This is a genomic window from Rhizobium sp. PL01 (genome assembly GCF_033447125.1).
Taxonomy (GTDB): Bacteria; Pseudomonadota; Alphaproteobacteria; order Rhizobiales; family Rhizobiaceae; genus Pararhizobium.
In genome coordinates this window covers 279,905-336,989 of the sequence record NZ_JAWQUM010000009.1, presented here as the reverse complement: position 1 = coordinate 336,989, position 57,085 = coordinate 279,905, and the positions used below count along the sequence as shown (strand labels likewise).

Here is a 57,085-nt window from a genome sequence, read left to right as displayed (position 1 = left end):
CCAGGTCTATTAATGGCAAGAAAATACCAAATCATCTTCTCGACACTCAGTCGGCTCTGCCGAAAAGCAAGGCCGCCCTCAAGCGGCCTTTTTGCTTCGGTATCATAAGCCGGATAATGAAATGCAAAGTTCAAAAGGCTGTCTTCGCGCGCGAAAACAGCCCAATCCGTTAAAGGCCATGCCCGATACGGAAAATAAAGGCGACAAATCCCAATAGGGATTGGCGCTGAAGAGCGCACAAGTCCTTCGGACTTGCACCGTTCCGACATTTTGCTCAAGCAAAATGCAGAGATAAAGACGCGATTTTGCTCACGCAAAACGCCGAAGGAAGAGCGACAAATCCTTCGGATTTGCGCAGGCATACTCAGAAGCGATTTTGCTCACGCAAAACGCTGAGATAAAGACGCGATTTTGCTCACGCAAAACGCTGGTGACGCGGGGTGGAGCAGCCCGGTAGCTCGTCAGGCTCATAACCTGAAGGCCGCAGGTTCAAATCCTGCCCCCGCAACCAAATCAAAAGCCCCGAAGACAGAAATGTCCCGGGGCTTTTCTGCGTTCAAAAGGGCACGAAGAAACGATCCGTGTTGGACTGAACCGATGCAAGCCGACAATAAAGCCATGACGGCGCCAAGAAGGAGTGGCGCAGTCGGAAACTGCATCTTTAAGGTTTTCCACGACGATATTAGCGTCTCAAAACGGCTAAACTGATGAGACGATAATACGTGCTGGCTCACCGAGCCTACGTTAGTGCTAAATCTCGTCCAGGGCCGACCTTGTATCTTAAGGGAAGTTGTAGGTTTCCCCGTTACGCAACGTCCTCCCACCCTGTACCGGTTTCTTAGACTGTTTACCGGATATACGGACTGTCGCCTCTCCGCCTGAGTCGTCAGGTTCTAACGATCGGTCTTGTCCATTGGTGAAGTCGTCCGGTTCAGTCTTATAGCCCGACAATACATCTTCAATTACCACATCTGACAAATCCGCCGTGAAATGAATCTTGACTTTTATGGACATCACTTTTCCTCGCGCATCGTTTATTCCCGGTTAAGGCGACCATCTCTATGAGCCAAAGCCGCCGTGATCGCATAGGACGACGGCGATCTCTTGCCGGGCATATTCGCATCAAGAACCAGTTTCTTAACGTCGCCGTAGTTCAAGCTGATTTCAAGCAGCTCCTCGGAAGAACGAATGCGCCACATATTGTATTCACCCTTGAATCCTTGAATTTTTTCGTTTTCGAAGCCACAACCGACCGCGGCCTCGGGCCTCGCCCCCTTGATGATGAAAATCCTCTTGGTGTCCAAGCGATAGCAATGCCCTTCAAAGGCGTAAGCGTAACCGAGTGCGATGGAGTATTGTTTTTCGCTCTGCAACGCTCCGGACCGGTATAGTTGCATCTGCAAGGCTGCGTTTCCATTCTCGCCCGCGTCAAAATCGCCGTAGGGCGTTCCTGTGTTGAGCTTGACACCGTAGAGGATGACTGTATCCGGGAAATACATTCCCGGTCTATCGGGTGCGGGTACGCTTACATCGACCATTTTCCTGCCTCCTTCACCATATTTGCCTCCATCTGATGCAGTCTTCGATCTGATTGACGTATGGACGGGCGCGTCCCGCGTGGCTCGAGACCAGAAGCGCCTCCGCTGCCTCCGGGAATGTCAGATAGGCTGGATCAAGGAGCTCCCATGACCCGATAAGCGCCTCGCCGATGAGGTCTCTCGCCTCCTGTAGTGCGGCTTTGCTCGCAAAATGCCTTTTCTCGTAGTCATCCCGAGACCTGCGAAGGTTTTCTTCGATGAGTGCGGGAGCCATTTGTTGGCGCAAGTTGCTGAACCTGCGCGGGTCGAGATCGGTCACGCCCCTCTCGAAAAGCAGCGTCTGGTATATTTCGACAAGGCTGTCGAACATCGCGGCCGCGAAAGGCTTCGACCTGTCGTGTACATCATCGCCAACGTCTGCGGTCCTGAGCGAGTTGTTGAGCGACCTGAGTTGCTTTTCCTCGCTGAGTTCCGCGAAACGATCGAGTTCGTTGTGGATCAGAAGATTGCCACCTGTCCGCCGGAGGAGCCGATCGATGGCCGTGTCGAAGTGCAGGAGGCCTAGAAGCGACATGAAATCCGCGACGGCCTCGTGATAGGCGAAGAAATCGGCATCCTGGCCGTCTCCATGTGGAATTCCGAGCTCGCCCAACAGAACGAGATGACCCATTTCATGGGCGATCGCATCGAAGTTCAACGCAAAACTGGAGGTCGGTGTCGGAGGTTCGCTCCCGCCCAATTCCAGAAAGCCGAATCCCGACTGGGCGTTTTCCCATTGGGATATGTGCGGCACGATCTCCAGCCGGTCGTAGGTCGGCTCGAAGAACCAATCGATACGCCGTCCGGCATACCCCTCGCAGATATCCAGCACGCGACGGGAACAAGCGTAGCTGTGAACTGAAAGAAAGGCAGGCGATCCGGGGAGTATATGGTCGAAGTGCCCGTCCGGCCCGGGTTCTGCGGGGGGGCGAAGAGCCCCTGGGTAAGGCGGGAGGTCCGGGAGTGCATATGGCCGCTTTGGCTCGACGGGATCGGCCACGTACATGCGGTCGTCGGAGGGCCCAGCCAAGATCGGCCCGCCGGAGCTGCCAATCCAAACAACCTCCGGTTTTTCATATCCACTGATGAACGGCGGCTGCGGGAAAACCAGGAAACGCGTTCCTATCAGGGGGGCGGAAGCCACCCTCTGTCCTGCGTCGCCCAAATTTGCGATGGCATCCAAGGCCGCCCCCACCGCCCGTTTCCCTTGCCGGGCGAAGAGGATACTATACTGTATATTAGGGAGTTATCAATAAAGGTCGGAATTCGATATTATCTCTGTGAAATTATAGTATTCCATATCGCAGGCAAAAGCCTCCGTCAGTTCAAAAAAACTCGGTTCAGCGCGTGTTTTCATCTCAAAGCTCTTCGATGACAGGAGCGTTAGAAGACCGATCGCATCGGCTTCCTTCTGCTTCCGTTTTCCGCCCTGGAGCCAATGATCGAGGGCGAGGAGTTCCGGGCCGGACAGACCGTGCTCGACCGCGATGGAAATGAGTTTCTTGAAGCTCCTCTCCGTATAGTGGATGGAACGGGCCAGCTGTTCCAATGTCACTTGAAGCTTCCGCTCTATAATACGGTCGAGTACGGCCCTTTTCAGGGTCAGCCTAATGTCGATGAGGGCGTCACCGAGGGGGAAGGACCCCAATTGCGCAGGCGCCATTGCGACCGCCACGTCCGCATCGTCGGCGAGCGGGGTCCGGCGGTACCATCTGAAGACCATGCCGTATCCGCACATCCCGTACGCTGCCAGTTCCGCAGCTCTCACGGCACCCATGCTTGAGGCTCCGTAAACCCGCACGCCGCGCGACATCGCCCAGAGAATCTCCTTGTGGCGCACCGCCGGGGACTGGGCGAATACGCCGTCGATGAGCACGATTACGCTGGGAGCATGGTCGATTACCGCCTTCACGATATCCCCATTGCCCGCAGGCGTAAGATACATTGCATCGAGGTGCTGCCTGGCGACTGCGACGCTCAGTGTAGGGCCAAGGAATACAACGATCTTATATCCCATACTGGAACTCCGGGTCGGTTTCGAGGGGAGGGGTTACAAACCTCACCACATGAAGCGGTATGGTTTCGTCGGAGAACAGTACGACGACAATTGCAGCCTTTGCTCCCGCCAGTCGCAATGCCTCCACGGGTAACGGCAATCGATCGGTACTCAGTGCGCCGCCGTCCGGTAGGGGGTAAGTTGATCCGGGAATGGTCAGCTGCCGTCGCCATGCCGACAGCGTGTTGGTGTCCTGATAGCGGTAAAGGTTTCCTCCAATGTCCTCGCGCGCGGCGGAGATGATCCCGAGACGGGACTGACACGCTTCCAGCAGTGCCTTGGCGAGCGCTCGGTCGTGGGTACGGTCGCAACCGAAGCCTTCCGCTGGCCAGGGGGCCAAGGGAGCCTGTAGGTCACTCTCCATGACGTTACACCAGTATACGGGGAGGTCATGTTCCGTCGGGATAGCCCAGATACCAACGGAACAGCCCAACGAAAGCAGGCGGCCGACAATCTCCCCTGCGGTTCCGGCCCGAACGGAACGGCTGTCCAGCTGATACCGGTCGAAAAAATGGGGTGTTTTCATTGCCGCACAACGCGCATGCCTTTCGAGCGCTTCAAAACTCGCATGCTCGATTGCCCCCCGCAAACTTGTTCCCGCCGCCAGACCCGTAGTATTCCTCGGGAGCCAGGCAGGATGTGGGGAGGGTATCGTATAGGCGGTGTCAACAAGAGCGAGCGGTACAGGCACCGATCTGGATGAGAAGAGGTCCCAGCCTCTGATCCACCCAATTGTTTCATCACTATGCGCGTCGTCAGCGAGGTGTGACCAGTGTCCTTGCCCGTTCATGGCTTGGAAACACGCCAGCTCGGCCCGCCCAGTGGGTATTCGTTCTGAAGCCCACCCTTCGAGCGATTCCATGAGAGCGGAGATAGCGGCCTGTCCGTGAGTGACGCCTTTGCCCTGGTTTACGCTGACCGAACGTGACAATGGCCTCACGACCTGGGCAACAGGAATGCCGATGCGGTCAAGTTCGGTAATAGAACCCAGTCTCGTGATACCGAAGTCCTGCTTCCGCTGCAGAATTCGGCGAATGGTTTTCCATGTATCGGGCGGCGGCTGAGCCGGGGCCGCTAATATTCTTTCGAGTTTTTCTCCGCTTAGCACGGTCACCCTCTGATCATATCGTCAACCAAAGGCTCCCAAATTCTGTTTCGCCCGTCCCAGAAGCCATGTCGCCCCCTGCGCGTCCGCGATCCGGATCGCACGTGTGAGATCCCTTCTGACACTGGAATGCCTTTCTCCCAATTCGTGCCTCACCTTGGCCCTTTGGCGGTACAACTCGGCCAGCCAGAACCATTGGCCGCTTTTGTTCCCGACGCTGATCGCGTTGTCGATCACCGACAGTGCTTCGCGGGGTTTGCCGATCCTTTGCAGGACCTGGGAATGCATGTCGCTGTGGATCGTGAGGTTATCGTCGGTCCCGGAGCGCTGGTGAAGAAGCAGCCCCTCATTGAAGCGCCTTGCGCCGCTTTCCGCCGCCGAGGTCATCAACTCCGCCCAACCGCAATACATGTTGGCCCGGGCCTGGCTCGCGACCATGCCATGTCGCTCAGCCAGTGAGAGCATTTGCTCGCCGAGGGAATGGACATCCTCGTACCTGCCTTGGCAATGTCGAAGGACGAGGGCGTAGTAAAGCGCATGTATAAGGCTGCCGATGTGATCGATCGAGGCCGCATACTCCAGGGACTGGTTGATCGCGAATTCGCTTGCGACGATCTGGTTAACGATGAGCAGTGAAAGCGCGCTCTCGCCCAGCCCGCACACCTTCGCGTCATGGCCGCCGAAGAAGGCCCTGTTCCTCACAGCCCTATCCGAATTATAGAGTTCGAGGCCTCGCTCGACACAATCGAGACAAAACTGATGCTCGCCGGCGTGAAAGCTTGTTGCCCATGCGCAGTGGTAGGATTGCAATCTTGCTTCCGGATCGTTGACCGTCATCATGTCCTCGACGAGGACGCGGGCACGGGATTGCTGGGTCCGAATATTGGGCGCCGTAAACCACCATCCCCAATATGCAGGGAAATGGTCCTCCCTCGTCGTTGAGGGCCGCCGCCTGACGGACTGCATCGCGCGTGAATATAGACTACGTGCCTGTTCCGATCCTTCGCCTTCCAGTGCCGTTGCCACCACACCCTGAAGCTGGAGCATGGCAAGCAGAAGATCGCGACGATCAGGGTGCCGCCTTGGCAAAGAGGCAATTTCCGTGGTGCACAGGTCCAGCGAAAGCGACGCTTCCTTCATGGCCGATCGAAGCACACAGGCCTCTGCGGCCGTTAACGCAAACTTCGCGGCATCTCCGTGCCTGCCAGCCTCCGCGCACTGCCAGGCCGCGATCGCGGCGGGTAGAGGCGGCACGCTGTTTTCGACCAAGAGGCTCGCAATGCGCTGGTGTATTCTTCGCCGATCGCTTTTTAGCAAGCTGCCGTAAGCGGCCTCTTGCAAGAGTACATGATGGAACTGGTACGTGTCAGCCTGAATCGAGGAGGGTTCAATGATGCCAAGCGCTGCGAGGGTTTCTAGATGGGTGCCCAATGCATCACGATTCGGTCCTTCCAGTAGATTTTCGATGAGACCAATCGTGAATTCCCTGCCGATCACGCTTGCAAACTGTGCCAGGTGACGCGCGGCCCCAGCTCCCGCGAGTCTTGAAGATAGCAGATCGTTCAACGACGACACTCCACCTTCCAAGAGGAGGCTCCTCCATTCCGATACCGGCTGACCCGATGCATGCCTAGCCCGGAAGAAATGTGCCAGTTCCTCTGCATAAAGAGGCATGCCGTCGCATTGCTGCAAAATGAACTCAGACAGGCCAGGAGGAGGCAACCCGTTCCATATTGATGTTACGAGTTCGCGCACCGCAGAAGAGGAAAGCGCCTCAAGTGACAGTTTTCTCACTCCGTCTTCGACGCGGGCATTACGTGAGGTTTGAATGACGAGGAGCGGTTGTTTGAGGGCAAGCGCGCATAGGCTGTCCAGCAATTCCAATGTCATTTCGTCGGCCCAGTGAACATCCTCGAAGATGATCAACGTCGGCCCAGCCGTCGCGTTGGAACGCAGCAGTCGAACGGCGGCATCGATCACTTGACTGCGAAAAGCGCGGCCTGTCAGATCGGTCACCCGAATATTTCTCGCGGTTGCGCCGGAACGTTCGACGGTGAATGCAGCTATGGTCTCTGCTGTATCCGCGTCGATGTTCATTCCGGCAGCTCGGAATGCGTCGAGAAGCCGGCCGCCGCCGCCATCTTTCAAAATACGGGAATCGACCACCGTTTCCAGAAAGCCGATAAGCGGATGAAACGGCTGGCCTTCGAACCGTTTGTTGCATTGGAGAGCCAAGCCACTCCAATCGATGCTCCGGCGAAATTCCGATACGAGCCTGGATTTTCCTATACCAGCCTCGCCGACGATGGCGAAAGCCCCTCCATTGCCAGTCCGTGCTCCGTTCCATGCATCGGCAAGGACAGCCAGTTCTCCGTCACGCCCGATCATAGGATGGCCTGCGCTGCGAGAGCCTGAACTCGATTTTTGATGTTTGGCTTCCGGCCGCCAGAGGATATTCGGCGTTGCGAACCCCTTGAGCTTGACCTCGCCGATCCTTCGGTAAACGAACTTTCCACGGGTTAATTCAAAGGTGGTATCCGCAACCAGTACGGAGTTGGGTTCAGCCTCCGCCTGCAGACGCGAGGCAAGTATGGGGGCTGTACCCACGATTTCGTCGCTCTCAGATGATAACACGACCAGGCCGGTTGCGATCCCGATACGCAAACTAAAGATGTCCTCGATCTTGCGTGTGCGCGGAGCCACAGTCCGGATCAGTTCCAGCGCGGCATCGACCGCACTTTCGGCTGCATCTTCGGATTGTTCGGGGTAGCCGAAGAAACAGCACCCTCCATCTCCCAGCCTTTTATGAAGGAACCCTCCACGATTGCCGACGATTGCCTCAGCAGTCGCGTGCAGGGCGATTACGGATCGGAGGAACTGTTCCGGATCGCTGCGAACCAGAATTTCGGTGGAGCCGACAATATCGTAGAATAGGGCGGTCACCTGTCGACGCTCGCCTTCAAGTTGTAGTCTCGCGTCGAGGCTCTTCATTGCGCAGACCGCCCATGTCAAGAAGTTAACCCGACCACAGCTATAGCACTCTATGCAAGTATTTCGTTAGGTGTTTCTAAAGTAGGGAGCCGGGTTTTCTGCTGTAGAATATGAAGCCGGCGGTTGCCGCGTGTCTCTCGGCGGACGAGAAGGGTCCTATTGTTCTGCAAGCCCCGAATCTTCGACAAAAGCTGCCGGCCGGGAGAGTTTGAAGACGTTCTCGGCTAATAGTTTGGCTAGCCACGGCTGCGCTGGTGCGAAGCGGTGCTGTTGAATGTATAAGTCTCTGTGGCCTCACGCACTCACCGGCGATGCAGAAGCCGGCAAATAGAGGCGTCCAGTTGGCATAAACCCAGCTGTTCAAATTTCCAGAGCTTCCTCTGATCGGGCTGTCCTTTTCAGTCTGGTCGGCTTCGTCCCATGTTTTTGATGATGTCACTCGCTCGCAAACGGCGTTCGCAATGAAGGTTCTTTTTACAGCCTTCTGCATCGACCAAGCTCGGAAAATGAGAGCTGGATCTGGTCCAGATTATCGTGTTCTCCATCGGATCTTCGTAAATCCGGAGGATTTACCATTGGCTTGAAACACTTGATGCTCTTCGAGGTCGCCTATGTGGTGAAAGTCACATCGTGTCTATTGGATCTTGGCCCAGCTATCCCCGTTTTTGGGAAGGGGGCAGAATGCCGTAAGGGGTACTTGAGGGTTCGCAAATCGCGATGCATCTGAATCCATGTTGCAAACCGGAGGTTTGGCGTGGGATCGGCACTTGGGCTTCGAGTGGATTTCATTGGCGATGACCTGCACAGGCTGGCCCAGCTTTCGAGAGGTGCCGCCCTGACACGCCCGCTTCTGTCCGCGCAGATTTACAATGGGGCAACGCGCTGTGACGCGGCCACGGTTGGCGGCGTGAGCATGCAGGTTGGCGACGATACTGGGTCGAGCGCTTTAACGCACGAGACCCCGCAGGGCATTTAAACGTGAAGGCTCAGGGCACGCATCCGAAACTCGACGTCGATCAGCGCCGGGAGTTTGGTCACCGTCGGCGTAGAGTTGGCGAGTATCCGTAACTCTGTTTGGCAGGGTTGAATTGGTCTGTCCGGTAATCTCGCAAAACTTTTGCGGGCATAGGCAATTCTATTGGCGGCAGATCACGTCTTGGAGATAGGATGCAATATCCGGCGAACTGTCGTCTCGATGACGCAGTTCCGTGGTGATTTGCTCCAATGCCAGATCCAGGCAATAGACTGTCTGATGTGCGTCAAGAAGTGCTGCATTTTCTTTGGCGAAAACGATGAGACGGGTTAGGGCGTGAAACTCTTCGATCTCACTCTCAGTCGATACGTCGAGATTGTTCACCGCAATGGTGGCATATGCTGCTGGCATGATGGGCTCCGCAATGATTTGCGGTGACCTTAATCCTAACCGAGGCAAACTGCGCGTGACACAGGCGTGACACACTTCAAGATAGATGGCCGGGGTTTTTCGCCACGGAATGGTGTTTCAGCATGTCGTTCCAAAGGGTTGTTCGCCGGAACTCCCAATCCGGTTTGGTTGCCGAGCGCTGAGCGTCAAGCCGTGACATAACGGCCAGAAGTTCGATCGCATCCGCGCGCTTGCGATTGACGTGGCAGGTTCGCACGGCGGTTGCGATTGACGTCTTTCTCTCATTTTCAAGCGATGGCGCGCAGGTGATGATCGATCGCCATGTCCGGTCCTTGAAAAAGAGGGCGCGGGCAACGGCCTCCAGGTGAACAGCTTCGGCAGACGAGATCAACTGTCTTTCCAGCAGGAGTTCGAGCGTAGCGGTGATGTTGACCAGGGGTTCGCTGAGCGGCAACCAGCCAAGCTCAGCCGGACCATGAATTTGCGCCACGTCGGAATCATCAATACGGATGCCCTCGCGGTATTCCTTAAAAATACGTCCGACCCCCGTCATCCCGAACGCGTGACACTCCGCAGCGCGAAGCGCACCCATGCTGGCGGCTCCGAGAACCCTTGTTCCAGCGCTAAGGGCATAGAGGATCTCCTTGTGCCAGACAGGCGCCGTATATTCGAAGCCCCCATCAACAATTCCAATCACATTGGCCCCCTCCTCAACCGCGCGAAAGATGTCGCCTTGAATGGCGGGCCGGCGAACGATGATGTCCGGTTCGCAAAGGGATGCAGCGTCTGGGATCGTTGGCCCGGCGAAAACAACTTTCATGCAGCGCTGACGGCGAGTGATAGCGCTCGTGCGCCCAGCCGGCGCTTGCGGGCTCCGTCCGGACTTTCGAGGTCTGGCACTATGATCTTGATGACGGAGACGGGAAGTCCAGGCGATTGCAGAGGGACTGCGATAACGGTCATTATTCCGGCTTCCTCCAATCTGCTCAGCAGCGTCTTTAGGAGAGACTCTGGGTTGCCAGCCTTACCGGACAAGGCTTGGCTTGCGGGCGGGACAGGGCGAGCTTCGAAGAGTTTCTGCGTATCCGTTGATAACGGTCGCTCATAGGTTTCGGCAAAGATATCGTCCCGGGCGCCACTGATATAGGTCAGCCGCGATTGGGCCACTTCGGTGAGGGCGCGGAGGACGGCTCTTCGCGGAACAGGGTGTGCGCCATAACCGATCGTGACGTCATGGAACCTTGGCAGCCGGCGATTAAGGATATCTGCTTCTGCGGCAACTGCGGAATAACAGGGCACAGCAATTTCGCTGGTCAGATCAAAGACGCGTAGGATCAATCCTGCCCGTGCATATTTCTCGGTCAAACCATCAATGACAGGATCGCCGAAACACGCCGGATCAATACATGTGGCCAATCGTGCGGACATTGACCGCAAGCGCCACAGCGCGTCTGCATCCCGCTCAACACGTTCAAGCAGGCCATGGAGGATTGCCTCGGTTTCGTCATTTCCGGACGCCAGACCGTCAGACGATTGCCAGAAGCGGCAGTTCTCAAGCGTCCGGTCCAATGTGACGGCATGAAGGGGAATCCACACCGTTTGCTTTGCGATCAGATCTTTGCCTTTGATCCAGACGATAACGTCGTCGATACCGATATCGTATTGGCCTGAAGCGATCAGTTCGGGAAGGGTCATAACCCTTTCCCCTGCGGTTAAGAGTTCGCGGGGCGAGGTCTCAATCGTCAAGACCGCTGGGCTGCCTGCGACAGCACGCTCCAGTGCCTCCATCGCCGCAGAAACCCGCGCGTCCAAGTCGCTGACACCCTTGCCCTGATTGATGACGATTGATTTCGCATTGGGGGAGACGGCATTCCAGACGGGAATGCCGACCTTGTCTAATCCGGTTAAGCGTGAGAGCCGGGTAATACCAAATTGCGGCAGTAGCGCTTCGACGCGTTGCCATGTTTCCGCCGGGTGGCAGATTCTGTCGCAGTCGCAGAGCAGGCTTTTATCCACGGCCACGCTTGGCATCAGCCGTCCATATAACCACCGGAAACAGATGCCGCAGAGGTTGCACGCACCGCCAGGTTGACGCCCTTCGTCACGGTTATGCCGGTGTTGCGCAGGTCGTTTGCCACTTGGAGAGCACCCGCCGACGGTGCGGGCGACTTGGTGACCGTCCCTGCGTCCAGATCAGCGATCCAGAGGTCCTTTTCTCCTGCAATACCAATGATAACCACATTCGCCATTTTCTATATCTCTCCTTTTATCTGGTGTTGGTTTAGAAGCCCGCCTTGACAAGACCCTCTTTGTAATGCTGCCTTTGCCACTCCTCTTTGAACGGAACCAGTGCCATCCACGTGTCCAGATCGAACGCGGGATGAACATCGAACGTCTTGCGGACGAACTGGCCTGCCTTGCGCCCGTCACCGAGCATTCCCCAACTCGCAGCAGACAATCTGTCTGCCGGTGCCCGGTCGTTCATGCGGCCGATGTAGGTTAGGGCATCCTCGTAGCGTCCGAGAGAATAGCAGGCGCCCGCCGCCGTCCAGAAATACTCATCCGGCGCAATCGGATTGAGGTGGATCGCGTGCTCCACTTTTTCCAAGCCTTCTTGCGGCCGCGATGCCTGGATCAATGCGTCGCCGTAGCTCGCAATCAGGTTGGCGTAGTGGGGGCTGAGAGCCTCTGCTGTCGCGAAGAACTCGGCACTTTCATCAAACTGACGCATATAAAGTTTGGCGACGCCAAGTTCTTTATAGCCAGTGGGCAAGTGCGGATCGGAAACGATCGCATCCTCCGCAAAACCTTGCGCCATCGACAGCAAACTTTTGTCGTTTCTGGCGGTCACAAGCCATTCCAGAAAATAACTGCGCGACAGGCCACTTTGCGCAGGCGCGAATACCGGATTGAACTGAAGTGCCTCGCGGAAGTGTTTTCGAGCCCGCCGGATTTCCGGAAGATCCAGGTTCATCAGATGGCTCTGACCGTGCAGGAAGCTGCGATAGACACCGGGGTCCTGCTCATAATCGCTGCGGATCGTCTCGTTCGAGTGAATTTTCCGTGAAATGGCCTCGGCAAGGCGGAGCGCGATATCGCGGCGGGACTTGATCAAACCGCTGCCATTCAGCTCGAAACGCTCCGCCCAGACCACCTCGTCGCTGCCAAAGAAAATGAGTTGGGCGAAGAGGGAATAGCCGTTACCTTCATAGGTGAGGCGGGTATCAAGAATGTAGCTGATTGAATACCGTTCGTAGGTCGCGGCCTTATCGCCATGATCGCGGATCTTGGTGGCGCTATAAGGGGCGATGATCGATAACGAGCGCAGGCTACACAAGCCGATCGTAACGTCCTCGATGAGTGCTGAGGCAAACAGGGAAACATCAGGGCCGGCGCCGTCTGACAGAGGTGGTAACAATACCAGACGGGGCAGCCCCGTACGGATCTCCGGGCGAGCGGCCTCCGGTATAACCAAGGCATGCCTCAAGGGCTCTTGTATGGCTTTTTCCGTCGTGGCTGCTTTCTGGTACATCGAGCCGCGCAAGAGATTGCGCACAGCATCGTCGGTGTGATCATGCTCCAGAAGTTTGACGGCGGCGTCTTTTATCGGACGATTTTCCGCGTCATCTCCGGTTAACCCGGTCGCCAGCACGCAGCGGCGCAGCACACTCAGGTGGGCTTCACGCTCCCGATCGATCCAGGCGGCAAGCGTTTTGCTAACCGGTTTGACGTCCTTTAGAAAATCTTCCCGCAGCCGTGATGCAAGTGTTGCTGTGAAGGCGCGGTCGATCATGGAACTGTCGATGGAAAGGCAATCGATGTCCGTCTCTATGGCATCCGTCCCCAGAATCACCGTCGACGGCGAGAACGACAAAAATTGGAGACCGATGTCGTTTTGCCGGCTGAGGATTCGCGAGGCCGATTTGCGCAAGTTTGCATAAGCCTGCGCCGGATCCGCGTCGCCCCATAACAAGGTCGAGATATCAGCGCGTGGATAACTGGAGAGGCCTCTCACCTTCAAATAGGCAAGGATAATCAACCCCATCTGCGGAAACGCAATGTCGTTTCCGTCCTTGTCCAACAAGCGTAACCGCCCAAGCGTTTGCAGTCGGGATACCATGGGCATCTAGGCTCGAAGCTCCGGCTTCACGATATTTGTGTTTTCCGTGATGTAAAGGAGATCGAAGTCATGATCGGCCGCTTGCCCGGAGAGCACTTTTGCAAGCGCGACAACCTTCTTCCGCGCCGTAACATTGATGGGATGCGGTATCTTCATTTCCATACCGCGCTCCATCGCTCGACGATTCGACCCAACCAATCTGCTTGAGTGTTGGTGATGATGCAATCATGGCGACGGACAAATGACCAATTTTCCGCACCATTGGACCGCCTGGACGGGCTTCGTTGCAATTTTCGTGCGATTAAATAACTGGATACCCGTTTATTCTCCCGTTTTCGGAGATCAGAGTGTCAGCCAGATAATCGATGAGAAACATCCCTTTTTGAGATATTGGCAATCCTGCACCGCAGCATCAAGCAGTCGCAACCTGCCGAATATGTGCAGCAACTTCATTGGGGAGTGGCGGAGACAACACGCTCTGTGTCTGCGGTCTGAGCGCCAGTATCATCAGCATTCGCGAGTGCTTTGGTCAGTGTGATGATGGATTGGCGAACCTGCTTGCTCTTGATGGAGGTGAAGGCGCGGTTGAGCGATACGCCGTCCCGCGAGATGAGGAACGTCCCGATCTCGTCGACCTCCCTGACCAATCCATCCGGGACCACAGGCTCATGGTCCTCGAAGAAGTAGCCAATGGGGACATTGAGGACCAAGGCTGCAGCTTGCAGCTTGCTTGCGCTGACGCGGTTGGTGCCCTTCTCATATTTTTGAATCTGCTGGAAGGTGATGCCCAGACGCTCGCCAAGTTTTTCCTGACTCAATCCTAAAACCAGCCGTCGCGACCTCAGACGATTGCCGACATGAATATCGATTTGATGAGGTTCGCTCTTTGCCAAGTTTCATTCTCCTGTACCTGCCACGATTCCGTCATGCGTTGGCAGGTCGCAGCATGCCAATTTTCGCTCGAAATGCAACATTTGCCCGGCGCCTGCGCGATATGAGTTCCAATTATGCGGTAGTCTTCGCCTTAAAGGCGCTGCACGCCCAGCGAACACCGAAAATTTCGCGCAATGATTGGCCGCAAAATTTTATCAAAGGCAGGCCGATCCTTTTCGTGAATCAAAGGCTAGTGTGATTCGGCACACCAAGCCGGCTGATCCCGGCCGCATCAAGCCCCCCCTTTACGGTCTCATTGCCCGCTTCAGACTGCCGCGGAATGTCGAGTTGTGGCGGCTGTAAAGTAGGTGTCGAAGCGAGCGGCGATGAGGCGAACAAAGGGGCGGCCTTTGGTTGTCACTTCAAACACGTCATTGCGCCATTCGCAGAGCGCTTCGCTTTCCGTCGCCGCCAGGCGTTTCGCTTGCATCATGACATCACCGGCAAGAGCGCCGAAGCGGCCTATGGCCTCGCCGTTCGAAAAGCGGAAATCGCACATCAGCTTTTCGATCACCCACCGGCGCACGCGGTCTTCGTCCGTCAAGGCGACGCCACGCGCTGTGGCGAAATCACCGTCCTTGATGCGACGCAGATAGTCGCCGGTCGCAGACGTATTCTGCAAGTATCCCTGCTCAAACTGGCTAATGGCCGAAGGGCCGAGCCCGATGATCACATCGCACCGATCTGAGGAGTAGCCCTGGAAGTTGCGCCTGAGCCTGCCGTGTTGTGATGCCAGCGTCAGGGCATCGCCGGGCAGGGCGAAATGGTCGATGCCTATTGCCTCATATCCGGCTTCAAGGGCCAGCGTCCGCACCGCTTCCGCCTGGGCGTAACGCTCCGTCCCGTCCGGTAGCCATTCATCCCTGATCTGGGTCTGGTGTTTCTTCATCCATGGCACATGCGCATAACCGAACAGCGCCATGCGGTCGGGTGCCAGTTGCAGCGCCTGGCGCAATGTCGAGCTGGCGCTTTTGACGGTCTGATGGGGCAGGCCGTAGAGCAGGTCAAGATTGACAGAAGCGATCCCTCGAGCCCGTGTGCCGTCAACGACATAGGCGGTCTGCTCGACGCTCTGTAGCCGGTTGATGGCCTGTTGCACGCGCGGATCGAAATCCTGGATGCCGAGGCTTGCTCGGGTCATGCCGAATTCAGCGAGCGCATCAAGCCTTGCTTCATCCATGTCGTTCGGATCGATCTCAATACTGATCTCCGCATCCGGCAGGATAGGAAAAGCGTTGCGGAGACCGTTGCCCAGCGTGATCAGGTCGTCTGGGCGCAGCATTGTCGGAGACCCTCCGCCCAGATGGATGGAACCAACCGGTACCCGCCCGTCGAGAATCTGGCTAATGATAGCGATTTCCGCGTGCAGAACCTGAAGACAGGCGCTGACCGGCTCGTAGCGCAGTGTCTGCTTGGTATGGCAGGCGCAGAACCAGCACAGCCGGTCGCAAAACGGGATGTGCATATAAAGGGACACGGCCCTGCCCGCCGGGAGCGAGGATATCCACTGCCTGGCGACTTCAGGCCCTATGCCGGAATGAAAATGCGGTGCGGTCGGATAGCTGGTGTAGCGCGGTACCTTCGCATCGAACAGGGCGGCGTTAGAAGCCATTGGTGTTGTCCCGATCTGAAAACCGTTCAGCGGCCGCGCCCCGAAAACCGCAACGGGCCGACTTTTCGCCGGTAACGTCTCCGCATCCTCCCGCCTTCGCCTTGATCTGGATCAAGGCGCGTCCCTTCGCTTCCTCCGAGAAGGAGGCAGGGGACCGCCGCGCGCGGTCAGACATCTGATTGATGCGGGGACGACGAGATGAAATACGGATCGGCGATCATCGGCACCGGCATAGCGGCGTTTTTCGCGCTGCTTGCTGCCGGCCTTGCCAAGGACGAGCTGTTCGCAAGCCACATGGGAATTCTGGTGATCGTGCTGATCGGCGCGGTCATCGTTTTGATGCGCCAGACGTCATTTGCGCCACAGCCGGCGGCCGATATGTCAGCCTATATGGACGGGCCGATCCGCTACGGCGTGATCGCGACCGTGTTCTGGTGCGTTGTCGGCCTGCTGGTCGGCGTCGTTATTGCGCTGCAGCTCGCCTATCCCGACCTTAACATCGAGCCATTCCTGTCCTTCGGGCGCGTGCGGCCGCTGCATACGTCTGCCGTCGTCTTTGCCTTTGGCGGCAATGCGCTGATCGCCACCTCGTTCTATGTCGTGCAGCGCACCAGCCGGGCCCGCCTGTTCGGCGGCGATCTCGCCTGGTTCGTCTTCTGGGGCTACCAGCTCTTCATCGTCATGGCCGCAACCGGTTATCTGCTCGGTATCACCCAGGGCCGCGAATATGCGGAGCCCGAATGGTATGTCGACCTCTGGCTGACGATCGTCTGGGTCTGCTATCTCATCGTCTTCCTCGGCACGATCCTGCGCCGCAAGGAACCGCATATCTACGTCGCCAACTGGTTCTATCTGTCCTTCATCGTCACGGTGGCGATGCTGCACATCGTCAACAACCTGGCGGTTCCGGTGTCGATCACCGGCTCGAAGAGCTATTCCGCCTTCGCCGGCGTTCAGGACGCGCTGACCCAGTGGTGGTACGGCCATAATGCGGTCGGCTTCTTCCTGACAGCAGGCTTCCTCGGCATGATGTACTACTTCGTGCCGAAGCAGGCGAACCGGCCGGTCTATTCCTACCGGCTGTCGATCATTCACTTCTGGGCGCTGATCTTCCTCTACATCTGGGCCGGTCCCCACCATCTGCACTATACCGCGCTGCCGGATTGGGCCCAGACGCTCGGCATGGTCTTCTCCATCATGCTGTGGATGCCGTCCTGGGGTGGTATGATCAACGGCTTGATGACGCTGTCGGGTGCCTGGGACAAGATCCGCACTGATCCGATCATTCGCATGATGGTCGCAGCCATCGCCTTCTATGGCATGTCGACTTTCGAAGGTCCTGTCATGTCGATCAAGGCGGTCAATTCGCTTAGCCACTATACCGACTGGACCATCGGTCACGTCCATTCAGGCGCGCTTGGCTGGGTCGGCATGATCACCTTCGGTGCCGTCTACTTCCTGGTGCCCAAGCTGTGGAACCGCGAGCGGCTCTATTCGATCCGCATGGTCACCTGGCACTTCTGGTGTGCCACGCTTGGCATCGTCATCTATGCCGCCGTCATGTGGGTGTCCGGCATCCAGCAGGGGCTGATGTGGCGCGAATACGACCAGCAGGGCTTCCTCGTCTATTCCTTCGCCGAAACGGTCGAGGCGATGCACCCCTACTACGTCGTGCGTGCACTTAGCGGTGCCGTCTATCTGCTCGGCGGACTGATCATGGCCTTGAATGTCACCATGACCATCCTCGGATATCAGCGTGACGAACAGGAAATCGGTGGCGCCATGCTCGCTCCGCAAGCGGCCGAATAAGGAAAGAAGACCATGGGTATCCTGGACAAACACGCGATCCTCGAGCGCAACGCGACGCTTCTGCTGATCGGCTCGTTTCTGGTCGTCTCCATCGGTGGCATCGTCGAGATCGCACCGCTGTTCTACCTCGAAAATACCATCGAGAAGGTGGAAGGCATGCGGCCCTACTCGCCGCTGGAACTCGCCGGCCGCAATATCTACATCCGCGAGGGCTGTTACGCCTGCCACAGCCAGATGATCCGGCCTTTTCGTGACGAGGTCGAACGCTACGGCCATTACAGCCTCGCAGCGGAATCGATGTACGATCATCCGTTCCAGTGGGGGTCGAAGCGCACCGGCCCGGACCTTGCCCGCGTCGGCAACCGCTACTCCAACGAATGGCACGTCCAGCACCTGACAGAGCCGCGTGATGTCGTGCCGGAATCGATGATGCCGAGCTACGCCTTCCTCAAGAGCAAGCCATTGCCGGTCAAGGACTTCGCCAGCCATCTCAAGGCCAATGCCGCCGTCGGCGTGCCTTACAGCCAGGAGATGATCGACAACGCCGACGCCGATCTGCGCGCCCAGGCCGACCCGACGGTAGACACGTCTGGCATCGAGAGCCGTTACCCGAAAGCCCGCATCGGCGATTTCGATGGCAATCCACAGGCGATCACCGAGATGGATGCGCTCGTCGCCTACCTTCAGATGCTTGGCACGCTGGTGGACTTCAAGACCTACGACGAAGCCGGCAGCGACCGCTGAGAAGGAGAAGCCGATGGAATACCAACAATTGCGGACCTTCGCAGACAGCTGGGGCCTTTTGGCGATGGCACTGTTCTTCGTCGGCACGCTGATCTTCGCGTTCCGCCCCGGCAGCCGGAAATCCGCCGACGAAGCCGCACAAATCCCGCTCAAGGATGACTGATATGCACGATCCTCATAAAGATCCTCATAAAGATCCTCATCTGGACGAGTTGTCGGGCGTTTCGACCACGGGCCATGAATGGGACGGCATCAAGGAACTCAACAATCCGCTGCCACGCTGGTGGGTATTGACCTTCTACGCCTGCATCGCTTGGGCGCTTGCCTACACCGTCTTCTATCCGGCCTGGCCCTTGCTGACGACCGCGACGACGGGCGTGCTCGGCTATTCGAGCCGTGCGGATGTGCGTGCTGAACTCGCCGAAGCCGAAGCAGGCCGCTCTGGTTATATCGCCGCGATCAAGGCCGCCGACATTGAGCAGATCCTCGCGGACGAGGCGCTGCGCACGGTCGCCACGGCCGCTGGCAGCGCTGCCTTCAAGGTCAATTGCATCCAGTGCCACGGATCGGGCGCGCAGGGGTCTAAGGGGTTCCCGAACCTCAACGATGACGACTGGTTGTGGGGCGGCACGCCGCAGCAGATCCTGGCGACGATCACCCATGGTGTTCGTGCGCCGGAGGATGCCGATACGCATGTCAGCGAAATGCCTGCCTTTACCGACATTCTTAAATCCGGCGAGATCGCGTCCGTCGCCGCCTTCGTCGCCGATCTGTCGAAAGGCACCGGCTTTCCGGCGGAAAAGACGGCCGCTGCGCAGATCTTCGCGCAGAACTGTGCCAGCTGCCATGGCGAGCGCGGGGAGGGTAACCAGGAGATGGGTGCGCCGAATCTCGCCGATGCCCTGTCGCTGATGGCTGATGGCGAAGAGGCGATCGCCGCGCAGATCCGTGCGCCAAAACATGGGGTCATGCCCGCATGGGGTGGGCGTTTGGGCGACGTCACTGTCAAGGAGCTCGCAGCCTATGTCTATTCGCTCGGCGGCGGAAAATAGGGCCAGAAACGCGGTCTTTTGACCTCGATCAAGGTGTCTGGCGCCCATCGGCGCCATTCTCCAGTTCAAAGACGAGTGGCCGGCGTTGCCGGCGTCATGCCCGGGCGGCTGGAATGCTGGAAAAAATGGACATCGAGAGACTGGACGCCGAGGCGGTCAATTCGCAGAAACAGCGGCAGGTGCTCTATGCGCCGCGCAAGAAGATCTTCCCGAAGCGTGCCTCGGGAGCATTTCGCCGTTTCAAATGGCTGGTGATGGCCATCACGCTCGGCATCTACTATCTGGTGCCATGGCTGCGCTGGGATCGTGGCGGTTATGCGCCCGATCAGGCCGTGCTGATCGATATCGCCAACCGGCGCTTCTATTTCTTCTTCATCGAGATATGGCCGCAGGAGTTCTTCTACGTCGCCGGCCTTCTGGTCATGGCCGGGCTCGGGCTATTTCTGTTGACGTCCACTGTCGGACGGGCCTGGTGCGGTTATACCTGCCCGCAAACCGTTTGGGTCGATCTCTTCCTCGTTGTCGAACGGGCGATCGAAGGTGATCGCAACGCCCGGATCAAACTCGACAAGGAGCGCTATTCGCCACGCAAGTTGGCCTTGCGAACGGCAAAACACGCTATCTGGCTGCTGATCGCGGTGGCAACGGGCGGAGCATGGATCTTTTATTTCGCCGATGCACCGACCTTGCTCAAAGACGTTTTCACCGGCCAGGCCGCCGTCGTTGCCTATAGTACCATCGCCTTTCTGACGGCCACGACCTACATTTTCGGCGGGCTGATGCGTGAGCAGGTCTGCACCTATATGTGCCCCTGGCCGCGTATCCAGGCAGCGATGCTCGACGAAGCGTCGCTGACGGTGACCTATAATGACTGGCGCGGAGAGCCGCGTTCGCGTCATGCCAAGAAGTCGGCAGCGCAGGGTGCTGTTGTCGGCGATTGCGTCGATTGCAATGCCTGCGTCGCGGTCTGTCCGATGGGCATCGATATCCGCGACGGCCAGCAACTCGAGTGCATCACCTGCGCTTTGTGCATCGACGCCTGCGACGGGGTAATGGACAAGCTTGGCCGGGAACGCGGCCTGATCTCCTATACCACGCTCAACGACTACAATGCCAACATGGCACTGGCGACCGCGGGAGGAACGCAACCGATCGATCCCACGCGCGTTCGCACAGCCGACGGTAAGCTTGCAACGGTGCTCCGGCACGTCAGCCTCGCATCGTTCCTGCGGCCGAGAACGCTTCTCTATGCGGCACTCTGGTCGCTGGTCGGTGTCGGCCTCGTCTATGCCCTGCTCACGCGCGAACGGCTCGACGTCAATGTCCTGCATGACCGCAACCCGCAATTCGTCTTGCTGTCGGATGGCTCGGTGCGCAACGGCTACACGCTGAAGATCCTCAACATGATCGCAAAGCCGAGGGTGACGGCTGTGCGGATCGACGGCCTGCCGGAGAGTTCGGCTTCTATCGCCGGTATCGATGTCCAGGCTGATGGCTCTTTCCTTGTGCCGGTCGGGCCGGATCGCCTGCGCAGCTTGAAAGTCTTCGTCACCCAGCCGCGCCGCGCCACTGATGAGCAAGTGCAGAAATTCCGGTTTGTCATCGAGGATACGCAAGGCCCCGAGACGAAAACCTACACGGCAACATTTCAGACACCGGGGAGCTCGAAATGAAACTGCAGGCCCGCGAATTCACTGGCCGCCACATGCTGATCATCATGCTCGCCTTTTTCGGGGTGATCATCGCCGTCAATGTCGTCATGGCGCGGTTTGCCGTGACCAGCTGGACGGGATTGGTGGTCGAAAACTCCTATGTGGCCAGCCAGCAGTTCAACGAGAAAATGGTGGCGGTGCGAACGCAGAACGATCTCGGCTGGGTTCCGAAGCTTGAGGTCGCTGATGGAAAAATCACCTTCACGTTGATCGACCGCATCGGTAATCCGGTCACGATGTCGGGCGGCAAGGCGACTTTCCAGCATCCGACATTCGAAGCGGCGGATTGGTCCGTTTCGCTGGTGCCATCGGGCAACGGACAGCTTAGCGCGTCCTCGGCCGTGTCCCCCGGCGTCTGGGTCGTCAATATCGAGATCGACTGCGGCCTTGCCACGCCCTATCGCCACAGCGAGCGTATTCTCGTCAAGGACGGAGCGCGCCTATGAGCTGCTGCGCTGTCGGCAATGCATCCATGCTCGAGCTGGAAGCGGAGCGGCAGGCGATGCCGCCGGCGGAGGAGATCCGCCTGCTCAGCCATGGACTTGGCGATGGTCTAAGGCAGACCAATCTGTCCGTGCCGGACGTGCACTGCGCTGCCTGCATCGGCAAGATCGAGCGGGCGCTGGGCAAGATCGACGGCGTCGAGAATGCCCGCGTCAACCTTTCCACCCGCAGAGTTACGATCCGTTGGCGTGACGGCTCTGTTCCGGATTTCTGCGGCGTGTTGTACCGGCTTGGTTATCCCGCTCATCTATTTTCCGAGGAGGACGGGGAGGGCGACCGTACGCGATCCGAGCTGATCCGGGCGGTTGCCGTCTGCGGTTTTGCCGCGGCCAATATCATGCTTCTGTCCGTCTCCGTCTGGTCGGGGGCAGAGGGCGCAACGCGCGATATGTTCCATTGGATTTCAGCCTTGATTGCGCTGCCGGCATTGTTGTTTGGCGGCGGCATCTTTTTCCGCTCGGCGGCATCGGCGCTCCGGCACGGCCGCACCAACATGGACGTGCCGATTGCTGTCGGTATCTCGCTCGCCTTTGGCATGAGCCTCTATGAGACCATCAACCACGGCCAGCACGCCTATTTTGATGCTGTTGCCTCTCTGCTGTTCTTTCTTTTGATCGGCCGCGTGCTCGATCACGTCATGCGCGAAAAAGCGCGCTCGGCCGTTAGCAGTCTCGTACGCATGACACCAGCCGGAGCCGTGGTGCTGGGACCGGATGGATCCCGCGAATATATGCCGCTGTCGCGGATCGAGGCCGGGATGAGCGTGTTCATCGCTGCCGGTGATCGCATTCCGGTGGATGCCGTCATCCGGCAAGGTATCTCCGAACTCGACTGCTCGCTGGTGACGGGTGAAATTAATCCGCGCGCCGTGAAGGTCGGCGACACGATCAGCGCCGGCACGCTTAATCTGACGGGGCCGCTGACGATCGAGGTCACCGCTGCGGCGGAAGCGTCTTTCCTTGCCGAGGTCATCCGTTTGATGGAAGCGGCCGAAGCCGGTCGCGGGCTTTACCGGCGCATCGCCGACCGGGCAGCCACGTATTACGCGCCAGCAGTACACCTGACCGCGTTCGTAACCGGGATCGGCTGGCTGCTGGTCTCAGGCGACTGGCATAAGGCCATCACCATCGCGATTGCCGTTCTGATCATCACCTGCCCCTGCGCCTTGGGGCTGGCAGTTCCAATCGTTCAGGTCGTTGCGGCACGCCGGCTGTTCGAGCGCGGCATCATGGTCAAGGACGGTTCGGCGATGGAGCGGCTTGCGGATGCCGATATTGCGGTATTCGACAAGACCGGAACCCTGACTCTGGGCCAGTTGAGCTTGACCGGCAGCAGCATACGGGACGATGCAGCTCTTGCCATCGCCGTCGCCATTGCCGGATATTCAAGTCATCCCGCCTCCCGCGCCATCTGGAAGGCGCATCCAGGCCACCATTACCCGGATATCACGGTTGACGGGGTTACCGAACATCCCGGGCTTGGGATCGAGGCGACGATTGCGGCCAAGACTTACCGCCTGGGTCGCAGTCCGTGGGCGGGGCCGGTTGAATTGGGTGCGGGGAGCCCTGCCACGGTCCTGTCGGAAGACGGAAAGATCATCGCCCGCTTCACATTTAGCGACAGGCTTCGGCCGGATGCGGCTGCGACCATAGAGCGTTTGCAACAGGATGGCATGCCGGTCGAACTTCTTTCCGGGGACACGCAGGCGGCAGTGCAGTCCATTGCCGAAACCTTGAAGATTGAACACTATGGCGCCGAACTTCTGCCTGGCGACAAGCTCGAACGTCTGCAGGGGCTTGCGCGGAAGGGACTGCGGTCTTTGATGGTCGGTGATGGTCTCAACGACGCCCCGGCTCTTACAGCAGCATATGTCTCCATGGCTCCGGCAACGGCTGCGGATGTTGGCCGCAACGCCGCCGATTTCGTCTTTCTGCGCGAATCCCTCGGCGCTGTTGTGGTGGCACTGGACGTATCGCGCCGGGCGGGCCGGCTGATCCGGCAGAATTTGGCTCTGGCGATCGGTTACAACGCTTTTGCCATCCCGATTGCCATTTTCGGCTATGTGACGCCCTTGGTCGCGGCCATCGCCATGTCGGCTTCCTCTCTGCTGGTGATCGGCAACGCGTTGCGGCTGAATACCGGGGTTGATCGCGACGGTCAGTCTGCACTGACGCCCAACGCTACTGAGGGGCAGCTCCGATGAAATCGCTGATCTATCTGATGCCGGTGGCCATCCTGCTCGGATCGGCCGGGCTCGGCGCCTTCATCTGGTCGCTGAGAAGCGGCCAGTACGAAGACATGGACGGCGCGGCACAGCGGATATTGCTTGATGACGACCGTGCGGTGGATAGGAAAGACAACAGCCCGGCCTGATCGAGGAGGATCATTCATGGACATGAAGGTACCGGATTGGGAAGGACGTACCGCTGAGGCGGATACCGCGTTTGATCGGCTGGCGTGCGCGCTCAGCGACCAGGCGGTCTTGTGTCACGCGCTGGAAAGTGTTGCTGACCGGCTTCCGGGCGGGGTCATGTCAGCCGAATGCCTGCATTTGCGCCGGGCAATCCCGCCTATCCTGACAGCCGTGCATCGGTTGGAGGAGGAAATTATCCTTCCGTTCATGACGGAACGTTGGCGCATGCCTTCGGGCTTGGCGGAAATCCTCGACCAGATCCGCTATGAGCAGATCGAGGAGGAGTGCTACGCCGAAGAGCTATGCGATGCACTGCGCGCCTACGGCACGGGTCTCGGTAAACCGTCGCCGGAAACGCTCGGCTATATGCTGCGCGCCTATTTCGACTGCGCCCGGCGGCGCATCCGCTTTGATTGCAACGTTCTTCTCCCGATGCTGTCGGCCGCATCACTTGCGGGTAAGTCGCTGGGGTTGCCTAACCACAGCGTCCCTTCAGGCGGCTCAGGCTCGGAACCGTGATATGGCGGTTGGCGATTACGGATATCACCCCGTCGGTTCGTAGCTTGGTGATCTGTCGGGACACGGTTTCGATCGTCAGGCCGAGGAATTCAGCGATATCGATGCGTGACAGCGGCAGGTCGAACTCGGCCGTGTCGCGGGCTTCGGTGCCGGTGGACGGGTCGATATGTCCGGCGATGAGATAAAGTAGACTCGCGACCTTCTCCGCCGCCGTCTTCTGTCCGAGCGTGACCATCCAATCACGGGCTTCATCAAGTTCGCGCAGGATCTGGCCGAAAAGGCGATGTTCCAGCTGTGGGTATTCGGCAACCAGCCGCTCGAAGGCGGCGCGCGGCACTTCGCATAGCTCGACGTCGGATGCGGCCTCCGCCGTCACGGCGTTGTCGCGGCCGAACAGGCGGCCCAGAAAGTCCGGCGCGAACTGCAGGCCGACGACCTGCTGGCGGCCGTTTTCCAGGACTTTGGTCAGTTTGATGACGCCGCGCATGACGTTGGCATAGGACTGGATCGGCGTTTCCTCGCCTGCCAGTAACTTTCCTGCCTCATGACGGGTCATGCGGGTGTGTTTTGCCATGGCAAGCAACTGCCGGGCATCAAGCGCACCGCACAGTCCCTTGTGACGCACTTCGCAGCTTCGACAGAGAACGGGTGTTTCGGAGTTGTGTATATCTATCCGGGCGGCTTCTGACAGTTGGGTTCCCCAATGCGTGGTCAAATCTGCAACTGGAACATGCACTAGCAGATTTCATCTGCCTCTGCCGCTGCGAAGTGGGCTGGTATCACGGACCTTTCGTCGCGGGCGTCCGGCGATGCGGCCACCGGCTAGGATCATCAACGCGATTCTAAACAGAATTTAATTCTGGCCGGGCCATTGCTGACACCGTGTTGCCCGGTTCGAGGTCATTGATAAGCGTCAATATTCGGATAATCCTAGTATTCGCGAAAAGCGTTGTTGCCACTGAAGGAAAACAACATGCGGTACCGGAATTCAATTCTCGTCGTCGCTGTTGCCGCTGCGGGCGCTTTCCTGGGGCGTGCCGAACTTGGTCCATATCTGCCAGACCCGGTCGCGCGCTTTTTGTCGATCGAAACAGCTGAAAGCAAACCGAGCGGCGAGATCGACAAGGGCAAGGGCGCAGCCGGGCATCGCAAAGCCGTGACCGTTAACACGACAACGGCAAAGGCCGGCTCATTGCCGGTGACGCGCAGTTCGCTCGGCACCATCGTTCCCTTCGCGTCCACCGCACTGTCCAGCCCGGCATCGGGCACTGTCGCGCAGATACTGGTCAAGGACGGTGCCGAGGTCACGGCTGGCACCTTGCTGGTGCAGCTCGATGACCGCACGATCAATGCCAATATAGCCCGTGACACCGCCATGATTGCCAAGGACCAGGCGGCGCTCGACGAGGCCAATACGAACCTGAAGCGGGTGGAGGCGCTGAGCAATGACGGCGCAGAAACCCGTCAGCAGTACGACGATGCCGTTGCCGCTGCAAAACAGGCGGAAGCCGCGATCGGCGTCGATAGTGCGACTTTGGCCGCCGACAAGGTTGCGCTGACGCAGACGCAGATCCGCGCGCCGTTCGACGGCAAGCTCGGAGTAATCCTGTTGTCACCCGGTGCCTATGTCGCGCCGGGCGAGGATATTGTCACGCTGACCCAGATGAAGCCGGTTTATGCGGAATTCACCCTGCCAGAAACGGATCTCGATCTCGCCCGGCAGGCGCTTGCGGGCGGACAGCTCAATGTCAGTATCTCTCCCACTTTGTCGCAGGATAAAACGGCCGGAGAGACCGGGCCGATCGTGTTCATCGATAACGCGGTCGATGCGCCCTCCGGCACGTTCAAGATGCGGGCGCGCCTTGAAAATTCGGGTGGAACATTCTGGCCGGGACAGTCGCTGCGCGTCACGGTCACCGCCGGCGAACAGAAGGATCTGGTGCTCGTGCCGTCCGTTTCCGTGCAGCCACAAGGCGACGGTGCCGTCTGCTACGTCATCAAACAGGACAACACTGTCGAAGTGCGCAAGGTGAAGGTCGCTTTCAGCGTCGGGGATACGACTGGCATTGCCGACGGCCTCAAGGAGGGCGAGATCGTCGTGACCGAAGGGCAGGCGGGGCTGGTGGATGGAACGCATGTCGAGGTCGTGTCGGCTCCGGCGGCCGCGCCTCAGACGGTGGCCGAACGCGAGGCCAAAGCCGGAGCGATCGAATGAATATCTCCGAAATCTTCATTCGGCGCCCGGTCGCCACAATCCTCTTGATCGCCGGTGTTCTGCTCGCCGGTGCTTCAGCCTACACCAACCTGCCTGTCGCCGCCCTGCCGCAAGCCGATTTTCCGACCATCAACGTCTCAGCGCAGCTCGCCGGCGCTTCTCCGGACACGATGGCCAGCTCCGTCGCCACGCCCCTGATCAAACAGTTCGAGACGATCGCCGGGATCGACACGATCAGCGCCAGCTCGTCGCTCGGCAACAGCCAGATCACCATCCAGTTCAATCTTTCGCGCGACATCGATGCCGCTGCCGCAGATGTTCAGGCCGCGATTGCCAGAGCCCAGCGGCAACTGCCAGACAACGTCACGGCACCACCGAGCTATCGCAAGGCAAATCCGGCAGATGCTCCAATACTGATCCTGGCTTTGACCGGTGATGGTGCCTCGTTGACGCAAATGGACGACGTGGCGGAAAATATCATTTCGCCGGCACTGTCGACAATCTCCGGCGTGGCGCAGGCGCAGGTCTACGGAGCCAAGGCCTATGCTGTGCGGATCGAGGTCGATCCAAACAAACTGGAGAGCCGCGGCCTTTCACTTGATGGGCTGGCGGCAACGGTGGCGGCGGCCAACGACCAGTCTCCGGTTGGTACTTTGCAAAACAAGTCACAGGCACTGACGGTCGATGTTGCGACCCAGCGCAGCGATGCCGCCGCTTTCCGAACCCTGATCATCGCCCAACCCGGCGGCCGTATCGTGCGGCTGGACGATGTTGCGGATGTCGTGGACAGCGTGCAAATTCTCAACCAGGGAAGCTGGCTTGACGGCAAGCCGGCCATTGCGCTTGCCGTGCAACGCCAGCCCGGTGCCAATACCGTGGCAGTGGTCGATGCCATCCTGGCCAAGGTCCCGGACCTTCAGGCCAATCTTCCAGCGAACATGCATATCAACATCGTCAACGATGCTTCCGTCTCGATCCGCGCGGCTGTGGCGGATGTCGAGACGACGCTGATGATTACCATCGGCCTCGTGGTTCTGGTTATCTTTCTGTTTCTCCGGCGGGTTTCGGCAACGCTTATTCCAGCACTTGCCGTACCGCTGTCGCTGGTGGCGACATTGGGCGCCATGTACGCGCTGGGATTCTCGATCGATAATATCTCGCTTCTGGGCCTCACTCTTTCGGTCGGGCTCGTCGTCGATGATGCCATCGTCATGCTGGAGAATATCGTCCGCAAGGTGGAGGAGGGCATGGCGCCGCTCGAGGCGGCCATCGAAGGAAGCCGGGAAGTCACCGGCACGATCATTTCGATGTCGATTTCGCTGGTCGCCGTCTTCCTGCCGATCCTGCTGATGGGCGGCATTGTCGGGCGGGTGCTCAACGAATTTGGCGTCGTCGTCACATTGGCAATCCTGTCCTCTGCCACGGTATCGCTGACCGTGACCCCGATGCTCGCGGCCCGGCTTCCACATCGGGATACACAGGAGCCGCAGCGCCTGGGCCTGTTCGATAGGGTGACTGCTGCCTATGGCCGGGCTGTCGGCTGGTGCCTGAACCACCGCGCAATTGTCATGCTGGTGTTCGCCGCCACGTTCGTTGCGTCAGGATGGATGTTTGCAAACTTGCCACGCAGCTTTTTCCCGTCCGAGGATATCGGTATTCTGACAATTTCGACGCAGGCCCGGCAGGACATATCCTATCAGGCGATGAGCGCGTTGCAGGCCCGCGCCGCTGCTGTCGTCTCCAGTGATCCCAACGTCGCGCATGTGACCTCGACGCTCGGTGCCGGGCCGGGCGGGTCGGCGCTCAATTCCGGGTCGCTTCTCGTTCAGCTGAAGCCGCGCGCCACCCGCCCCCCGCTTGATACGACCCTGCAAACCCTGCGGCATTCATTATCGCAGATCGCCGGATTGAAGGCCTTCATCACGCCCCAGCAGAGCCTGCGCTTTGGTGGGCGCAGCACCCAGAGCCTTTACCAGATCGTATTGCAATCGATCGATGCGGCGGCAGCACGGCAATGGTCGCAGACACTCGGTGATGCCATGCGGGCAGATACCGTCCACTTTGTCGATGTTGCCACCGATCTGCAAAACAATGCGCTTCAGGCGCATGTCATCGTCGATAACGATCGGGCAAACAGCCTTGGGATTTCGTCCCAAGCCTTGCGCACGACACTGGAGGCGGCATTCGGCAGTTATGTCGTCACGCAGATCCAGACCACCGGCAACAGCTATGACGTCATCATCGAGTATGATCAGTCGCTGGATTGGAACGAGCAGTCCCTGTCCGCCATCCGGATTGCATCGGCGTCCGGGACGCTGGTGCCGCTGTCGAGCTTTGCGCGGGTCACACGCGAAGCGGGGCCGGTCACCGTCAACCAGACGGGGCAGCTGACCGCAGTGACCCTGTCGTTCAACCTGCCGAAAGGCGTATCACTTGGGACCGCAACCGCCCGCGTCGATGCGCTCAAGCAGCAGATCAATCTCCCCGCGACCGTGACGACGAATTATGCCGGGGCTGCCCAGATTTTCGAGCAGGCAAGCGGCAATACCGGGCTGCTGATCGGTGCCGCCGTGCTGATCATCTACGTTGTGCTCGGTGTTTTCTACGAAAGCTTCCTGCACCCGCTGACCATCCTCTCCGGCTTGCCATCCGCAGCGTTCGGAGCGCTGCTGACATTGAAGATTTTCGGTTTTGATCTGTCGATCATTGCGCTGGTCGGCTTGCTGATGCTGATCGGTATCGTCAAGAAGAATGCGATCATGATGATCGATGTGGCGCTGACGCTCCAGCGCGACGACAATCACGAAACGCACGAGGCTATCCATCAGGCAGCCGTGCGGCGCTTCCGGCCGATCATGATGACGACGTTTTGCGCCCTGCTCGGCGCGCTGCCGGTCGCCATCGGAACCGGTGCCAGCTCGGAACTACGCCAACCGCTCGGGGTTGCGGTTGTCGGCGGGCTTCTGGTCAGCCAGGTGCTGACCCTGTTCATCACGCCGGTCATCTTCGTCGAGATCGAGCGGTTGTCTGCCTTTGTCCGCTCACTCTGGTCGCGCAAAGCCGTTGTTGCGTCTGCGCAGTAGAGAGGTTCGGGAGAAGCAGGTATCGGAGGGCAGTTCGTTTACTCGTTAGCTGATCAATCGCTGGGGCCACACCATCCAGGCAGATATTTTGCCGACTTGGCTCGTGCAAGTTTGAGGGCCGCGATCTCGGCATCCTTGAAATCTCTGTGTAGCAATTTCAGATCGATGCGATTTCTCAAAAAATCCGCCCACATGAACTCGCTGAACGGCGTGTTGTCCTTGGCGTAGCCACCCGCACGGCGAAGCGCGCCGGCCAGCGACCGGTAGGGATCATCGGTAAGCCCGCCCACGGATTTGGGCAGGCTGTTGTGCGGTTGCCGCTCGCCTGCGGCATCGAACGGATAGGTCCAGCGATAGTGATCCATCACCGACCAGAATTCCGGTTTGGAAAGGTCGCTGAGGTCGGCGACGACACTGGTCAGGACATGTTCGACACCTTCCTCCTGCAAAGCCCTGACGAGATGATGGTGATCGACCAGATAGGGACGCTTCTTCCAGCCGATCACGACCGGCACCATATGGCGGCCGAGAAAATCGGCACCGTCGTGTCCGGCAATCTCGCGCCACTCCAGCCGTTTGCAAGCGACCTCGCGAAAGCCGACCGTCATTTGTGTGGGCCGGAGGCTCGCTATCGCCACGGGTAGCAGGTGGGGTTCATAGGTTTGCGTCATGAGGCACCTCCGGTGCTTGATGCTTGGGATAGAACGGCTGAGACGGCATCATCGACGCTGACGCTGCAACGCCCGGCAATCTCCGGTGCCGCAGTCTCGATCAGATCGCGGGCGCGATCATGCACGCGGGCGTATTGCACCCGCTTACCTGAGGCCCTGACAGTCGTATCGAATTCCAGCAGCGCATCGAGTGCAGTGCTGTCCAGATCGAAGCTCTCCTCCAGGCTGACCACGACGCAACTGTTGTTGCTGTCCGCACGAATACGGCTGGCGATCGTGTTTAAGACGGCATCCGCATTGGCGAAGAACAATGGCTGCGCCGGCCGCCAGACGGCGATCCCGGAAACCGGGACTGCGTCGGCGTGGCGCGCGATATCGACAAAATCATGTCCTCCGGCGAGCCGTCCGAGACGGGCCACATAGGGTGATGCCATCCGCTTGAGCAGGGCTGCCAGCGACAATACGATCGCCACCAGCATGCCATCGAGAACGCCGAACACCAGCACGCCGAGGGCAGCACCCAGCGCGATATAGCCGTCGCGCTTCAGCCGCCACAGGCGCAACAGCGGCATCGGGTCGAGCGCATGGGTCAATGCAGCAATAACTACAGCTGCCAGGACCGGCTGGGGAAGAAGGGCGACAGGCCCGGAGGCAAAAGCGATCAGGAGGGCCAGGCCGAGTGCCGCGACGACCGCGGTCGCCCGGCTTTGCGCGCCTGCGGCCTCGCTTGCTGCCCCGGCAGAAAACCCGGCACCGACCGGCATGCCCTGAACGACGGCGCTGGCGAGATTGGCCAGGCCGAGGGCGCCGAGCTCGCGGTTAGCCTCGACGGTTTCATTGTGGCGTAACGAGAATGAGCGGATGGTGCCCCAGGACTCCGCAAAGAGAATGAGCACCAGCGGCAGCACGAAGGGCAGAAGCGCTATGATTTCCCGCCATTGGCGCGACGAGAAATCCGGCCATGCAGGCAGGAGCGGGATAGCTCCAACCAAGGCGACTCCATGATCGGAAAGATCAAAGATGGTCGAGACCGCAATACCGGCACAAAGTACCAGAAACGCGCCGGGGAGGAGCGGAACACGGCGTAGCCCGATCAAGGCCGCAAGAGCTGCTGCGCCGACCAGAATGCTCGGCAGATGCCATTGTGGTATGGAGGACACCAGGCCGGTAACCAGATGCAGAATATTGGATGAATTGACCGCTACGCCAGCCAGAACCGGTATTTGCCGCAACACGATGGTGATCGCCAGCCCGAAAGCGAAACCACGCAGCACGGGCCTTGATATGAAACCTGCTAGATTTCCAAGCCGGGCCATCGACGCCGCCAGGAAGAGAACACCGACCAAGGCGACGAGGATTGTGGCAAGCATCGCTTTGTCGTCGGCCGAGCCCGGTAGGGTGAGCAGTGTGGCTGCCAGGATGGCGGCGGAGGAGGAGGTTGGACTGACAATCGCAAAGCGGCTTCTTCCAAGCAGTCCATAGGCAAGACAGCCGGCGATGGCGGCACAGATCGCCCGCTGCGGCGGCAAGCCGGCAATCCCGGCATAGGCGACAGCTTCCGGTAGCATCAGTCCCGCTACCGACAGACCTGCGATCCAGTCTCCCTTGCGCATGACGGACCGATTCTCCTCTGCTTTCAGGATAGGATCAGTACCACAGATTGCCTTGCATCATGCTTTGCGCTGCAACAGCAGTTGAGGCGTTTTCCTCGCCCCGAACGATTTATGGTGCGAGGTAGATTGACGAAATGGGTTGGAGTTTCGAGCTTTTGGCAATTGAATGGCCTATGGAGATGGCCCGGCGTTCAATACCAAATAGATGCGAGCCCCGAGCATACAGCCTGCGCCATATGTTCGGGGCTGGCCGGCCGTTTATGCCATTCGGCGGATATTGTTTTGAAGCTGCTGAGCCTGATTTTGCAGGACAGCGTATCGAGCTGCCGGTATCGCACCGTTGTTGTGATCAGCGACTGCCATCGCTTCACGGCGGATCCACGCATCGTCGGCCTTCAGGCGTTGATATTCAGCGCTTGTAATAAGACCACGTTCTCGGTCCGCATTCATGCTCCGGGTGTCGGTCCGAAGCTCGGCGAGGATTGTATCAAGCCGCGACCGGTAGACGTGAGCGGGTGTATAGGCCGGAACGACGAAGGTTGGACCTTGAGTGACATCGGTCGTGATGTCTTCGTCATTCAGCATAAAGGCGCGGTCGCGTTGGCCGTCGAAGTGACCATGGTCATGATCGTGGCCAGAATCGCCGTGGGAGCCGGCGAAAGCCACGCCCATAGAGGCTGAGATGAAGATTGCGGAGATTGCCGCAGTTTTTGCAAAAGAGAACATTTGCGTTACCTCTGATATAAAGACGTCTCTGAAACGTCTCTTGATAGGAAGCCATCCTATAGTGTCGCGTCACGGCGCAAATGCCGCCGGCAATACATAGCTTCGATCGGGAATATACTGCTCTAAGAGAGTAAGATCATGTTAAATTAAAGTAATATTCGACTGTCTCTACCTGCCACAATTTCGATCAATTGTGGGAGGGCGTCGTGACTTGATGCAGAGCCGTGGCTGTGTCAACGCGGCGGCAATTGAGACACCAGACCATGCCGTATTCAGTGGGGCAATTTTGACCTGCCGGGATGTTGTCCTCAGCGCGCTTCGCGGTCTCCCCCAAAATCCCTATGAGATTTTTATATCTCTCCACGGCGCCTCGTCTCGAACGCTAATGCGGTTCGGCGCCATAGTGAGCGTGGAATTCAGGCCCCGGATCTTGCGTTGAGCGTGATCAACGGGGCTGCTTTCGCGTCGCCGCCTTCCTTTGAAGAGGAGGGAAAGATGAAGTTCAACAAAAGGAGCCTGGATCGATGATGGATATTGTCTTGATCGGGATCGGCGTTTTGTTTTTCGCGCTGTCGTTTGCCTATACGCGGGCCTGCGACCGTCTCTAATTCGAAGGATTAAGAGAAATGCTTGTCGATTATGTGCTGGGAGCCGGCGTGACCGTGTTTCTGCTTGCCTATCTGACCTACGCCCTCATTCGCCCTGAGCGCTTCTAACAACGCCAGGTTCGGAAAGTTATTGCCATGACACTCAACGGATGGATCCAGATCCTCATCTTCTGCGGGATCGTCATTTTACTCATCAAGCCGCTCGGCGCCTATATGACGCGCGTCTTCGGCGGTCAGCGCACATTGCTGTCGCCCGTCTTTGCTCCGATCGAACGCGGCCTCTATCGGCTGTCCGGCACCAGCGAGAAGGAAGAGCAGCACTGGACGAGCTACGTGTTCTCCCTGCTCCTCTTCAATCTCGCTGGCTTTGCCATTCTCTATGCGCTGCAGCGGTTCCAGGGCTTCCTGCCGTTCAATCCTGCGGGCATGACGGCTGTTGGTCCCGAACTTTCGTTCAATACTGCCACCAGCTTCGTCACCAACACCAACTGGCAGAACTACGGCGGTGAAAGCACGATGTCTTACCTCGTGCAGATGGCCGGCCTGACGGTGCAGAATTTTGCCTCTGCCGCAACCGGCATGGCCATCGCCATCGCGTTGATCCGCGGTTTTGCGCGCGCCTCCGGCAAGTCGCTCGGCAATTTCTGGGTCGATATGACCCGCGCCACGCTCTACATTCTTCTGCCGATCTGCATCCTGCTGACGATTGCCTATGTCTATCTGGGTGTACCGCAGACGCTGGGCGCCTACGTGACGGCAACGACGATCGAGGGCGCGCAGCAGACCATCGCGCTCGGCCCGGTCGCATCCCAGCTGGCCATCAAGATGCTCGGCACCAATGGCGGTGGTTTCTTCAACGTCAATTCTGCCCATCCGTTTGAAAATCCGAATGCAATCTCCAACCTGATCCAGATGGTTACGATCTTCGCCATCGGCGCAGGCTTTACCAATGTCTTCGGCCGCATGGTCGGCAACCAGCGTCAAGGCTGGGCGATCTTCGCAGCGATGGGCGTCCTGTTCCTTGCCGGCGTCACTGTAACCTACTGGGCCGAGGCTGCCGGTAATCCGCTGGTCCACGCCATGGGCCTTGAAGGTGGTAACATGGAGGGCAAGGAAGTCCGCTTCGGCATCGTCCTGTCGTCACTGTTCGCGGTTGTCACCACGGCCGCCTCCTGCGGTGCGGTCAATGCCATGCACGGATCGTTCACGGCACTTGGCGGCCTGATCCCGCTGATCAACATGGAACTCGGTGAAGTCATCGTCGGCGGCGTCGGTGCCGGTTTCTACGGCATCCTGATGTTCGTCATCCTGACGGTCTTCGTTGCCGGCCTGATGGTTGGCCGCACGCCGGAATATCTTGGCAAGAAGATCGAGGCGAAAGAGGTCAAGATGGCTGTTCTCGCCATCCTCATCCTGCCGGTGGCGATGCTTGGCTTCACCGCTATTGCCGTGCTTTTGCCGACAGGCGTGGCTTCGATCGGAAATCCAGGGCCGCACGGCTTCTCGGAAATCCTCTATGCCTACACCTCGGCTGCGGCCAACAATGGTTCGGCCTTCGGCGGACTCTCCGGCAACACGCCCTGGTACAATATCACGCTTGGCATCGCCATGCTGATGGGCCGTTTCCTGGTGATCATCCCGGCGCTCGCCATTGCCGGTTCGCTGGTGATGAAGAAGACGGTGCCGGCTTCGGCCGGTACCTTCCCGACCCACGGCCCGCTGTTCGTTGGCCTGCTCTGCGGCGTCATCCTGATTGTCGGCGGGCTCACCTTCTTCCCGGCGCTGGCGCTCGGGCCGATCGTCGAGCACCTCGCGATGATATCAGGTCAAACCTTCTAGGTGCCGGCATGAACCGCTTGTTCCAGCAGAAGTTCAAAAGGCTGCTTAACCCTCGCGACGGCGATCCGCCGCGAGCGGCGCCCCCGCAGGCAACCAGCATCATCATCGCCTTCATGCTGGTCCTGCTGGTGATCGGCGGCCTTGCCCACGCTTTTACCGAATTGTTCCACGGCTGACGCGGTCACCGTGATGTCACACACGAAAGAAACTGGAGTTCTCTCATGAGCCAGTCCAAATCTGCGAGCCTGATGGACTCTCGCATCCTCATCCCAGCGATCGGTTCGGCTTTCGTCAAGCTTGATCCCCGCACGCTTGCCAAGAACCCGGTGATGTTCGTCGTTGCCGTCGTCTCGACGCTGACCACTGTTCTGTTCCTGCGCGATCTCGTCACCGGTGGCGGTGATCTCGGTTTTTCGCTGCAGCTCAATATCTGGCTGTGGTTCACGGTGTTGTTTGCCAATTTCGCCGAAGCCGTTGCCGAAGGCCGGGGCAAGGCGCAGGCTGAATCGCTGCGCAAGACCCGCACTGAAACCCAGGCCAAGCTTCTGACCGGAACCGATCTGAAAAGCTTCAAGATCGTCTCCGGAACCAGTCTCAAGGTTGGCGATATCGTTCTCGTCGAAGCCGGCGAAATCATCCCCTCCGATGGTGAAGTGATCGAAGGGGTCGCCTCCGTCAACGAGGCGGCGATCACCGGCGAATCGGCGCCTGTCATCCGTGAATCCGGCGGCGACCGCTCGGCCGTTACCGGCGGCACGCAGGTCCTGTCGGACTGGATCCGGGTGCGCATCAGCGCCGCCGCGGGTTCCACCTTTATCGACCGGATGATTTCGCTGGTCGAGGGTGCCGAACGCCAGAAGACGCCGAACGAGATTGCCCTCAACATCCTTCTCGCCGGCATGACCCTGATCTTCGTTCTGGCCGTTGTGACCATTCCGAGCTTTGCCTCCTATGCCGGTGGCTCCATTCCGGTAATCGTGCTGGTGGCGCTGTTCGTAACGTTGATCCCGACCACGATCGGTGCGCTTCTTTCGGCCATCGGCATTGCCGGCATGGACCGCCTGGTGCGTTTCAACGTGCTGGCCATGTCCGGTCGCGCCGTCGAGGCAGCTGGCGATATCGATACGCTGCTGCTCGACAAGACCGGCACGATCACGCTCGGCAACCGCCAGGCAACCGAGCTTCGCCCGGTTTCGGGCGTGTCGCAGCAGGACCTGGCCGATGCCGCACAGCTGGCGTCGCTTGCCGATGAAACGCCGGAAGGCCGTTCCATCGTTGTGCTGGCCAAGGAAAAATACGGCATCCGTGCTCGCGACATGGCGCAACTGCACGCGACCTTCGTGCCGTTTACGGCCCAGAGCCGCATGAGTGGCGTCGATATCGAGGGTTCGTCAATACGCAAGGGTGCTGTCGATGCCGTGCTGAGCTACGTCGCCAGCCAGAACACGGCGGCACGCCCGGATACCATCCGCGAAATCCAGGCGATTGCCGACGAAATCGCAAAGTCCGGGGGTACACCTCTCGCTGTTGTTCGCGATGGACGCCTGATGGGCGTGGTGCACCTGAAGGACATCGTCAAGGGCGGCATCCGCGAGCGTTTCGCCGAACTGCGCCGCATGGGTATCCGTACGGTGATGATCACCGGTGACAATCCGATGACGGCAGCGGCTATCGCTGCCGAAGCCGGCGTCGATGATTTTCTTGCCCAGGCGACTCCGGAAAACAAGCTGTCTCTGATCCGCGAGGAGCAGGCCAAGGGCAAGCTCGTTGCCATGTGCGGCGACGGCACCAACGACGCTCCGGCGCTTGCCCAGGCCGATGTCGGCGTGGCCATGAACACCGGTACGGTCGCAGCCCGCGAAGCTGGCAACATGGTCGATCTCGATTCCGACCCGACCAAGCTGATCGAGATCGTCGAGATCGGCAAGCAGCTGCTGATGACCCGCGGTGCGCTCACGACATTCTCGATCGCCAACGATATCGCCAAGTATTTTGCCATCATCCCGGCGATGTTCCTGGCTTTCTATCCGCAGCTCTCGGCGCTGAACATCATGGGCCTTGCCTCGCCGCAAAGCGCCATCCTGTCGGCGATCATCTTCAACGCGCTTGTCATCGTCGCGCTGATCCCGTTGTCGCTCAGGGGCGTCACCTATCGCGCCGTCGGCGCTGGAGCTCTCCTGTCGCGCAATCTGCTCATCTATGGCCTCGGCGGCGTCATCGTACCGTTCATCGGCATCAAGGCCATCGATATGGCCATCACCGCCCTTGGTCTCGTTTAAAGGAACATCCCAATGCTGAAACAATTGCGACCCGCGCTGGTCATGATCGTTGCAATCACCATCATTACCGGCCTTGCCTACCCACTCGGCATGACCGGCATTACCCAGGCCTTGTTCCCGCATCAGGCCAATGGCAGCCTCATTGAAAAGGACGGAGCTGTTGTCGGTTCCGCCCTGATCGGCCAGGCCTTTACCGGCGATACCTATTTCCATGGCCGTCCGTCGGCTGCCGGAGATGGCTACAATGCCGCCGCATCGAGTGGCTCCAACCTCGGCCCGACCAATCCGAAACTGTTGGAGCGGATCAAGGCAGAAGCCGAAGTCTTGAAGGCTACCAACCCCGGCGCTGCTGTGCCAATGGATCTGGTTACCGCTTCGGGGAGTGGCCTTGATCCGCATATCACGCCGGAAGCCGCCTATTTCCAGGTGCCGCGCGTTGCCAAGGCCCGTGGTTTGGATGAAAGCAAGGTCCGCGCCCTGGTCGATCAGGCGGTGGAAACGCCGGAACTCGGCATTCTCGGTGAGCCGGTGGTCAACGTCTTGGCGCTGAACATGGCGCTTGATAAGGCTGTCTGAACCGGTTCGACCCCGGCATCGCGCCTTGCTTAGAAGGTGCGTTGCCGGGATGGATTGATTGACGGCATCGGTCTCAAATCCTCTGGGCTTTTGAGACTTGTCCGGTATGGTCTGAAGCGGCATCTTGCCGCTTTTCGGCATTGATGAGAAAGACTTAAGCGCAGATGCGGGACGATGTTCGCGATATGGATGGAAGGCCATCTCCTGACGCCCTGTTGCAGCGGGCGGAGCAGGAAACGCGCGGCCGCCTGAAAATCTTTCTGGGTGCAGCACCTGGGGTCGGCAAGACCTACGAAATGTTGACCTCCGGCCATGCCAAGCAGGCCGATGGGATCGATGTCGTGATCGGCGTGGTCGAAACGCATGGCCGCAAGGAAACCCAGGCGCTGGCCGATGGGTTCGAGGTCATTGCCCGTACGCCGATTGACTACAAGGGCCGTCATCTCGAGGAAATGGATATCGACGCCATTCTCGAGAGGCGTCCCGGCCTCGTTCTTGTCGATGAACTGGCCCACACCAATGCACCCGGTAGCCGGCACCCGAAACGCTACATGGATGTGCAGGAACTGCTGTCGCGCGGCATCGATGTCTATACGACGCTCAATATCCAGCATGTCGAAAGCCTCAACGACGTCGTTGCCCAGATCACCCGTATCCGGGTGCGCGAAACCGTTCCCGATTCAATCATCGACCGGGCCGACGATATCGAGATCATCGACCTGACGCCGGAAGACCTGATCAAGCGGCTGCATGACGGCAAGGTCTATATTCCGAAGACGGCGCAACGGGCGCTCGAAAACTATTTCTCGCCGGGAAATCTGACGGCGCTGCGCGAACTTGCGCTTCGCCAGACCGCGCAGCGGGTGGACGACCAGTTGCTGACGCATATGCAGGCGAATGCGATTTCCGGCCCCTGGGCGGCGGGGGACCGGGTGCTGGTCTGTGTCGATGATCATCCGCGCAGCGCCTCCCTGGTGCGTTATGCCGCTCGCCTGGCGGACCGCCTGCGCGCGCCTCTGGTGGCACTGCATGTGGAAACGGCGCGATCAATACACCTGTCGGAGGCGGCGCGGGATCGTATCGCAGCGACGCTGCGGCTGGCCGAGCGGCTGGGCGCTGAAGCGCTGACCCGGCCGGGCTCCGATGAGGTTGAAGAGATCGTCCGTGTCGCCGCATCCAGCAATGTCACGCACATCATCGCGGGAACGCCGAGAACATCGGGATGGCGCGAATGGCTGCACGGGTCAGTGACCAGCCGCCTCATCCGGCGTGCTGGCAATATCAGTGTCCATGTCATTGCTGGTGATGACCGGGAAGGCGAGGCCGTCGCAACGGGCGTGAAGACTGCCCCGGCCCCGGTCCAGTTCAAGTTCCGCCCTTACGCGCTCGCAACATTCTATGTCGGTTGCGCGCTCGGCGTTGGCTTTCTGCTCGACCAGTCACTCGACGTGCGCAACATCGCGCTGGTGTTCCTGATGGCTGTTTTGACCACAGCAGTTAAGGAAGGTCTGAAGCCGGCTCTCTACGCCAGCGTTATCAGCGCCTTTTTCCTGAATTTCTTCTTCCTGCAGCCGCTCTACACACTGGATATCAGCGACCCTGACAGCGTTGTCGCGTTCATCCTTTTCTTCATCGTCGCGATCATTGCCAGCAATCTGACCGCCAGTGTCCAGCGGCAGGCGGCCGCTGCGCGGCTGCGGGCGCGCACCACGGAAGATCTCTATCTGTTCAGCAAGAAGCTGGCTGGCACTGGAACGCTGGATGACGTGCTCTGGGCAACGGCATTCCAGCTTGCATCGATGCTGAAAGTGCGGGTCGTATTGCTGTTGCCGGAAGATGGAACGATCGCGGTCAAAGCCGGCTATCCACCGGATGACACACTTGATGATGCCGATATCGCCGCAGCGCGCTGGGCCTGGGAGCACAATCGGGCCGCTGGCCGCGGCGCCGATACGCTACCCGGCGCCAAGCGCCTTTATGTGCCGTTGCGCACCGGCCGCGCCGCCGTCGGCGTCATTGGTCTCGACAATGACCGGCAGGGGCCATTGCTCAGCCCCGAACAGCAGCGGCTGCTGGATGCGCTTGCCGATCAGGCAGCGCTCGCCATCGAACGCGTGCAGCTTGTCGCCGATGTCGACAATGCGCGGCTGGTGGAAGAAGCCGGCCGTCTGCGCTCGGCGCTGCTGACCTCGATTTCGCACGACCTGAAAACGCCGCTTGCCGCCATCATGGGCGCTGCCGGAACGCTGCGTGACTATCAATCCGCCCTGCCGGAGGAAGACCGCGTCGAGCTTCTGACCACGGTGACCGACGAATCCGAGCGGCTAAACCGGTTCATCGCCAATCTGCTCGACATGACCCGGATCGAATCCGGCGCCATGGAGCCGAATGCGGCTTTTCACTATACCGGCGATATCGTCGGTAGCGCGCTGCGCCGGGCGCGCAAGATTCTGGCCGATCATAACGTGGATGTTGATGTTCCCGCCGATCTGCCGATGATCAAGGTCGATCCGGTGCTGTTCGAACAGGTGTTGTTCAACCTGCTCGACAATGCCGCCAAATATGCGCCGGAAGGATCGAAGGTTCGCGTTCGCGCCGAAAGCAATGGCGAGCGGGTTCTTATCCGGATTTCGGACGAAGGGCCGGGTATTCCGCAGGGCGATCTGGAACGGGTCTTCGATACGTTCTACAGGGTGCGCAAGGGTGATCACGTTCGGGCGGGTACCGGGCTTGGGCTCTCCATCTGCCGGGGTTTCGTCGAGGCGATGGGCGGTACCATCGCTGCCGAAAACCGGATCGACCACTCCGGTGCCGTCTTTACCATCAGCCTGCCGCTTTTGCCGGACGCCCCCAATCTCAAGGACATGAAATGACGCTTTCAGCGGTGAAGATCCTGGTGGTCGATGACGAGCCACCCATCCGCCGCCTGTTGCGTGTCGGCTTGGCAACGCAGGATTATGCAGTCAGCGAAGCCGGTAACGGCAAGGCGGCGCGCGAAAGCGTCAAGAGCGAGCAGCCTGATCTGATTCTGCTTGATCTCGGCCTGCCGGATATGCCCGGCCACGATCTGCTGCGCGGCTGGCGCGAGGAGGGCCTGACGCTGCCGATCGTCATCTTGTCGAGCCGCACCGATGAGGCCGGGATCGTGAAGGCGCTGGAGCTGGGCGCCGACGACTATGTGACCAAACCCTTCGGTATGAATGAGCTGGTGGCGCGTATCCGGGTGGCGCTCCGCCACCGGCTGCAGCAGCAGGGAGAGAAGCCGCTGTTCCAGACCGGCGGCCTGTCGGTCGACTTGGTCAAGCGTATCGTCAAGGTCGACGGGCGTGAGGTCAAACTGTCGCCGAAGGAATACGATATCCTGCGCATCTTGGTGCAGCATGCTGGCAAGGTGCTGACGCACAAGTTTCTGCTGAAGGAAGTCTGGGGCAATGCCGATGACGTACAGTATCTGCGCGTCTATGTGCGACAGCTGCGCCAGAAGATCGAACTGACGCCGGACCAGCCGCAATATATCACCACCGAAACCGGGGTCGGCTACCGCTTGCGCGAAGCCGACCTTTAGCCAGCTTGCATCTACAGGCTATTGCGGTTCAGCCAGTTGCGCAGAACGGTAATGCCTTCCGGCACATGCAGGCGGCCAAAGCCGACGCGCAGGCAATTCTGTGGAACCGGCGTCAGCTCCGAGTGATAGACACTCGAGGGCAGGAAGAATACCCCGGCCTCCTCGACCGCACGCCGCGCAAATTCCTCGACGCCTTCGGGTCCCTTGTAGCGGATGAAAGCGACGCAGCCGCCGTCCGGTTCGCGCCAGTCGAACAGATGGGAAAACTCGGCGAAAAAGGTATTCCACTCGACGATGTTGTTGCGGACGATGGTCCGTGTCCGGGCCAGGATCTTATCGCGGTTCTTAAGCCCGATGCGGGCCAGAACTTCCGAAGGGGCGGAATTGCAGATCGACAGGAAGTGCTTGTAGCGCTCGCAACGGGTCAAAAAATCCTGGTCCTTGCAGGCAAGCCAGCCGATCCGAAGCCCCGGAAGGCCATACGCCTTCGACATGACGTTGAGCGAAATCCCGCGCTCGTAGGCATCGACCGCCTGCGGCAAGCGCAGCGCTTCATCCTTCTCGATCAGACGGTAGACCTCGTCGCTGAACAGCCAGATACCATGCTTGCGGCAAAGTTCGACGAGCGCATCGAAAGTAGCACGCGGCAGGATCTTGCCGGTCGGGTTGTTGGGAAAATTGATGGAGATCAGCTTGGTATTGGGGCGAATTTCCGTCTCGACGAGGCCGATGTCGAGGTTCCAGTCGTTGTCGATGTCGAGCGCCACGCCTGTGACGGCGCAGATGCTTAACGGGATGGTTTCAGCCGCCTGATAGTTGGGCGTGATGACGATGGCGTGGTCATCAGACGTCAAAAGCACTTTCATCGCCACATAAATCGCTTCCTCGGCGCCGGCAAAGCAGATCAGGTTTTTCGGCTGAACGGTGTCGTAGGTCCGCGCGATTTCCTGCCGCAGAACGGGTGCGCCAAATGTCTCGGTATAACCGAGGCTGAGGTTTTCGAAGTCGGCGCGGTCTTCGTTGCTGGCCATCGCCAGCAGGTCCGGCAGCCGCATGCTTTCGGCATCCGAGGCCGTCATGTTGTATTTGGCGGTGAATTCCCATTTCGACATGAAGGTTTCGAGCACAAAATCGCGCATCGGCCTGGTCATTGTGGCTCTCCTTGAACGGCAGCGTCTTGTTTCTGGCGGATCGCGCCAAGGCGGTTGTAGATCGTCGCTCTCGACAGTTTCAGGATCTCGGCGACATAGGGAACGGCCTTGCGGATGGCAAAGACGCCGCGTGCGTCGAGCAGTGCGATCAGGCCATCCGTGTCGGTGCCGGTGAGGCCGGACAGTGTGGTTCTCTGTTCAGCGAGGAAATCGCCGATCACAGAATTGACGGCCTCGCGCCAGTCGTCCGCCATCAGCGCCGATGTCTTCGGCATGGGAGCGGCGAACTCCATCATCGATTTCAGCTGGTCGAAGATCCCGGCAAAGGCCTCGATATCATGATTGATACACAGCAATCCGACCGGTTTCCCTTCTGCGTCGCGCAGAACCGAGGTGATCGCCTTCAGCCGGCGGCCATCCCAATTGGACTTGCCGTAGGGGCCGATCACATCTTCATCCAGGGATGAAGCCAGTCCGGCCTCGTTGAGCGAACTATCCCCCGGCCGGCGCCTCGAAAAGGCATTGGCGATATGGAAGATCTGGCCTGTCTCAAGATCATGCAAAACCGCTTCCACATGCGGTGAAAACAGCGTGGCGATGGCGTCGCAGACCGGGATGAAAGGCGTGAGCGGATGAGACATGACGCCTTATTCGCTTAAATTGACATTTTGTCAATGTTGACAAATTGGATAATTACCGTCCGAACGATGGTTTGCTGGCGTTGAGCTGCCGCTGAAACTCCGGATCGCGCCGCGACAATTTCTTGTGCAGGTGAACCATCATGCCGGCGGCAAACAGTGGTGTCAGCAGGTTCAGGAGCGGTACCGCCAGAAACGCGGCCAGCACGAGGCCGCTCAAGAAAACCGTGCCGGCATGTTTGGCGCGGAACAGCCGGGCTTCGGCCGGCGAGCGATAGCGCATCGCGGCGAATTCGAAGAACTCGCGGCCGAGCAAATAGCCGTTCACCAGAAAGAAGGCGATCAGATTGATGCCGGGGATCAGCAGCAGGAAAAGGGCAATGATGTTGCCGGCAATGATGACACCGAGAAATTTCAGCGTACCGAAAATCGCTTCGCCCAGCGGCAAGGGCCGTCCGGCAGGTTCCTGCGGGTAGTCCCGTTTCTCCACGACGTCGGCGACGTCATCAAGAAAGAAGCCTGCGATCAGTGCGGTCACCGGGGCCAAAAGTAGCGCCAGGCCGAGTGCCAGCCCCAAACTGGCAAAGATACCGACCACGAATGTCAGCCATCCTGCCCAGCCGGGCGTTCCCGGCAGCAGGGCATCGAGCCACGGCAAGGCGAGATAGATGAACAGTTCACGCAAGGCAAACCACAGGCCGACCAGCGCCAGAAGTGTCAGGCCCAGAACCTTCCAAAAGACCGAGCGCGTTTCCGGCGCGAAAAGATTGGCAAAGGAAAGCCGCGCCGCGTCGAGTATCATCCGGTGTCTCCTTGAAATGCGTGTCAGCCACTGTCTGCGCATGTAGGCGGGCTATGGGCCGTGAGCAAGACTATGGTGGCGGGCAGCGTTGAAAAGTCGCCGAAAATCATGTGCGAAGGGTGCTGTTTTCACTGCCAAAACGGGCGCCGCGCCGTTATGATGCTGCCACAAACAGCTTTGGAGTGTTGAGACGATGGATGGAGTGGACGGAAACATGTCGGTGGCGGGCCTTTCGGTGCTGCTGCAGTCCGGCGCGCTTGATCCTGTCGAACTGGCAAAGGTAACGCTGGAAAAGATAGCTGGCTACCAGGATCGATCTGTTTTTACCGAAGTGCTTGGTGAGCGCGCAACGGTGGAAGCAGAATTGTCGTCGGCGCGTATCCGTTCCGGTCGGTCGCTCGGTTTGCTCGACGGTATTCCCGTTGCCTGGAAGGATTTGTTCGATACGAAGGGTGCGGTGACGACAGCAGGCTCAGCCGTGCTGACCGGCCACCTCCCCGCAGAGACTGATGCTGCCGTGGTCAAGGGGCTCGGAGCCGCTGGAATGGTCAGCGTCGGCCGCACCAATCTCAGCGAATTCGCGTTTTCCGGCCTCGGTATCAATCCGCACTACGGGACGGCGCATAATCCCGTTTCGCGCGATGTTCCGCGTATTCCGGGTGGCTCGTCGGCTGGGTCCGGCGTCGCCGTGGCAGCCGGGCTGGTGCCGGTGGCGATTGGTACGGATACCGGCGGCTCCATCCGCATCCCTGCCGCGTTCAACGGCATCGTCGGCTATAAGGCGACACGTGGCCGCTATTCGATGCAGGGCGTCTTCCCGCTGGCAAAGAGCCTCGATTCCCTCGGACCGCTCTGCCGCACTGTTCAGGATGCCATCTGGATCGATGCCGCCATGCAGGGCCGAACCGCGCCGGATACCCGCCGGGCAGATCTGAACGGCCTGAAGCTCGTCGTCCCGGAAACCGTCGTTTTCGACGACGCCGAACCGGGCGTCGTGGCTGCATTCGAGGCTGCGGTTGCACGGTTGAAAAAGGCCGGTGCCCAGATCAGGCGCCAGGCTTTCCCGATCTTTGCCGAGATCTTCGAGATCACTGCACGCCATGGGGCACTGGTGACCGCCGAGGCGTTCGCACTTCACAAAGCGCGATTGGAAGGGCCGGAGGCCGCGCGCATGGATCAGCGGGTCGTCGCCCGTACACGGTTGGGCGAAAAGATCACGTTGGCCGACTATATCGCCATTGGCGATGCGCGTCGGCGATTGATCGCCGCTTACGCTGAAACCCTGGAGCCCGGTGAGCTGGTCATTCATCCGACGGTGCCGCATGTGGCGCCGCCGATTGCGCCGCTGCTTGCCGATGACGATCTGTTCTTCAAGATCAACGGCCGAACCTTGCGCAACACCCTGATCGGCAACTTCCTTGATGGTTGCGGCGTCTCGATCCCGTGCGGTACGGGCGATGCCAGCATGCCGGTTGGTTTCCTGCTGTCAGGCCAGAAAAATCAGGACGAGGCTCTGCTCTCTGCAGCGCTCTCGGCCGAGGCCATTATCCGTGGTGATGCATGATCGTCTGCTTCGATATTGGCGGATCCGCCATCAAGGGTGCCGTCGCCTATGCAGCGGACCGGATCGAACCGCTGGGACGCCGTGTCACGCCACTCGATGATTTCAACGCGTTTGTCGAAACGCTCCGCGCTGTTATCGCGGAGGCTGGCGTAAAGCCAAACCGCGTTGCCATATCGATCACCGGCGTCGTCGATCCGGAAACGCAGGCGATCAAATGCGCCAACATCCCCTGCATCGACGGACGCCAGCTTGCCGCGGAATTGTCCGGCCTGCTCGATCTGCCCGTATTGATCGCCAATGACGCCGATTGCTTCGCCTTGGCGGAGGCTGGTGCGGGTGCCGGGCGCGGTTACCGGATCGTGCTGGGGGCCATCCTCGGCACCGGCGTCGGTGGCGGCCTGGTGGTCGATGGCCGGCTTATCAATGCGGAGGGCGGTTTTGCCGGCGAATGGGGGCATGGCCCGGCAGTCGCCGCAATGGCTGGCACACCGCCGGTCGCGATCCCGGTCTTCGACTGCGGCTGCGGCCAGCGCGGTTGCGTCGACACGATCGGCGGCGCGCGTGGCATGGAACGGCTGCACCTCACTTTGCACGGCAAGAGCCTGGCTAGCCATGAGATCACCACGCTCTGGCAGAATGGCGATGCTGAGGCCGCCCGGACCATCGATGTGCTGGTGGATCTGATCAGCTCGCCGCTGGCGTTGACGGTCAATATTACCGGGGCGACGATCGTTCCGATCGGCGGTGGTCTTTCCAATGTGACGCCGCTGATTGCCGAGATCGACAAGGCTGTGCGGGCGCGGATCCTGCGGAAATTCGACCGCCCGCTCGTGGTTCCTGGTGAATGCCGGATCGAGCCGGGCCTGATTGGCGCGGCTGTTCTCGGTCTCGCAGGAGAGGCGCAATGACGAATATTCTTCTGGAAGTCTGTGTTGATGATGCGGCCGGTCTGCGCGCTGCAGTCTATGGCGGTGCCGATCGCATCGAATTGTGCTCGGCACTGTCCGTCGGCGGTCTGACGCCATCGCCGGGCCTGATGGCATTGGCGGGCAAACTCGATATTCCGGTCTACGCGATGATCCGGCCAAGGCCGGGGGATTTCGTTTTTGATGCCGACGATATGGATGTGATGCGCGTCGAAATCAATGCCGTCCGGTCGGCTGGCCTTGCCGGTGTTGTGCTTGGTGCGAGCAGCCCCGATGGAAGTCTTGATACGGAGGCCCTGCGGGTGCTGGTAGATCATGCCTGGGGATTGGGGCTGACGCTGCATCGTGCATTCGATCTGGTGCCGGATTTCGCGGATGCGGTCGAGATCGCGGTGGACCTCGGTTTCGAGCGTATCCTGACATCAGGCGGGGCGAAAAGCGCGCCTGACGGTGTCGATGCGCTGGCCGCGATTGTCGCGGATGCCAGGGGGCGGATCTCGATCCTGCCCGGCTCCGGTGTGACGCTGAAAACGGTTGATGCACTTCTCTCCCGTCTTTCCGTGACGGAAGTGCACTCATCCTGTTCGAAAGAAAAGCCGGCTCACGATGCCCGGCTGGTATCGCTCGGCTTCGTTTCGCCAGGTGCCAGGCAAACGGATGAGCAGGTGGTGCGGGCACTCAAGGCGCGGCTGACCGCCGCGCCTTGATACATTACGAGATTAGGCCTGGAAAACGCGGTTCCCGCCGATCCAGGTCGAGTTCATTTCGAGGTTTTCCGTCAGAATGACGAAATCAGCGTCTAGGCCCGGCAGCAATCTGCCTTTGCGGGCGGCCACGCCAGCGGCATCGGCGGGATAGGCCGATGCCATCCGCAGCGCCTCATCCAGCGGCAGATCCAGCTTTTCGTGAGCAAACCGCACAGAGGCGAGCATGTCGATATCGGCGCCAGCCAGTGTGCCATCGGCCAGCGTCAGGCGGCCGTCCCTGCGGAAAATCTCGCGGCCATTCAGGAAGAAGCTGGTCTGGTCCGAGCCGATTGTCGACATCGCGTCGGTGACGATGAAGATCCGGCCTGGGCCATTCTTGGATCGCAATGCGATGCCCATCGACGCCGGATCGACATGGACGCCATCGGCAATGATCCCCGCGTGCAGGCTGCCAGTATCGAGCGCGGCACCAACGACACCCGGTTCGCGATGGCCAAGCGGGCTCATGGCATTAAACAGGTGGGTGACGGTACGTGCGCCCGCCTTGGCGTATTCGACAATCGTATTGTAACCGGTATCCGTGTGGCCGAGGCTGACGATGATACCCGTGTCGGCCATAGCCTTGACCTGTTCCACTGTCGTGTTTTCAGGCGCGACCGTCACCATCATGGCATCGAATAGGCCGGCACAGGCAAGCATGGCCTCGAGATCGGCCGGGTCCATCGGCCGGATCAGCGCCGGGTCGTGCGCGCCCTTGCGAGCGATCGAAAGATGCGGGCCCTCCAGATGCAGCCCGAGGAATCCCGGAACGTTTTCCGCCTTGGCCTGGATACCACCCGCGATCGTACGCGCGCGAATCTCGAACGTATCGGTGATCAAGGTTGGCAGCAGGGCCGTGGTGCCAAATTGCGCATGCGCCGCGCAGATGGTGCGGATAGCATCGACGTCCTGCCGATCATTCAGCATCACCCCACCGCCGCCATTCACCTGCAGGTCGATAAAGCCGGGCACAAGCAACTGGCCCCCGGCTGATATCATCTCTGTCCCGGCCGGTAGATCATCCTGCGGCAGGATGCCGATGATGGTTCCACCATCGAGCAATAGCACCTGATCATCATGCCAGAACAGGCCGTCGAAAATCCGGGCTCCGGTGATAGCTTTCTGTGCGGTCATCTCGTTTCCGTAACCTTTTTGAGGGCGACAGGCGCATCCGGATTGAGGCCGCGCGAGCGGGACCAGGATTCGACGAAGCCGTAGAACGGGATGATCAGGGCCAGCGCATCCGTGATCGGATGTCCGGTGGCGACGAACGGCAATTTCTTGGTCGTTTTGGCTTCGTTGGAGGTAACGAACGCCAGCGCACCCTTGGCGCTCAGCCCATCGAGAATACCGGTAACGGAGCCTTCTGCAGCGTCGCGTGCGGCAAGGCCGATTACCGGGAAGCGCTTTTCAACGAGAGCCACCGGACCATGCAGCACTTCGGCCGCGGAATAAGCCTCTGCGTGCATGCCCGAGGTTTCCTTGAATTTCAGCGCCGCCTCGCTGGCGATGGCCAGCGCTGGACCGCGTCCAAGCACAAACAGAGATTCCGCATCGCCAAGTTCGTCGGCCAGCTGCTGCCAGTCGAGCTTCACGGCCTTTGCAAACTGGGCGGGCAAATCGGCGACTGCGCGCTGAAGGGCAGCATCACCAGTCCATTCGCCTAGAATGGCGAGGCCTGCGACAATCGAATTGACATAGGATTTGGTCGCGGCGACAGCGATTTCCGGTCCGGCGAGAATGTCGAGCGGATGGGTGCTGGCTTCCGAGATCGGCGAAGGCAGAGTGTTGGTCAGGGCGATCGTCACCGCACCTGCCTTCGTGGCAGCCTCAGCCATCGCAACGATATCCGGGCTCTTGCCGGACTGCGAGATGGCGATCGATGCTGCGCCCTGAAGCTGCATTTTCGCGCCGTAGATTGAGGCGAGCGACGGGCCGAGCGAGGCAACGGGCCGTCCGGTCGAAAGCTCGATCGCGTATTTCAAGAACAATGCGGCATGGTCGGATGAGCCGCGGGCAATGGTCACGAAAAAGGCCGGGTCTTTTGCACGCAAAGCAGCACCGGTTTCTTTGACCGCCGCCTTGGATTGATCGAGAAGACGGGCTGCGGCTTCGGGAATTTCGTTGATTTCGCGGCGCATATTGGTTTGCATGGTCATGTCTTTCTTCTTTGGGCCGCTCTCAGGAATCCGACAGAGTCAGTTCGGCGACGAAATCATAGGCGTCGCCCCGATAGAGCGAGCGGGTGAATTCCACCACACGGCCAGAGGCGAGGTAGGAGATACGTTCGATGGAAAGGCTGGCGGATCCGGCCGGTACACCGAGCATCGCCGCATCCGGGTCCCTCAGGGCGCAGGCGGAAATGCGCTGCACGGCGCGCACCGGCCGCGATTTGGTCTTGTCGAGCTCTGCATAGAGCGAGGTGCCGACCCGTATGGGGTCCGGCAGGAATTCTGCAGATACACAGGCCCGCTCAATGGCAAGCGGCATATCGCCGGCGATACGCAACCGGCCAAGCCGCGCCACAAGCGCGTCTGGGGGCAGGCCAAGCGCCATCATTTCATCTGGGGATGGATGATGCAGTCCACGTTCGATCCACTGCGCCGTGGTGACCAGCCCTCGGCGCGACATGTCTTCGGTAAAGGATGTCAGCCGCGACAGCGACTGTTGAACGCGGCCCATCGGTTTGACGACAAAGGTGCCGGAGCCGTGACGGCGTACGAGCAGACCGTCCTTGACCAGATCATCGACAGCCTTGCGCACCGTTACGCGGCTGATACTGGCATAATCAGCCAGATCCCGTTCGGGCGGCAGGGCATCGCCGTGATTGAGCTTGCCCGACAGGATAGCCTCTTCCAGCGATTGCCGCAGCTTGAGATAAAGCGGGCCGGAGCCCCCGGCCTGCAGGCCGTCCAGCGGCAATATGGCCTCGAGATGCTGGGTCATGCCGCAAGCCCCGCCGCAAAGCGTTTGGCTGCCAGTGCGACTGAGCCTGTCAGGGCGTCCGCTTCCGGCTCCACGAACAAGGGCTGGTGCCGCTCGGCAAGCCACGGGCGATAGAGCGGTGCAAGCCCGCCCAAGAGACAAAGCTTGCGGCTGCCCTGCGCGACGACGGCATCGAGTGCTTCGTTGATCGTCTGCGCTGAAGCCTGCAACAATGTGATCGCTACCGGATCGTTCTCACCTGCAAACTGGAAGACTTTGGGCGCAAAACGGCCGAACGCACCGGGCACGGACGCGCGGGCAAATTCCACCACCTCGCGCGGATCATTGTTGAACTCGGCCATGACGGCTTCGGTGAGTGGCGACGATGGATGGATGTTGTCGAAGGCGAGAACGCTCTCCTGCAAAAGGGCGTGGCCAAGGCGCGCGCCGCTGCCAAGGTCGCCGATCTGGAAACCCCAGCCGCCGATATAGCGGATGTCGTCAGCCTGCCGGGTGATGTAGATGGATCCGGTGCCGAGGATAGCGACAGCGCCGTCGCTATCGCCCAACGCGCCCTGTAGCGCGATCAGTCCATCGGACTCGATATCGGCTTTCGCAAACGGCAGGCGTTCCATCACATAATGCACGGCATCACCGACATTGCTGCCGGCAACCCCGACCAGGGCGCAAGCTGAGCCAATTTCGGAGGGGGCGATATTCGCTTCCTCGAATGCAGCCGTGGCTGCGCCGACAATGTGGATCAGGGCGTTGTCCGGATCGGTCAGGATGTTGGCAGCGCCGCTTTTGCCGCGCCCGAGGATACGCCCATCGGCGCCCGCTACAGCCGCGCGGCAGCTCGTGCCTCCGCCGTCAATTCCCAGAATGTAATGTGGCATGGATACCTCCGAGAAAAATGATACCAAAAAAATACCATTTACCAAGGGGATTTTGGTCTTTAATTGGAATTATCGATTAACAATCTGAAATATATAATTTATTTTAGAAATCGGAAACTTTCTTCGGTCGCAAGTTAATTTTTCCTAGACAATTGGTATTTTTTTGGCATTAATTTGCGCAGAGGGAGATTGAGCGTATGCCGTCAGTGAAAACCGAGGAGCGTCACGACAAGGCGATGGGACTGGATGTGATGCATCCGGCACTTGCGCTTCGTTTGCTTGCGTCTGGCCAGCAGGCTGCGGCGAAGGTCGTTGATTCCGCTATCGAGTCCATTACGGCTGCCGCACAGATTGCCGCCGCGTCGCTCGCCGGCGGTGGCCGCCTGGCGTATGCCGGTGCCGGTAGTTCTGGCCTGATGGCCATGACCGATGCGCTGGAATTGCCCGGTACCTATGGAATTGCGCTCGACAAGGTCGTGGTGCTTCTGGCTGGTGGTGCCGCAAGCCTGACGGATCTGGCTGGCGGCTACGAAGACGATATGGAGTTGGCGCGCAAGGATGTGCGCGAAGCCGGTATCGGTGCAGGCGATTGTCTGATCTCGGTTTCCGCCAGCGGCTCGACGCCGTATGCGCTGGCTGCCGCCGATGAGGCCCGCGAGCGCGGTGCGAGGGTCATCGCCATGGCCAACAATCCGGGTGCCGTTCTTTTCCAGAATGCCGAAGTTGCCATTCTGCTGCAGACGCCGCCGGAAGTCATCTCCGGATCGACCCGCATGGGTGCTGCGACGGCGCAGAAGATTGCTTTCAACATGTTTTCGACGCTTGTCGGCATCCATCTTGGCCATGTCTACGACGGGCACATGGTCAACCTGAAGGCCGACAATGCCAAACTGCGCGGCCGCGCCATTCGCATCGTTTCCGACATTGCCGGGATCGGCGCCACAGAAGCTGGCCGCCATCTCACTACATCTTCTGGTTCGGTAAAGATCGCCATTCTTCTTGCTGCTGGGGCAAAAGACGTGGCGGCTGCAGAAGCAGCGCTTGCTGAAACCGGTCAAAACTTGCGCCGCGCCTTGTCTGCTGTCGCGGCACATTGATCCTAGGGTATTAAAACCGCGCCAAAAATGGCGCACAATGAGGGAGAACGTAATGACCCGCACTACCTTGAAGGGCTTGCTGCTTGCATCCAGCATCCTCGGCTCTGCCGGGCTGGCGCATGCTGAAGACGTCACGCTGACGATCGAAAGCTGGCGCAATGACGACCTGACCATCTGGCAGGAAAAGCTCATTCCAGCTTTCGAAGCCAAGCACCCGGGCATCAAGGTCGTCTTTGCGCCGACCGCCCCGACCGAGTATAACGCAGCGCTCAATGCCAAGCTCGACGCCGGTTCGGCTGGTGACCTCGTCACATGCCGTCCGTTCGATGCTTCGCTCGAACTGTACAACAAGAAGCACCTGGCTGACCTGACCGGTCTTGCCGGCATGGAGAACTTCTCGCCAGTCGCCAAGTCCGCCTGGACGACGGACGATGGTTCCGCCGCTTTCTGCGTACCGATGGCTTCGGTTATCCATGGCTTCATCTACAACAAGGATGCCTTCGACAAGCTCGGCATCGCGATCCCGGCAACGGAAGCAGACTTCTTTGCTGCTCTCGACAAGATCAAGGCTGACGGCACCTACATCCCGCTCGCAATGGGCACGAAGGATCTCTGGGAAGCCGCCACCATGGGCTACCAGAACATCGGCCCGACCTACTGGAAGGGTGAAGAAGGCCGCGCTGCTCTGATCAAGGGCGAGCAGAAGCTGACGGACGCCGATTGGGTCGAGCCCTACAAGGTTCTTGCCAAGTGGAAGGATTACCTCGGCGACGGTTTCGAAGCCCAGACCTATCCGGACAGCCAGAACCTCTTCACGCTCGGCCGCGCTGCCATCTACCCGGCCGGCTCGTGGGAAATCGGCCTGTTCAACACGCAGGCCCAGTTCAAGATGGGTGCTTTCCCGCCGCCGGTTAAGGCTGCAGGCGATGCTTGCTACATCTCCGACCACAACGACATCGGCGTTGGCCTGAATGCCAAGAGCGCGCATCCGGAAGAAGCCAAGAAGCTTCTCACCTGGATCGCTTCTCCGGAATTCGCCGACATCTATGCCAACTCGCTGCCGGGCTTCTTCAGCCTGAACTCGACACCGGTGAAGATGGCCGATCCGCTCGCACAGGAATTCGTTTCCTGGCGCGAAAAGTGCAAGCCGACCATCCGCTCGACCTACCAGATCCTTTCGCGTGGTACTCCGAACCTCGAGAACGAGACCTGGGTTGAATCGGCCAACGTCATCAACGGTACCGATACGCCGGAAGTTGCCGCCGAAAAGCTGCAGAAGGGCCTCGACAGCTGGTACAAGCCTGCAAAGTAAAATTGGGTTTCAGGGGTTCGCCCCTCACCCTAGCCCTCTCCCCGTGAACGGGGAGAGGGGATTACCGGAATTTGCCACTTGTCCCTTCTCCCTGTTTACGGGGAGAAGGTGCCCACCCTCTTTGGTTAGGAAGGATGGGCGGATGAGGGGCTTGATGCGAGTGAAGTGTTCCTGCGCGAAAAAGCAGAACGTCCCGCAAAAACATGTAATCTGAAATCACATCCTGCCAGCACCTTCGGGCGCTGGTAATGGCATGCGCCGCGGGGACCGGCAGCGCAGGCCTTGCCGCATATCGCGGCGATCGACGAAAAACGGGTCGGAGCGGTAGAAGCCATGAGCAGCGCCATATCGTCTGAGGACAGCATTCAAACTTTGGCACGGCCAAGACGCTGGCATATCCTTGTTTTCCTGTTGCCGGCCCTCATCGTCTATTCCGCGGTGATGATCCTGCCGCTGATCGAAACGCTGCGCCTGTCGCTGTTCAATACCGTCGACGGACAATCCACCTTCGTTGGGCTGGCCAACTTCCAGGTCCTGTTCGGAGACGAGCGTTGGGCCGCTGATTTTTGGCGGGCGCTGAAGAACAACTTCATCTTCTTCGCGATCCACATGCTGGTGCAGAATCCGCTCGGCATTGCGCTCGCCGCCATGCTGTCGATCCCCAAGCTCAGGCTTGCGACCTTCTACCGTACCGCGATTTTCATGCCCACGATCCTGTCCTTCGTCATTGTCGGTTTCATCTGGAAGCTGATCCTGTCGCCGATCTGGGGCATTACGCCATTCTTCATGGACCTCGTCGGCCTGAAAGCTCTCTTCGGACCATGGCTGGGCAAGCCGGGCTCGGCGTTAATTACGGTGTCGCTGATCTCCGTCTGGCAGAATGTCGGCATTCCGATGATGCTGATCTATGCCGCCCTTCTCAGTATCCCGGACGAAGTCATCGAAGCCGCCGAATGTGATGGCATTACCGGTTGGAGCCAGTTCTGGAAAATCAAGCTGCCGTTGATCCTCCCCGCAATCGGCATGGTCTCCATCCTGACCTTCGTCGGCAATTTCAATGCCTTTGACCTGATCTACACGGTGCAGGGTGCGCTTGCCGGGCCGGATGGGGCGACCGACATTCTCGGAACCTTGCTCTATCGCACCTTCTTCGGCTTCCAGTTGCAACTCGGAGACCGTTCGATGGGTGCGACCATCGCCACCGTGATGTTCCTGATCATCCTTGCCGGCGTTTCGCTCTATCTCTTCGGCATTCAGCGGCGTGTTCGCCGCTACCAGTTCTAAGGGGAACGGATCATGTCAAAAGCACGCATCTCGCCGCTGCGCTCCGGCTTCGTTCACCTGGCACTGGCTGGCTACACGGTCATCGCGCTGTTTCCGGTCGTCCTGACGATCCTCAATTCGCTGAAGGACAAGAACGCGATCTTCCGCACGCCGCTGGCTTTGCCCACGGCGGAGACATTCAGCCTGATCGGTTATACGACGGTGTTGAAACAGGGCGATTTCATCGGCTATTTCCAGAACAGCCTGATCGTCACGGTCGTCTCGATCTTTTTTGCACTGTTGTTCGGCTCCATGGCGGCCTTCGCGCTGTCGGAATACCGGTTCCGGGGCAATACGCTGCTGGGGCTCTATCTTGCTATCGGCATCATGATCCCGATCCGTCTCGGCACGGTCGCCATCCTGCAGGGCATGGTCGCGGCTGGACTGGTCAACACCCTGACGGCCCTGATCCTGGTCTACACCGCGCAAGGCCTGCCGCTCGCCATCTTCATCCTGTCGGAGTTCATGCGCTCGGTTTCGGATGATCTGAAGAATGCCGGTCGCATTGACGGCCTGTCGGAATATGCGATCTTCTTCCGGCTGGTGCTGCCGCTGGTTCGGCCGGCGATGGCAACCGTTGCCGTCTTCACCATGATCCCGATCTGGAACGATCTCTGGTTCCCGCTGATCCTCGCGCCCGGTGAAGCCACCAAGACCGTCACGCTCGGCTCTCAGGTGTTCATCGGCCAGTTCGTCACCAATTGGAACGCGGTTCTCGCAGCCCTGTCGCTGGCGATCTTCCCGGTCCTTATTCTCTACGTCATCTTCTCGCGGCAGCTGATCCGCGGCATTACCGCAGGAGCAGTCAAGTAATGAGCAAACCCATCCGCGTCCTCGTCGCAGGCCTTGGAAACATGGGCCGCAGCCATGCGCTCGCCTACCACAACAATCCGGGTTTCGAGATCGTCGGCCTCGTCAATCGCTCGAAGCCGGTGCTGGCGCCGGAACTTGGCGGCTATACGATCCATCCGGATTTCGCCACGGCTCTGCAGGAGCTGAAGCCTGATCTCTGCTCGATCTGTACCTATTCCGACAGCCATGCCGACTATGCCGTCATGGCATTCGAGGCAGGCTGCGATGTCTTCATCGAAAAGCCACTGGCAACGACGGTGGCCGATGCCGAGCGTGTCGTCGCAGCAGCGAGGAAGGCCGGCAAGAAACTGGTGGTTGGCTACATCCTGCGCCATCATCCGTCCTGGATCCGGTTGATCGCCGAAGCCCGCAAGCTCGGCGGCCCTTATGTCTTCCGCATGAACCTCAACCAGCAGTCCAGCGGCCCGACATGGATGACGCATAAGTCGCTGATGGAAACCACGCCGCCGATCGTCGATTGCGGTGTCCACTATGTCGACGTCATGTGCCAGATCACCGATGCCAAGGCCATCGAAGTGCGTGGCATGGGCCTGCGTCTGTCGAATGAAATTGCGCCGTCGATGTACAATTACGGCCATCTGCAGGTGCTCTACGAAGACGGGTCACTCGGCTGGTACGAAGCCGCCTGGGGTCCGATGATCTCGGAGACCGCTTTCTTCGTGAAGGACGTGATGTCGCCCAACGGTTCGGTCTCGATCGTCATGGATCCGAACGCCAAGTCCGACGACATCGACACCCATACCAAGACCGCCGTCATTCGCGTTCACAAAGCGGAAACCGGTGCGGACGGCAAGTTCGTTCACAAGGACGAAGACCTGAAGATGGACGGTGAGCCGGGACACCAGGAACTCTGCGATCTCGAGCAGGCCTATGTCCTGAAAGCCATCACCGAAAATATCAATCTCGAACGACACATGGACGATGCCGTCCAGTCGCTGCGCATCTGCCTTGCGGCCGATGAGAGCGTTCGTACCGGCCAGCCGGTCAAACTCTAAAAGGGGCCTCACGTGGGATCACTGAATCTGAAATCCATTCGCAAGGCCTTCGGCAACCACGAAGTTCTGAAGGGCATCGATCTCGAAGTGAAGGATGGCGAATTCGTCATTTTCGTCGGACCGTCCGGTTG

The 57,085-nt window shown here is 59.4% G+C and carries 52 protein-coding genes and 1 tRNA gene (1 of these 53 only partly in view); 29 read left to right on the top strand and 24 right to left on the bottom strand.

Translation table 11 applies throughout. The features are described from left to right. The first annotated feature begins 434 nt into the window (after positions 1 to 434). Positions 435 to 511: transfer RNA gene (locus R6X40_RS21865), tRNA-Met, on the top strand. A 523-nt stretch (positions 512 to 1,034) separates the two neighbouring features. Here R6X40_RS21865 and R6X40_RS21860 read toward each other — a convergent pair. The 5 genes from R6X40_RS21860 to R6X40_RS21840 are packed head-to-tail and all read right to left on the bottom strand — an operon-like array spanning position 1,035 to position 7,729. Further along, on the bottom strand, positions 1,035 to 1,538 hold the full coding sequence (locus R6X40_RS21860; protein ID WP_318415999.1) for a hypothetical protein: 504 nt from the start codon (positions 1,536 to 1,538) through the stop codon (positions 1,035 to 1,037). 13 nt (positions 1,539 to 1,551) lie between these two features. After that, on the bottom strand, positions 1,552 to 2,772 hold the full coding sequence (locus R6X40_RS21855) for a hypothetical protein (RefSeq protein ID WP_318415997.1): 1,221 nt from the start codon (positions 2,770 to 2,772) through the stop codon (positions 1,552 to 1,554). 54 nt (positions 2,773 to 2,826) lie between these two features. Then, on the bottom strand, positions 2,827 to 3,594 hold the full coding sequence (locus R6X40_RS21850) for a TfuA-like protein (RefSeq protein WP_318415996.1): 768 nt from the start codon (positions 3,592 to 3,594) through the stop codon (positions 2,827 to 2,829). Continuing rightward, positions 3,584 to 4,741, bottom strand: a complete 1,158-nt coding sequence (locus tag R6X40_RS21845; RefSeq protein ID WP_318416044.1) for a YcaO-like family protein — start codon at positions 4,739 to 4,741, stop codon at positions 3,584 to 3,586. Before R6X40_RS21845 ends, R6X40_RS21850 begins: the two co-directional genes overlap by 11 nt. Before the next feature lie 21 nt (positions 4,742 to 4,762). Next, entirely contained in the window at positions 4,763 to 7,729 is a 2,967-nt protein-coding gene (locus R6X40_RS21840; RefSeq protein ID WP_318415994.1) for an ATP-binding protein, read from the bottom strand. 754 nt (positions 7,730 to 8,483) lie between these two features. Here R6X40_RS21840 and R6X40_RS21835 point away from each other — a divergent pair. Next, entirely contained in the window at positions 8,484 to 8,705 is a 222-nt protein-coding gene (locus R6X40_RS21835) for a hypothetical protein (protein ID WP_318415993.1), read from the top strand. A gap of 159 nt (positions 8,706 to 8,864) precedes the next feature. Here the strand turns inward: R6X40_RS21835 and R6X40_RS21830 are convergent, their stop codons facing one another. The 8 genes from R6X40_RS21830 to hemN all read right to left on the bottom strand — a co-directional run bounded on the left by R6X40_RS21830 (position 8,865) and on the right by hemN (position 15,778). Then, positions 8,865 to 9,113 (bottom strand): hypothetical protein, encoded by a 249-nt coding sequence (locus tag R6X40_RS21830; RefSeq protein ID WP_318415992.1) that lies wholly within the window; start codon positions 9,111 to 9,113, stop codon positions 8,865 to 8,867. A 76-nt stretch (positions 9,114 to 9,189) separates the two neighbouring features. Beyond that, positions 9,190 to 9,933 (bottom strand): TfuA-like protein, encoded by a 744-nt coding sequence (locus R6X40_RS21825; RefSeq protein WP_318415990.1) that lies wholly within the window; start codon positions 9,931 to 9,933, stop codon positions 9,190 to 9,192. Continuing rightward, positions 9,930 to 11,144 (bottom strand): YcaO-like family protein, encoded by a 1,215-nt coding sequence (locus R6X40_RS21820; RefSeq protein WP_318415988.1) that lies wholly within the window; start codon positions 11,142 to 11,144, stop codon positions 9,930 to 9,932. Before R6X40_RS21820 ends, R6X40_RS21825 begins: the two co-directional genes overlap by 4 nt. After that, positions 11,144 to 11,362, bottom strand: a complete 219-nt coding sequence (locus R6X40_RS21815; RefSeq protein WP_318415986.1) for a hypothetical protein — start codon at positions 11,360 to 11,362, stop codon at positions 11,144 to 11,146. The genes R6X40_RS21820 and R6X40_RS21815 overlap by 1 nt, the downstream gene beginning before the upstream one ends. 32 nt (positions 11,363 to 11,394) lie before the next feature. After that, a complete protein-coding gene (locus R6X40_RS21810; RefSeq protein WP_318415984.1) occupies positions 11,395 to 13,197 on the bottom strand; it encodes a hypothetical protein in 1,803 nt (600 codons plus the stop codon). 42 nt (positions 13,198 to 13,239) lie between these two features. After that, the gene (locus R6X40_RS21805; protein WP_318415982.1) at positions 13,240 to 13,395 is read right to left on the bottom strand and encodes a hypothetical protein; all 156 of its coding nucleotides are present in this window, start codon (positions 13,393 to 13,395) and stop codon (positions 13,240 to 13,242) included. Between the two features lie 287 nt (positions 13,396 to 13,682). Further along, entirely contained in the window at positions 13,683 to 14,126 is a 444-nt protein-coding gene (locus tag R6X40_RS21800) for a helix-turn-helix transcriptional regulator (protein WP_318415981.1), read from the bottom strand. 305 nt (positions 14,127 to 14,431) lie between these two features. Next, positions 14,432 to 15,778, bottom strand: coding sequence for an oxygen-independent coproporphyrinogen III oxidase (hemN, locus tag R6X40_RS21795; RefSeq protein WP_318415980.1), 1,347 nt, complete (start codon positions 15,776 to 15,778; stop codon positions 14,432 to 14,434). Between the two features lie 198 nt (positions 15,779 to 15,976). On the opposite strand from hemN, the gene ccoN reads away from it, so the two are divergent. The 9 genes from ccoN (at position 15,977) to R6X40_RS21750 (ending at position 24,531) form a co-directional block, all read left to right on the top strand. After that, entirely contained in the window at positions 15,977 to 17,587 is a 1,611-nt protein-coding gene (gene ccoN, locus R6X40_RS21790) for a cytochrome-c oxidase, cbb3-type subunit I (RefSeq protein WP_318415978.1), read from the top strand. 12 nt (positions 17,588 to 17,599) lie between these two features. After that, positions 17,600 to 18,331, top strand: a complete 732-nt coding sequence (gene ccoO, locus R6X40_RS21785) for a cytochrome-c oxidase, cbb3-type subunit II (RefSeq protein WP_318415976.1) — start codon at positions 17,600 to 17,602, stop codon at positions 18,329 to 18,331. 13 nt (positions 18,332 to 18,344) lie between these two features. Beyond that, entirely contained in the window at positions 18,345 to 18,494 is a 150-nt protein-coding gene (locus R6X40_RS21780; RefSeq protein WP_113552405.1) for a cbb3-type cytochrome c oxidase subunit 3, read from the top strand. 1 nt (position 18,495) lies between these two features. Next, positions 18,496 to 19,383, top strand: coding sequence for a cytochrome-c oxidase, cbb3-type subunit III (gene ccoP / locus R6X40_RS21775; RefSeq protein ID WP_318415974.1), 888 nt, complete (start codon positions 18,496 to 18,498; stop codon positions 19,381 to 19,383). A 113-nt stretch (positions 19,384 to 19,496) separates the two neighbouring features. Beyond that, positions 19,497 to 21,056, top strand: coding sequence for a cytochrome c oxidase accessory protein CcoG (ccoG, locus tag R6X40_RS21770; protein WP_318415972.1), 1,560 nt, complete (start codon positions 19,497 to 19,499; stop codon positions 21,054 to 21,056). Then, positions 21,053 to 21,541, top strand: coding sequence for a FixH family protein (locus R6X40_RS21765; protein WP_318415970.1), 489 nt, complete (start codon positions 21,053 to 21,055; stop codon positions 21,539 to 21,541). The genes ccoG and R6X40_RS21765 overlap by 4 nt, the downstream gene beginning before the upstream one ends. After that, entirely contained in the window at positions 21,538 to 23,802 is a 2,265-nt protein-coding gene (locus R6X40_RS21760; protein ID WP_318415968.1) for a heavy metal translocating P-type ATPase, read from the top strand. The genes R6X40_RS21765 and R6X40_RS21760 overlap by 4 nt, the downstream gene beginning before the upstream one ends. Then, positions 23,799 to 23,972, top strand: a complete 174-nt coding sequence (gene ccoS / locus R6X40_RS21755; protein ID WP_318415966.1) for a cbb3-type cytochrome oxidase assembly protein CcoS — start codon at positions 23,799 to 23,801, stop codon at positions 23,970 to 23,972. Before R6X40_RS21760 ends, ccoS begins: the two co-directional genes overlap by 4 nt. Before the next feature lie 16 nt (positions 23,973 to 23,988). After that, a complete protein-coding gene (locus R6X40_RS21750) occupies positions 23,989 to 24,531 on the top strand; it encodes a hypothetical protein (RefSeq protein WP_318415964.1) in 543 nt (180 codons plus the stop codon). On the opposite strand, the gene R6X40_RS21745 is transcribed toward R6X40_RS21750, so the two are convergent. Next, positions 24,488 to 25,156, bottom strand: coding sequence for a Crp/Fnr family transcriptional regulator (locus R6X40_RS21745; RefSeq protein ID WP_318415962.1), 669 nt, complete (start codon positions 25,154 to 25,156; stop codon positions 24,488 to 24,490). The two genes, R6X40_RS21750 and R6X40_RS21745, sit on opposite strands and share 44 nt — an antisense overlap. A gap of 348 nt (positions 25,157 to 25,504) precedes the next feature. Between R6X40_RS21745 and R6X40_RS21740 the strand changes: the two genes are divergently transcribed. Further along, a complete protein-coding gene (locus tag R6X40_RS21740; protein ID WP_318415960.1) occupies positions 25,505 to 26,746 on the top strand; it encodes an efflux RND transporter periplasmic adaptor subunit in 1,242 nt (413 codons plus the stop codon). After that, the gene (locus R6X40_RS21735; protein ID WP_318415958.1) at positions 26,743 to 29,829 is read left to right on the top strand and encodes an efflux RND transporter permease subunit; all 3,087 of its coding nucleotides are present in this window, start codon (positions 26,743 to 26,745) and stop codon (positions 29,827 to 29,829) included. Before R6X40_RS21740 ends, R6X40_RS21735 begins: the two co-directional genes overlap by 4 nt. Before the next feature lie 53 nt (positions 29,830 to 29,882). Here the strand turns inward: R6X40_RS21735 and R6X40_RS21730 are convergent, their stop codons facing one another. From R6X40_RS21730 to R6X40_RS21720, 3 genes are all read right to left on the bottom strand, one after another. Continuing rightward, a complete protein-coding gene (locus tag R6X40_RS21730) occupies positions 29,883 to 30,500 on the bottom strand; it encodes a ParB-like protein (RefSeq protein WP_318415956.1) in 618 nt (205 codons plus the stop codon). Then, positions 30,497 to 32,113, bottom strand: coding sequence for a SulP family inorganic anion transporter (locus R6X40_RS21725; protein ID WP_318415954.1), 1,617 nt, complete (start codon positions 32,111 to 32,113; stop codon positions 30,497 to 30,499). The genes R6X40_RS21730 and R6X40_RS21725 overlap by 4 nt, the downstream gene beginning before the upstream one ends. A 258-nt stretch (positions 32,114 to 32,371) precedes the next feature. Then, the gene (locus tag R6X40_RS21720) at positions 32,372 to 32,839 is read right to left on the bottom strand and encodes a hypothetical protein (protein ID WP_318415953.1); all 468 of its coding nucleotides are present in this window, start codon (positions 32,837 to 32,839) and stop codon (positions 32,372 to 32,374) included. Positions 32,840 to 33,465: 626 nt separating this feature from the next. On the opposite strand from R6X40_RS21720, the gene kdpF reads away from it, so the two are divergent. The 7 genes from kdpF (at position 33,466) to R6X40_RS21685 (ending at position 41,706) form a co-directional block, all read left to right on the top strand. Continuing rightward, positions 33,466 to 33,555 (top strand): K(+)-transporting ATPase subunit F, encoded by a 90-nt coding sequence (kdpF, locus tag R6X40_RS21715; protein ID WP_037103661.1) that lies wholly within the window; start codon positions 33,466 to 33,468, stop codon positions 33,553 to 33,555. A gap of 27 nt (positions 33,556 to 33,582) precedes the next feature. After that, positions 33,583 to 35,286 carry a potassium-transporting ATPase subunit KdpA gene (gene kdpA / locus R6X40_RS21710; RefSeq protein ID WP_318415951.1) on the top strand — a complete coding sequence of 568 codons (1,704 nt, stop codon included), beginning with the start codon at positions 33,583 to 33,585 and terminating at the stop codon, positions 35,284 to 35,286. Positions 35,287 to 35,294: 8 nt separating this feature from the next. Further along, positions 35,295 to 35,462 carry a hypothetical protein gene (locus tag R6X40_RS21705; RefSeq protein WP_318415949.1) on the top strand — a complete coding sequence of 56 codons (168 nt, stop codon included), beginning with the start codon at positions 35,295 to 35,297 and terminating at the stop codon, positions 35,460 to 35,462. Between the two features lie 45 nt (positions 35,463 to 35,507). Further along, positions 35,508 to 37,565 (top strand): potassium-transporting ATPase subunit KdpB, encoded by a 2,058-nt coding sequence (gene kdpB, locus R6X40_RS21700; RefSeq protein WP_318415947.1) that lies wholly within the window; start codon positions 35,508 to 35,510, stop codon positions 37,563 to 37,565. A 12-nt stretch (positions 37,566 to 37,577) separates the two neighbouring features. Then, positions 37,578 to 38,141, top strand: a complete 564-nt coding sequence (gene kdpC, locus R6X40_RS21695; RefSeq protein WP_318415945.1) for a potassium-transporting ATPase subunit KdpC — start codon at positions 37,578 to 37,580, stop codon at positions 38,139 to 38,141. A gap of 164 nt (positions 38,142 to 38,305) precedes the next feature. Then, entirely contained in the window at positions 38,306 to 41,014 is a 2,709-nt protein-coding gene (locus tag R6X40_RS21690; RefSeq protein WP_318415943.1) for a sensor histidine kinase KdpD, read from the top strand. Further along, entirely contained in the window at positions 41,011 to 41,706 is a 696-nt protein-coding gene (locus R6X40_RS21685) for a response regulator transcription factor (protein WP_318415942.1), read from the top strand. Before R6X40_RS21690 ends, R6X40_RS21685 begins: the two co-directional genes overlap by 4 nt. An 11-nt stretch (positions 41,707 to 41,717) precedes the next feature. Here the strand turns inward: R6X40_RS21685 and R6X40_RS21680 are convergent, their stop codons facing one another. The 3 genes from R6X40_RS21680 to R6X40_RS21670 are packed head-to-tail and all read right to left on the bottom strand — an operon-like array spanning position 41,718 to position 44,297. Further along, a complete protein-coding gene (locus tag R6X40_RS21680) occupies positions 41,718 to 42,857 on the bottom strand; it encodes an aminotransferase class I/II-fold pyridoxal phosphate-dependent enzyme (RefSeq protein WP_318415940.1) in 1,140 nt (379 codons plus the stop codon). After that, positions 42,854 to 43,498 carry a transcriptional regulator gene (locus R6X40_RS21675; protein WP_318415938.1) on the bottom strand — a complete coding sequence of 215 codons (645 nt, stop codon included), beginning with the start codon at positions 43,496 to 43,498 and terminating at the stop codon, positions 42,854 to 42,856. The genes R6X40_RS21680 and R6X40_RS21675 overlap by 4 nt, the downstream gene beginning before the upstream one ends. 52 nt (positions 43,499 to 43,550) lie before the next feature. Beyond that, positions 43,551 to 44,297: a sulfate transporter family protein gene (locus R6X40_RS21670; RefSeq protein ID WP_318415937.1), complete on the bottom strand. Its 747-nt coding sequence runs from the start codon at positions 44,295 to 44,297 to the stop codon at positions 43,551 to 43,553. A 193-nt stretch (positions 44,298 to 44,490) separates the two neighbouring features. Between R6X40_RS21670 and R6X40_RS21665 the strand changes: the two genes are divergently transcribed. Genes R6X40_RS21665 through R6X40_RS21655 form a run of 3 tightly spaced genes read left to right on the top strand, consistent with a single transcriptional unit; the run spans position 44,491 to position 47,494 of the window. After that, the gene (locus R6X40_RS21665) at positions 44,491 to 45,861 is read left to right on the top strand and encodes an amidase (RefSeq protein ID WP_318415936.1); all 1,371 of its coding nucleotides are present in this window, start codon (positions 44,491 to 44,493) and stop codon (positions 45,859 to 45,861) included. Beyond that, positions 45,858 to 46,769 (top strand): ROK family protein, encoded by a 912-nt coding sequence (locus R6X40_RS21660; protein WP_318415934.1) that lies wholly within the window; start codon positions 45,858 to 45,860, stop codon positions 46,767 to 46,769. The genes R6X40_RS21665 and R6X40_RS21660 overlap by 4 nt, the downstream gene beginning before the upstream one ends. Further along, complete coding sequence (locus R6X40_RS21655) at positions 46,766 to 47,494, top strand: copper homeostasis protein CutC (protein ID WP_318415932.1); 729 nt, start codon at positions 46,766 to 46,768, stop codon at positions 47,492 to 47,494. Before R6X40_RS21660 ends, R6X40_RS21655 begins: the two co-directional genes overlap by 4 nt. Positions 47,495 to 47,506: 12 nt before the next feature. Here R6X40_RS21655 and nagA read toward each other — a convergent pair whose 3' ends face one another. Genes nagA through R6X40_RS21635 form a run of 4 tightly spaced genes read right to left on the bottom strand, consistent with a single transcriptional unit; the run spans position 47,507 to position 51,354 of the window. Further along, the gene (gene nagA, locus R6X40_RS21650) at positions 47,507 to 48,667 is read right to left on the bottom strand and encodes an N-acetylglucosamine-6-phosphate deacetylase (protein WP_318415929.1); all 1,161 of its coding nucleotides are present in this window, start codon (positions 48,665 to 48,667) and stop codon (positions 47,507 to 47,509) included. Continuing rightward, positions 48,664 to 49,686 (bottom strand): SIS domain-containing protein, encoded by a 1,023-nt coding sequence (locus R6X40_RS21645; RefSeq protein ID WP_318416042.1) that lies wholly within the window; start codon positions 49,684 to 49,686, stop codon positions 48,664 to 48,666. Before R6X40_RS21645 ends, nagA begins: the two co-directional genes overlap by 4 nt. 28 nt (positions 49,687 to 49,714) lie before the next feature. Continuing rightward, positions 49,715 to 50,479, bottom strand: coding sequence for a GntR family transcriptional regulator (locus R6X40_RS21640; protein WP_318415928.1), 765 nt, complete (start codon positions 50,477 to 50,479; stop codon positions 49,715 to 49,717). After that, a complete protein-coding gene (locus tag R6X40_RS21635; RefSeq protein ID WP_318415926.1) occupies positions 50,476 to 51,354 on the bottom strand; it encodes an N-acetylglucosamine kinase in 879 nt (292 codons plus the stop codon). Before R6X40_RS21635 ends, R6X40_RS21640 begins: the two co-directional genes overlap by 4 nt. A 197-nt stretch (positions 51,355 to 51,551) precedes the next feature. Here R6X40_RS21635 and R6X40_RS21630 point away from each other — a divergent pair, with 197 nt between their 5' ends. The 6 genes from R6X40_RS21630 to R6X40_RS21605 all read left to right on the top strand — a co-directional run. Then, entirely contained in the window at positions 51,552 to 52,451 is a 900-nt protein-coding gene (locus R6X40_RS21630; protein WP_318415925.1) for an N-acetylmuramic acid 6-phosphate etherase, read from the top strand. 52 nt (positions 52,452 to 52,503) lie between these two features. Continuing rightward, entirely contained in the window at positions 52,504 to 53,763 is a 1,260-nt protein-coding gene (locus R6X40_RS21625; protein WP_318415924.1) for an ABC transporter substrate-binding protein, read from the top strand. A gap of 333 nt (positions 53,764 to 54,096) precedes the next feature. Continuing rightward, entirely contained in the window at positions 54,097 to 55,047 is a 951-nt protein-coding gene (locus R6X40_RS21620; protein WP_318415922.1) for a sugar ABC transporter permease, read from the top strand. A gap of 12 nt (positions 55,048 to 55,059) precedes the next feature. Beyond that, positions 55,060 to 55,899 (top strand): carbohydrate ABC transporter permease, encoded by an 840-nt coding sequence (locus R6X40_RS21615; protein ID WP_318415921.1) that lies wholly within the window; start codon positions 55,060 to 55,062, stop codon positions 55,897 to 55,899. After that, complete coding sequence (locus R6X40_RS21610) at positions 55,899 to 56,954, top strand: Gfo/Idh/MocA family oxidoreductase (RefSeq protein ID WP_318415919.1); 1,056 nt, start codon at positions 55,899 to 55,901, stop codon at positions 56,952 to 56,954. Before R6X40_RS21615 ends, R6X40_RS21610 begins: the two co-directional genes overlap by 1 nt. Before the next feature lie 12 nt (positions 56,955 to 56,966). After that, positions 56,967 to 57,085, top strand: partial view of an ABC transporter ATP-binding protein gene (locus R6X40_RS21605; protein ID WP_318415917.1) — the start only. The gene runs 883 nt beyond the window's last position; only the first 119 of its 1,002 coding nucleotides appear in the window; the start codon lies at positions 56,967 to 56,969; its stop codon lies beyond the right edge, outside the window.

What these genes read in the sequence shown, in the direction of transcription:
- R6X40_RS21860 (WP_318415999.1), bottom strand. Translation starts at nt 1,538, where the DNA reads ATGGTCGATGTAAGCGTACCCGCACCCGATAGACCGGGAATGTATTTC.
- R6X40_RS21850 (WP_318415996.1), bottom strand. Translation starts at nt 3,594, where the DNA reads ATGGGATATAAGATCGTTGTATTCCTTGGCCCTACACTGAGCGTCGCA.
- R6X40_RS21840 (WP_318415994.1), bottom strand. Translation starts at nt 7,729, where the DNA reads ATGAAGAGCCTCGACGCGAGACTACAACTTGAAGGCGAGCGTCGACAG.
- R6X40_RS21830 (WP_318415992.1), bottom strand. Translation starts at nt 9,113, where the DNA reads ATGCCAGCAGCATATGCCACCATTGCGGTGAACAATCTCGACGTATCG.
- R6X40_RS21825 (WP_318415990.1), bottom strand. Translation starts at nt 9,933, where the DNA reads ATGAAAGTTGTTTTCGCCGGGCCAACGATCCCAGACGCTGCATCCCTT.
- R6X40_RS21820 (WP_318415988.1), bottom strand. Translation starts at nt 11,144, where the DNA reads ATGCCAAGCGTGGCCGTGGATAAAAGCCTGCTCTGCGACTGCGACAGA.
- R6X40_RS21815 (WP_318415986.1), bottom strand. Translation starts at nt 11,362, where the DNA reads ATGGCGAATGTGGTTATCATTGGTATTGCAGGAGAAAAGGACCTCTGG.
- R6X40_RS21805 (WP_318415982.1), bottom strand. Translation starts at nt 13,395, where the DNA reads ATGGAAATGAAGATACCGCATCCCATCAATGTTACGGCGCGGAAGAAG.
- hemN (WP_318415980.1), bottom strand. Translation starts at nt 15,778, where the DNA reads ATGGCTTCTAACGCCGCCCTGTTCGATGCGAAGGTACCGCGCTACACC.
- ccoN (WP_318415978.1), top strand. Translation starts at nt 15,977, where the DNA reads ATGAAATACGGATCGGCGATCATCGGCACCGGCATAGCGGCGTTTTTC.
- ccoO (WP_318415976.1), top strand. Translation starts at nt 17,600, where the DNA reads ATGGGTATCCTGGACAAACACGCGATCCTCGAGCGCAACGCGACGCTT.
- R6X40_RS21780 (WP_113552405.1), top strand. Translation starts at nt 18,345, where the DNA reads ATGGAATACCAACAATTGCGGACCTTCGCAGACAGCTGGGGCCTTTTG.
- ccoP (WP_318415974.1), top strand. Translation starts at nt 18,496, where the DNA reads ATGCACGATCCTCATAAAGATCCTCATAAAGATCCTCATCTGGACGAG.
- ccoG (WP_318415972.1), top strand. Translation starts at nt 19,497, where the DNA reads ATGCTGGAAAAAATGGACATCGAGAGACTGGACGCCGAGGCGGTCAAT.
- R6X40_RS21765 (WP_318415970.1), top strand. Translation starts at nt 21,053, where the DNA reads ATGAAACTGCAGGCCCGCGAATTCACTGGCCGCCACATGCTGATCATC.
- R6X40_RS21760 (WP_318415968.1), top strand. Translation starts at nt 21,538, where the DNA reads ATGAGCTGCTGCGCTGTCGGCAATGCATCCATGCTCGAGCTGGAAGCG.
- ccoS (WP_318415966.1), top strand. Translation starts at nt 23,799, where the DNA reads ATGAAATCGCTGATCTATCTGATGCCGGTGGCCATCCTGCTCGGATCG.
- R6X40_RS21750 (WP_318415964.1), top strand. Translation starts at nt 23,989, where the DNA reads ATGGACATGAAGGTACCGGATTGGGAAGGACGTACCGCTGAGGCGGAT.
- R6X40_RS21740 (WP_318415960.1), top strand. Translation starts at nt 25,505, where the DNA reads ATGCGGTACCGGAATTCAATTCTCGTCGTCGCTGTTGCCGCTGCGGGC.
- R6X40_RS21735 (WP_318415958.1), top strand. Translation starts at nt 26,743, where the DNA reads ATGAATATCTCCGAAATCTTCATTCGGCGCCCGGTCGCCACAATCCTC.
- R6X40_RS21730 (WP_318415956.1), bottom strand. Translation starts at nt 30,500, where the DNA reads ATGACGCAAACCTATGAACCCCACCTGCTACCCGTGGCGATAGCGAGC.
- R6X40_RS21725 (WP_318415954.1), bottom strand. Translation starts at nt 32,113, where the DNA reads ATGCGCAAGGGAGACTGGATCGCAGGTCTGTCGGTAGCGGGACTGATG.
- R6X40_RS21720 (WP_318415953.1), bottom strand. Translation starts at nt 32,839, where the DNA reads ATGTTCTCTTTTGCAAAAACTGCGGCAATCTCCGCAATCTTCATCTCA.
- kdpF (WP_037103661.1), top strand. Translation starts at nt 33,466, where the DNA reads ATGCTTGTCGATTATGTGCTGGGAGCCGGCGTGACCGTGTTTCTGCTT.
- kdpA (WP_318415951.1), top strand. Translation starts at nt 33,583, where the DNA reads ATGACACTCAACGGATGGATCCAGATCCTCATCTTCTGCGGGATCGTC.
- R6X40_RS21705 (WP_318415949.1), top strand. Translation starts at nt 35,295, where the DNA reads ATGAACCGCTTGTTCCAGCAGAAGTTCAAAAGGCTGCTTAACCCTCGC.
- kdpB (WP_318415947.1), top strand. Translation starts at nt 35,508, where the DNA reads ATGAGCCAGTCCAAATCTGCGAGCCTGATGGACTCTCGCATCCTCATC.
- kdpC (WP_318415945.1), top strand. Translation starts at nt 37,578, where the DNA reads ATGCTGAAACAATTGCGACCCGCGCTGGTCATGATCGTTGCAATCACC.
- R6X40_RS21690 (WP_318415943.1), top strand. Translation starts at nt 38,306, where the DNA reads ATGCGGGACGATGTTCGCGATATGGATGGAAGGCCATCTCCTGACGCC.
- R6X40_RS21685 (WP_318415942.1), top strand. Translation starts at nt 41,011, where the DNA reads ATGACGCTTTCAGCGGTGAAGATCCTGGTGGTCGATGACGAGCCACCC.
- R6X40_RS21680 (WP_318415940.1), bottom strand. Translation starts at nt 42,857, where the DNA reads ATGACCAGGCCGATGCGCGATTTTGTGCTCGAAACCTTCATGTCGAAA.
- R6X40_RS21675 (WP_318415938.1), bottom strand. Translation starts at nt 43,498, where the DNA reads ATGTCTCATCCGCTCACGCCTTTCATCCCGGTCTGCGACGCCATCGCC.
- R6X40_RS21670 (WP_318415937.1), bottom strand. Translation starts at nt 44,297, where the DNA reads ATGATACTCGACGCGGCGCGGCTTTCCTTTGCCAATCTTTTCGCGCCG.
- R6X40_RS21665 (WP_318415936.1), top strand. Translation starts at nt 44,491, where the DNA reads ATGGATGGAGTGGACGGAAACATGTCGGTGGCGGGCCTTTCGGTGCTG.
- R6X40_RS21660 (WP_318415934.1), top strand. Translation starts at nt 45,858, where the DNA reads ATGATCGTCTGCTTCGATATTGGCGGATCCGCCATCAAGGGTGCCGTC.
- R6X40_RS21655 (WP_318415932.1), top strand. Translation starts at nt 46,766, where the DNA reads ATGACGAATATTCTTCTGGAAGTCTGTGTTGATGATGCGGCCGGTCTG.
- nagA (WP_318415929.1), bottom strand. Translation starts at nt 48,667, where the DNA reads ATGACCGCACAGAAAGCTATCACCGGAGCCCGGATTTTCGACGGCCTG.
- R6X40_RS21645 (WP_318416042.1), bottom strand. Translation starts at nt 49,686, where the DNA reads ATGCAAACCAATATGCGCCGCGAAATCAACGAAATTCCCGAAGCCGCA.
- R6X40_RS21640 (WP_318415928.1), bottom strand. Translation starts at nt 50,479, where the DNA reads ATGACCCAGCATCTCGAGGCCATATTGCCGCTGGACGGCCTGCAGGCC.
- R6X40_RS21635 (WP_318415926.1), bottom strand. Translation starts at nt 51,354, where the DNA reads ATGCCACATTACATTCTGGGAATTGACGGCGGAGGCACGAGCTGCCGC.
- R6X40_RS21630 (WP_318415925.1), top strand. Translation starts at nt 51,552, where the DNA reads ATGCCGTCAGTGAAAACCGAGGAGCGTCACGACAAGGCGATGGGACTG.
- R6X40_RS21625 (WP_318415924.1), top strand. Translation starts at nt 52,504, where the DNA reads ATGACCCGCACTACCTTGAAGGGCTTGCTGCTTGCATCCAGCATCCTC.
- R6X40_RS21620 (WP_318415922.1), top strand. Translation starts at nt 54,097, where the DNA reads ATGAGCAGCGCCATATCGTCTGAGGACAGCATTCAAACTTTGGCACGG.
- R6X40_RS21615 (WP_318415921.1), top strand. Translation starts at nt 55,060, where the DNA reads ATGTCAAAAGCACGCATCTCGCCGCTGCGCTCCGGCTTCGTTCACCTG.
- R6X40_RS21610 (WP_318415919.1), top strand. Translation starts at nt 55,899, where the DNA reads ATGAGCAAACCCATCCGCGTCCTCGTCGCAGGCCTTGGAAACATGGGC.